55 protein-coding genes (2 of these 55 only partly in view) are annotated in these 56,962 nt (G+C 59.2%); 22 read left to right on the top strand and 33 right to left on the bottom strand.

Annotated features, from left to right (window positions below):
- The 6 genes from cobB to ACSBQV_RS01490 form a co-directional block, all read right to left on the bottom strand.
- A protein-coding gene (gene cobB / locus ACSBQV_RS01515; RefSeq protein WP_046899329.1) for a Sir2 family NAD+-dependent deacetylase crosses the window boundary here: on the bottom strand, nt 1-575 show its 5' portion. It extends 262 nt beyond the left edge of the window; only the first 575 of its 837 coding nucleotides appear in the window; it begins with the start codon at nt 573-575; the stop codon falls past the left edge of the window.
- Between the two features lie 91 nt (nt 576-666).
- Complete coding sequence (gene nagK / locus ACSBQV_RS01510; protein ID WP_099782330.1) at nt 667-1,584, bottom strand: N-acetylglucosamine kinase; 918 nt, start codon at nt 1,582-1,584, stop codon at nt 667-669.
- Between the two features lie 53 nt (nt 1,585-1,637).
- Nucleotides 1,638-2,885, bottom strand: coding sequence for a lipoprotein-releasing ABC transporter permease subunit LolE (gene lolE, locus ACSBQV_RS01505; RefSeq protein WP_033642765.1), 1,248 nt, complete (start codon nt 2,883-2,885; stop codon nt 1,638-1,640).
- On the bottom strand, nt 2,885-3,589 hold the full coding sequence (gene lolD / locus ACSBQV_RS01500) for a lipoprotein-releasing ABC transporter ATP-binding protein LolD (RefSeq protein ID WP_004941120.1): 705 nt from the start codon (nt 3,587-3,589) through the stop codon (nt 2,885-2,887). Before lolD ends, lolE begins: the two co-directional genes overlap by 1 nt.
- Entirely contained in the window at nt 3,582-4,784 is a 1,203-nt protein-coding gene (lolC, locus tag ACSBQV_RS01495) for a lipoprotein-releasing ABC transporter permease subunit LolC (protein WP_099782332.1), read from the bottom strand. Before lolC ends, lolD begins: the two co-directional genes overlap by 8 nt.
- 87 nt (nt 4,785-4,871) lie before the next feature.
- Entirely contained in the window at nt 4,872-5,069 is a 198-nt protein-coding gene (locus ACSBQV_RS01490; protein ID WP_143557035.1) for a hypothetical protein, read from the bottom strand.
- Between the two features lie 136 nt (nt 5,070-5,205).
- Here ACSBQV_RS01490 and ACSBQV_RS01485 point away from each other — a divergent pair, with 136 nt between their 5' ends.
- Together ACSBQV_RS01485 and mfd are read left to right on the top strand one after the other, a co-directional pair.
- On the top strand, nt 5,206-5,811 hold the full coding sequence (locus tag ACSBQV_RS01485) for a serine O-acetyltransferase (protein WP_025302502.1): 606 nt from the start codon (nt 5,206-5,208) through the stop codon (nt 5,809-5,811).
- Nucleotides 5,812-6,003: 192 nt separating this feature from the next.
- Nucleotides 6,004-9,477: a transcription-repair coupling factor gene (gene mfd, locus ACSBQV_RS01480; protein WP_094143686.1), complete on the top strand. Its 3,474-nt coding sequence runs from the start codon at nt 6,004-6,006 to the stop codon at nt 9,475-9,477.
- 32 nt (nt 9,478-9,509) lie between these two features.
- Here mfd and ACSBQV_RS01475 read toward each other — a convergent pair whose 3' ends face one another.
- Nucleotides 9,510-10,610, bottom strand: a complete 1,101-nt coding sequence (locus ACSBQV_RS01475) for a GGDEF domain-containing protein (RefSeq protein WP_099782335.1) — start codon at nt 10,608-10,610, stop codon at nt 9,510-9,512.
- A gap of 200 nt (nt 10,611-10,810) precedes the next feature.
- Between ACSBQV_RS01475 and ACSBQV_RS01470 the strand changes: the two genes are divergently transcribed.
- Both ACSBQV_RS01470 and dauA read left to right on the top strand, forming a co-directional pair.
- A complete protein-coding gene (locus ACSBQV_RS01470) occupies nt 10,811-11,296 on the top strand; it encodes a heme-degrading domain-containing protein (protein WP_099782336.1) in 486 nt (161 codons plus the stop codon).
- A 232-nt stretch (nt 11,297-11,528) separates the two neighbouring features.
- Nucleotides 11,529-13,217 (top strand): C4-dicarboxylic acid transporter DauA, encoded by a 1,689-nt coding sequence (gene dauA / locus ACSBQV_RS01465; protein WP_099782337.1) that lies wholly within the window; start codon nt 11,529-11,531, stop codon nt 13,215-13,217.
- Nucleotides 13,218-13,263: 46 nt separating this feature from the next.
- Here dauA and kdsA read toward each other — a convergent pair whose 3' ends face one another.
- Genes kdsA through hemA form a run of 6 tightly spaced genes read right to left on the bottom strand, consistent with a single transcriptional unit; the run spans nt 13,264 to nt 18,638 of the window.
- Entirely contained in the window at nt 13,264-14,118 is an 855-nt protein-coding gene (kdsA, locus tag ACSBQV_RS01460; protein WP_004941087.1) for a 3-deoxy-8-phosphooctulonate synthase, read from the bottom strand.
- Between the two features lie 58 nt (nt 14,119-14,176).
- Nucleotides 14,177-14,986, bottom strand: coding sequence for an invasion regulator SirB1 (gene sirB1 / locus ACSBQV_RS01455; protein WP_033642759.1), 810 nt, complete (start codon nt 14,984-14,986; stop codon nt 14,177-14,179).
- On the bottom strand, nt 14,983-15,381 hold the full coding sequence (locus ACSBQV_RS01450; protein WP_033642758.1) for a SirB2 family protein: 399 nt from the start codon (nt 15,379-15,381) through the stop codon (nt 14,983-14,985). The genes sirB1 and ACSBQV_RS01450 overlap by 4 nt, the downstream gene beginning before the upstream one ends.
- 44 nt (nt 15,382-15,425) lie before the next feature.
- A complete protein-coding gene (prmC, locus tag ACSBQV_RS01445; protein ID WP_099782338.1) occupies nt 15,426-16,259 on the bottom strand; it encodes a peptide chain release factor N(5)-glutamine methyltransferase in 834 nt (277 codons plus the stop codon).
- Entirely contained in the window at nt 16,259-17,344 is a 1,086-nt protein-coding gene (gene prfA, locus ACSBQV_RS01440; RefSeq protein ID WP_033652048.1) for a peptide chain release factor 1, read from the bottom strand. Before prfA ends, prmC begins: the two co-directional genes overlap by 1 nt.
- A gap of 31 nt (nt 17,345-17,375) precedes the next feature.
- Nucleotides 17,376-18,638: a glutamyl-tRNA reductase gene (hemA, locus tag ACSBQV_RS01435; protein WP_019454778.1), complete on the bottom strand. Its 1,263-nt coding sequence runs from the start codon at nt 18,636-18,638 to the stop codon at nt 17,376-17,378.
- Nucleotides 18,639-19,106: 468 nt separating this feature from the next.
- Between hemA and lolB the strand changes: the two genes are divergently transcribed.
- The 3 genes from lolB (at nt 19,107) to prs (ending at nt 21,715) form a co-directional block, all read left to right on the top strand.
- A complete protein-coding gene (gene lolB / locus ACSBQV_RS01430) occupies nt 19,107-19,730 on the top strand; it encodes a lipoprotein insertase outer membrane protein LolB (RefSeq protein WP_025302493.1) in 624 nt (207 codons plus the stop codon).
- Nucleotides 19,727-20,593 carry a 4-(cytidine 5'-diphospho)-2-C-methyl-D-erythritol kinase gene (gene ispE, locus ACSBQV_RS01425; RefSeq protein ID WP_099782339.1) on the top strand — a complete coding sequence of 289 codons (867 nt, stop codon included), beginning with the start codon at nt 19,727-19,729 and terminating at the stop codon, nt 20,591-20,593. Before lolB ends, ispE begins: the two co-directional genes overlap by 4 nt.
- 174 nt (nt 20,594-20,767) lie before the next feature.
- Complete coding sequence (gene prs / locus ACSBQV_RS01420; RefSeq protein WP_004941061.1) at nt 20,768-21,715, top strand: ribose-phosphate diphosphokinase; 948 nt, start codon at nt 20,768-20,770, stop codon at nt 21,713-21,715.
- Between the two features lie 185 nt (nt 21,716-21,900).
- On the opposite strand, the gene ychH is transcribed toward prs, so the two are convergent.
- Nucleotides 21,901-22,179: a stress-induced protein YchH gene (gene ychH, locus ACSBQV_RS01415; RefSeq protein WP_033642754.1), complete on the bottom strand. Its 279-nt coding sequence runs from the start codon at nt 22,177-22,179 to the stop codon at nt 21,901-21,903.
- A 301-nt stretch (nt 22,180-22,480) separates the two neighbouring features.
- Between ychH and pth the strand changes: the two genes are divergently transcribed.
- Nucleotides 22,481-23,071 carry an aminoacyl-tRNA hydrolase gene (gene pth, locus ACSBQV_RS01410; RefSeq protein WP_033652046.1) on the top strand — a complete coding sequence of 197 codons (591 nt, stop codon included), beginning with the start codon at nt 22,481-22,483 and terminating at the stop codon, nt 23,069-23,071.
- 37 nt (nt 23,072-23,108) lie between these two features.
- Here pth and ACSBQV_RS01405 read toward each other — a convergent pair whose 3' ends face one another.
- Nucleotides 23,109-24,638 carry a SulP family inorganic anion transporter gene (locus ACSBQV_RS01405; RefSeq protein ID WP_099782341.1) on the bottom strand — a complete coding sequence of 510 codons (1,530 nt, stop codon included), beginning with the start codon at nt 24,636-24,638 and terminating at the stop codon, nt 23,109-23,111.
- Between the two features lie 335 nt (nt 24,639-24,973).
- On the opposite strand from ACSBQV_RS01405, the gene ychF reads away from it, so the two are divergent.
- The 3 genes from ychF to ACSBQV_RS01390 all read left to right on the top strand — a co-directional run bounded on the left by ychF (nt 24,974) and on the right by ACSBQV_RS01390 (nt 27,068).
- Entirely contained in the window at nt 24,974-26,065 is a 1,092-nt protein-coding gene (gene ychF / locus ACSBQV_RS01400) for a redox-regulated ATPase YchF (RefSeq protein ID WP_033633304.1), read from the top strand.
- Nucleotides 26,066-26,342: 277 nt separating this feature from the next.
- Entirely contained in the window at nt 26,343-26,801 is a 459-nt protein-coding gene (locus ACSBQV_RS01395) for a hypothetical protein (RefSeq protein ID WP_143557034.1), read from the top strand.
- A gap of 90 nt (nt 26,802-26,891) precedes the next feature.
- The gene (locus tag ACSBQV_RS01390) at nt 26,892-27,068 is read left to right on the top strand and encodes a hypothetical protein (protein WP_226886060.1); all 177 of its coding nucleotides are present in this window, start codon (nt 26,892-26,894) and stop codon (nt 27,066-27,068) included.
- Between the two features lies 1 nt (nt 27,069).
- On the opposite strand, the gene ACSBQV_RS01385 is transcribed toward ACSBQV_RS01390, so the two are convergent.
- Nucleotides 27,070-27,753 (bottom strand): helix-turn-helix transcriptional regulator, encoded by a 684-nt coding sequence (locus tag ACSBQV_RS01385; protein WP_434991405.1) that lies wholly within the window; start codon nt 27,751-27,753, stop codon nt 27,070-27,072.
- 375 nt (nt 27,754-28,128) lie between these two features.
- Here ACSBQV_RS01385 and ACSBQV_RS01380 point away from each other — a divergent pair, with 375 nt between their 5' ends.
- From ACSBQV_RS01380 to ACSBQV_RS01355, 6 genes are all read left to right on the top strand, one after another.
- A complete protein-coding gene (locus tag ACSBQV_RS01380; protein WP_042784243.1) occupies nt 28,129-28,662 on the top strand; it encodes a fimbrial protein in 534 nt (177 codons plus the stop codon).
- Between the two features lie 89 nt (nt 28,663-28,751).
- Nucleotides 28,752-29,474 (top strand): fimbrial biogenesis chaperone, encoded by a 723-nt coding sequence (locus ACSBQV_RS01375; RefSeq protein ID WP_099782342.1) that lies wholly within the window; start codon nt 28,752-28,754, stop codon nt 29,472-29,474.
- 20 nt (nt 29,475-29,494) lie between these two features.
- A complete protein-coding gene (locus ACSBQV_RS01370; RefSeq protein WP_099818142.1) occupies nt 29,495-32,026 on the top strand; it encodes a fimbria/pilus outer membrane usher protein in 2,532 nt (843 codons plus the stop codon).
- Between the two features lie 27 nt (nt 32,027-32,053).
- Complete coding sequence (locus ACSBQV_RS01365; RefSeq protein WP_047026270.1) at nt 32,054-33,394, top strand: fimbrial protein; 1,341 nt, start codon at nt 32,054-32,056, stop codon at nt 33,392-33,394.
- Nucleotides 33,394-34,143, top strand: a complete 750-nt coding sequence (locus ACSBQV_RS01360) for a fimbrial biogenesis chaperone (protein WP_042784236.1) — start codon at nt 33,394-33,396, stop codon at nt 34,141-34,143. Before ACSBQV_RS01365 ends, ACSBQV_RS01360 begins: the two co-directional genes overlap by 1 nt.
- A gap of 44 nt (nt 34,144-34,187) precedes the next feature.
- Nucleotides 34,188-35,060 carry a hypothetical protein gene (locus ACSBQV_RS01355; protein WP_047026272.1) on the top strand — a complete coding sequence of 291 codons (873 nt, stop codon included), beginning with the start codon at nt 34,188-34,190 and terminating at the stop codon, nt 35,058-35,060.
- Nucleotides 35,061-35,200: 140 nt separating this feature from the next.
- On the opposite strand, the gene hutU is transcribed toward ACSBQV_RS01355, so the two are convergent.
- From hutU to ACSBQV_RS01320, 7 genes are all read right to left on the bottom strand, one after another.
- A complete protein-coding gene (gene hutU, locus ACSBQV_RS01350; RefSeq protein ID WP_099782344.1) occupies nt 35,201-36,895 on the bottom strand; it encodes a urocanate hydratase in 1,695 nt (564 codons plus the stop codon).
- A 79-nt stretch (nt 36,896-36,974) separates the two neighbouring features.
- Complete coding sequence (locus ACSBQV_RS01345; RefSeq protein WP_099782345.1) at nt 36,975-38,387, bottom strand: UbiD family decarboxylase; 1,413 nt, start codon at nt 38,385-38,387, stop codon at nt 36,975-36,977.
- A 12-nt stretch (nt 38,388-38,399) separates the two neighbouring features.
- Nucleotides 38,400-39,632 carry an MFS transporter gene (locus ACSBQV_RS01340; RefSeq protein ID WP_099782346.1) on the bottom strand — a complete coding sequence of 411 codons (1,233 nt, stop codon included), beginning with the start codon at nt 39,630-39,632 and terminating at the stop codon, nt 38,400-38,402.
- Nucleotides 39,633-39,649: 17 nt separating this feature from the next.
- Nucleotides 39,650-40,870 (bottom strand): hypothetical protein, encoded by a 1,221-nt coding sequence (locus tag ACSBQV_RS01335; protein WP_099782347.1) that lies wholly within the window; start codon nt 40,868-40,870, stop codon nt 39,650-39,652.
- A complete protein-coding gene (gene trpD, locus ACSBQV_RS01330; RefSeq protein WP_099782348.1) occupies nt 40,830-41,918 on the bottom strand; it encodes an anthranilate phosphoribosyltransferase in 1,089 nt (362 codons plus the stop codon). Before trpD ends, ACSBQV_RS01335 begins: the two co-directional genes overlap by 41 nt.
- A complete protein-coding gene (locus ACSBQV_RS01325) occupies nt 41,915-42,529 on the bottom strand; it encodes a cysteine hydrolase family protein (RefSeq protein ID WP_099782349.1) in 615 nt (204 codons plus the stop codon). Before ACSBQV_RS01325 ends, trpD begins: the two co-directional genes overlap by 4 nt.
- Before the next feature lie 45 nt (nt 42,530-42,574).
- The gene (locus tag ACSBQV_RS01320; protein WP_072271514.1) at nt 42,575-43,651 is read right to left on the bottom strand and encodes an LLM class flavin-dependent oxidoreductase; all 1,077 of its coding nucleotides are present in this window, start codon (nt 43,649-43,651) and stop codon (nt 42,575-42,577) included.
- A 607-nt stretch (nt 43,652-44,258) separates the two neighbouring features.
- Here ACSBQV_RS01320 and ACSBQV_RS01315 point away from each other — a divergent pair.
- A complete protein-coding gene (locus tag ACSBQV_RS01315; protein WP_099782350.1) occupies nt 44,259-44,675 on the top strand; it encodes a hypothetical protein in 417 nt (138 codons plus the stop codon).
- A 43-nt stretch (nt 44,676-44,718) separates the two neighbouring features.
- On the opposite strand, the gene ACSBQV_RS01310 is transcribed toward ACSBQV_RS01315, so the two are convergent.
- The 5 genes from ACSBQV_RS01310 to ACSBQV_RS01290 all read right to left on the bottom strand — a co-directional run bounded on the left by ACSBQV_RS01310 (nt 44,719) and on the right by ACSBQV_RS01290 (nt 47,200).
- Entirely contained in the window at nt 44,719-45,312 is a 594-nt protein-coding gene (locus ACSBQV_RS01310; protein ID WP_033642740.1) for an ATP-dependent Clp protease proteolytic subunit, read from the bottom strand.
- A 45-nt stretch (nt 45,313-45,357) separates the two neighbouring features.
- Nucleotides 45,358-45,687: an SRPBCC family protein gene (locus ACSBQV_RS01305; RefSeq protein WP_099782351.1), complete on the bottom strand. Its 330-nt coding sequence runs from the start codon at nt 45,685-45,687 to the stop codon at nt 45,358-45,360.
- A complete protein-coding gene (locus ACSBQV_RS01300) occupies nt 45,684-45,998 on the bottom strand; it encodes an ArsR/SmtB family transcription factor (RefSeq protein ID WP_099782352.1) in 315 nt (104 codons plus the stop codon). Before ACSBQV_RS01300 ends, ACSBQV_RS01305 begins: the two co-directional genes overlap by 4 nt.
- A 110-nt stretch (nt 45,999-46,108) precedes the next feature.
- Complete coding sequence (locus tag ACSBQV_RS01295) at nt 46,109-46,534, bottom strand: universal stress protein (protein ID WP_099782353.1); 426 nt, start codon at nt 46,532-46,534, stop codon at nt 46,109-46,111.
- Between the two features lie 147 nt (nt 46,535-46,681).
- Nucleotides 46,682-47,200 (bottom strand): hypothetical protein, encoded by a 519-nt coding sequence (locus ACSBQV_RS01290; protein ID WP_033642734.1) that lies wholly within the window; start codon nt 47,198-47,200, stop codon nt 46,682-46,684.
- Between the two features lie 236 nt (nt 47,201-47,436).
- On the opposite strand from ACSBQV_RS01290, the gene metQ reads away from it, so the two are divergent.
- Nucleotides 47,437-48,252: a methionine ABC transporter substrate-binding lipoprotein MetQ gene (gene metQ / locus ACSBQV_RS01285; protein WP_099782354.1), complete on the top strand. Its 816-nt coding sequence runs from the start codon at nt 47,437-47,439 to the stop codon at nt 48,250-48,252.
- Between the two features lie 46 nt (nt 48,253-48,298).
- Here metQ and ACSBQV_RS01280 read toward each other — a convergent pair whose 3' ends face one another.
- The 5 genes from ACSBQV_RS01280 to ACSBQV_RS01260 form a co-directional block, all read right to left on the bottom strand.
- The gene (locus ACSBQV_RS01280; protein WP_089196937.1) at nt 48,299-49,063 is read right to left on the bottom strand and encodes an SDR family oxidoreductase; all 765 of its coding nucleotides are present in this window, start codon (nt 49,061-49,063) and stop codon (nt 48,299-48,301) included.
- Nucleotides 49,064-49,200: 137 nt separating this feature from the next.
- Nucleotides 49,201-50,121 (bottom strand): sugar ABC transporter substrate-binding protein, encoded by a 921-nt coding sequence (locus ACSBQV_RS01275; RefSeq protein ID WP_099782355.1) that lies wholly within the window; start codon nt 50,119-50,121, stop codon nt 49,201-49,203.
- A gap of 64 nt (nt 50,122-50,185) precedes the next feature.
- Nucleotides 50,186-51,226: an ABC transporter permease gene (locus ACSBQV_RS01270; RefSeq protein ID WP_033652114.1), complete on the bottom strand. Its 1,041-nt coding sequence runs from the start codon at nt 51,224-51,226 to the stop codon at nt 50,186-50,188.
- Between the two features lie 15 nt (nt 51,227-51,241).
- A complete protein-coding gene (locus tag ACSBQV_RS01265) occupies nt 51,242-52,726 on the bottom strand; it encodes a sugar ABC transporter ATP-binding protein (RefSeq protein ID WP_033642731.1) in 1,485 nt (494 codons plus the stop codon).
- Between the two features lie 75 nt (nt 52,727-52,801).
- Complete coding sequence (locus ACSBQV_RS01260; RefSeq protein ID WP_033652022.1) at nt 52,802-53,731, bottom strand: sugar ABC transporter substrate-binding protein; 930 nt, start codon at nt 53,729-53,731, stop codon at nt 52,802-52,804.
- A gap of 496 nt (nt 53,732-54,227) precedes the next feature.
- Between ACSBQV_RS01260 and ACSBQV_RS01255 the strand changes: the two genes are divergently transcribed.
- The 3 genes from ACSBQV_RS01255 to dcuR form a co-directional block, all read left to right on the top strand.
- Entirely contained in the window at nt 54,228-55,070 is an 843-nt protein-coding gene (locus tag ACSBQV_RS01255) for a class I fructose-bisphosphate aldolase (RefSeq protein WP_033642729.1), read from the top strand.
- A gap of 125 nt (nt 55,071-55,195) precedes the next feature.
- Nucleotides 55,196-56,809 carry a sensor histidine kinase gene (locus ACSBQV_RS01250; RefSeq protein WP_099782356.1) on the top strand — a complete coding sequence of 538 codons (1,614 nt, stop codon included), beginning with the start codon at nt 55,196-55,198 and terminating at the stop codon, nt 56,807-56,809.
- On the top strand, nt 56,802-56,962 hold the start of the coding sequence (gene dcuR / locus ACSBQV_RS01245; RefSeq protein WP_033642727.1) for a two-component system response regulator DcuR. The gene runs 559 nt beyond the window's last position; the window shows 161 of its 720 coding nt (coding positions 1-161); the start codon lies at nt 56,802-56,804; its stop codon lies beyond the right edge, outside the window. Before ACSBQV_RS01250 ends, dcuR begins: the two co-directional genes overlap by 8 nt.

Here is a 56,962-nt window from a genome sequence, read left to right as displayed (position 1 = left end):
GGCATCTCGCCGAACCACACCACGTGCGGCCGCAGCGGCGCCGGGAACTGGCAGCAGTGGCAGCGCTCGTCGACGCTGAGATCGCCGGGCCACTCGAACACCTGCCCCGACTGGGTGCAGCGCACCTTCAGCAATTCGCCGTGCATGTGCAGTACCCGCTTGCTGCCGGCGCGCTCATGCAGGTTATCGATGTTTTGCGTGACCAGCAGGAAGTTGTCCCCCAGCCACTCTTCCAGATCCGCCAGCGCGCGGTGCGCGGCGTTCGGGGCAATGTCCTCGGTCTGCAGCTGGCGGCGGCGTTCGTTGTAAAACGCCTGCACCAGCGCCGGATCGCGCTGAAAACCTTCCGGCGTGGCGACGTCCTCCACCCGGTGCTCTTCCCACAGCCCATCCGCGGCGCGGAAGGTGCGAATGCCCGACTCGGCCGAAATGCCGGCCCCGGTCAACACCACCACAAACGGCTTTTTCAGCTCGGCCGCCGCCATGGTGTCACGGTGAAAAATGCGTGAACGAAAGCGCTGATGCAGCACATGCTTACTCTTGCGAAACTGACACAGCCGATGGCGAGTGTGCATTAACTCTCTCCTTACTTTTCCCTGTTTACCCTTCTTACTGAACGTTGCGGCGTTGTTGGCTGTATACATTCACGCCTGGCCGCAACGCCCATTACGTTGGGCGAGCCAAATTGAGGAACGCTGCGCCGCGCACGCCGCCGGCGTCGCCATAGCGCGCCTTCTCGATGCGCGGCAGCCGAGCCACCCGCAGCAGGTGCGCCGGCAGCCGCTGCGGCAACGCCTGGTAAATGGCGTCGAAGTTCGACAGCCCGCCGCCGATCACCACCAGGTGCGGATCCAGCACCGTCAGCAGGTTACCCAGGCAGATCGCCAGCACGTCCATAAAGCGATCGACATGCGCCACGGCCTGCGGCTCACCCGCCTGATAATGCGCAATGATCTCGGTGGCGGGCAAGCACCGGCCATAAAAATGGGCGTACATCCATTCGAAACCGCGGCCCGATATGTAATTTTCAATGCAACCCTGATGGCCGCACCCGCAGGCGACGCGAGGCACATCACGCCCCAGCACCTCGAGCGCGTCCACCGGCAGGCGCAAATGGCCGAACTCGCCGGCGATATAGTTGCGCCCGGGCACCGTCTTGCCCTCGACGATCAGGCCGCCGCCTACGCCGGTGCCGAGGATGATGCCCAGCACCGTCGGGTAGCGGCGGAACTCGTCGTCCCAGGCCTCCGACAGCGCAAAGCAGTTGGCGTCGTTATCTACCCGCACCTCGCGCCCGATCAGCGCCGCCAGATCGCGCGGCAGCGGCCGCCCCATCGCCGCCGGCACATTGGCGGTAAACAGCGTGCCGTCATCGTCGTTGGGCAGGCCCGGAATGCCGATGCCGACGCTGCCGCGCCGGCCGCAAAACGCATCCGCCTCAAGGGTCAGCTCGCACAGCGTAGCCAGCAGTTGCCGATAATCGTCGCGCGGCGTCGGCACCCGCTTTTGCCAAATGCGCTGCAGGCTGTCGTCGAACACCCCCAGCTCAATCTTGGTGCCGCCCATATCGAAACCGTAGTACATAACCCATCCCCAGGCTAAAAAAACGGGGCGGCATCGCTGCCTCCCCGTGGGTTTTATTGTCCGCTCAGCACCCGCGCCGGATCGATGCGGCTGGCGCGCCTCGCCGGATACCAACTGGCCAACAGGCTCAGCACGATGGCGGTCGCCAGCACGATCAGCACATCCAGCCAGTGCAGCTCGGAAGGCAGGAAGTCGATGAAGTAGATATCGCCCGACAGGAAGGAGTGGCCGACCAGTTTCTCGATGCCCCGGATGATGTTGGTCAGCTGCAGCGAGGCAATCACCCCGATCACCACGCCGCTCAGGCTGCCCAGCAACCCGGCCAGCAGCCCATACCAGATGAAAATGGCGCGGATAAAGCCGTCTTTGGCGCCCAGGGTGCGCAGCACCGCGATGTCGGCGCTTTTGTCTTTCACCGCCATCACCAGCGTGGAGACGATGTTGAAGCAGGCCACGCCGATCACCAGCACCATCGCCAGGTACATGATGGCGCGGATCATCTGGATGTCGCGGTACATGTAGCCGTACTTGCCGATCCAGCTCTTGATGTAGATGTAAGCGTTGGTCACTTCGCCGGCGTCGCGCACCAGCTTGTTGGCGGCGAACACGTCGTTCATCTTGAGAGCGATGCCCGTGACGCTGTCACCCATGTCGAGATACTGCTGCGCATCGGCCAGCGGCACCAGCGCCAGGCTGTGATCGAGCTGGCCGCTGAGCTGCAAAATGCCGGTCACGTGCAGGCGAATACGCTTCGGCTGCAGCAGCTTCATCTCAGGGTCGCTGTTGGGGATCATCACCGTGACATAGGCGCCCTGCTTGACGCCCAGCGCGTCGGCCACGCCCTTGCCGAGGATCACCTGCTGCTCGCCGGGCTTGAAGTTGGCCCAGGCGTCGCCCTGCACATACTGCGGCAACGCGCTCAGTCGGCTCTCCTGCTGCGGATCCACACCTTTGACTTCCACCGCGCGCAGCTGAGCACCGTTTTCCATCAGGCCGGTAAAGTTGATGTACGGCGCGGCGGCCACAATGCCCGGCACCTTTTCCACCCGCTGCAGAATCGACGGCCAGCCGCTGAACGGCTGATTGACCGGCTCGAGCTCGCCGTGCGGCACCACCGCCAGAATGCGGTTCTTCAGCTCGCGCTCAAAGCCGTTCATCGCGCTCAGACCGACGATCAGCACCGCCACCCCCAGCGCGATGCCAATGGTGGAGATGACCGAGATCAGCGACACCATGCCGCCGCGTTTACGGCCGCGGCTGAAACGCAGGGCCGTCAGGAAGGACAGTGAGGCTCCCGCCATTACTCGGCCCCCATCAGGGTCAGCTGCGCCTGCAGGTGGCCATCGGCCATTTCCAACTGGCGGCTCAGGCGCTTGGCCAGCTGCAGATCGTGTGTTACCACCAGGAAAGCGGTGCCCTGACGCACGTTCAGCTCGCCGAGCAGATCGAAGATGCTGTCCGCGGTGCGCTTGTCGAGGTTGCCGGTCGGTTCGTCCGCCAGCACCAGCGCCGGGTTATTGACCAGCGCGCGCGCGATCGCCACGCGCTGACGCTCGCCGCCGGAAAGCTCGGACGGGCGGTGTTTGCTGCGCTTTTCCAGCCCGACCGCCGCCAGCATTTCCCGCGCTTTCTCCTGCGCCTGCGCCGGTTTGGCGCCGCCGATCAAGAGCGGCATGGCGGCGTTTTCCAGCGCGGTGAAGTCCGGCAACAGATGGTGGAACTGATAGATGAAGCCCAGCTGGCGGTTGCGCAGCTCGGCCTTGGCCGCCGAAGACATGGCGTTCAGCGATTCGCCCTTGAAGATCACTTCGCCGGAAGTCGGCGAGTCCAGCCCGCCCAGCAGGTGCAACAGGGTGCTCTTGCCGGAACCCGAGCTGCCGACGATCGCCATCATCTCGCCCTGCTGCATGGCAAAGCTGACGTTGCGCAGCACGTCGGTGTGCAGGTTGCCTTCCTGATAGGTCTTGCACAGGTTGTCACACTGCAGCAAAAGATGGTTACTCATAACGTAAAGCCTCAGCGGGTTGTACGGCGGCAGCGCGCCATGAAGGATAGAGCGTGGACAACAGGGAAACCGTCATCGCCACCACGGCGATGATCGCCACCTGCAGCGGATCGACCGCCACCGGCAGCGAAGCGCCGTCGATCAATGCGCCGAGGATCGGCATCAGGTTGTTCAGGTTAGTGGCCAGCAGCACGCCGAGCAGCGTGCCGAGCAGCGAACCGATGATGCCGGCGCTGGCGCCCTGCACCATAAATACCGACATGATCTGGCGGCGGGTCAGCCCTTGAGTCTGCAGAATGGCGACCTCGCCCTGCTTCTCCATCACCAGCAGGCCGAGCGAGGTAATGATGTTAAACGCCGCCACCGCCACGATCAGGCTGAGCAGCAGCCCCATCATGTTCTTCTCCATGCGCACCGCCTGGAACAGCTCGCCCTTGCGATCGCGCCAGTCTTTCCAGACGGTGCCCGCCGGCAGCGCCTGCTGGCTGAGGGTATCGACCGTCAGCGGCTGTTGCAGGAACAGACGCCAGCCGGTGATGTTGCCGGCCGGGTAGCGCATCAGGCGCGAAGCATCCTGTTGGTTGACCAACAGCTGATAGCCGTCCACCTCGCTGTTGGCGTGGAAGGTGCCGATGAGGGTGAACAAACGCTGGCTGGGAATGCGGCCCATCGGCGTGAACTGGCTGGCGCTCGGCACCATCACGCGCAGCGAATCGCCGCGCTTGACACCGAGTTGCCCCGCCAGCTGTTCGCCGATGATGATGTTGTATTGGCCCGGCTGCAGCTGTTGCTGCTTGACGTTGACCAGATACGGGGTCAGCGGATCGGCCTCGTCGGGATTCACGCCGAGCATCACCCCGACCGCCACGCTGCGAGCGCTTTGCAGCACCACGTCACCGGTGGTCAGCGGCGCAACGCGCGTGACGCCCTGCAGCTTCTGCACCTCGGAGGCCGGCAGCTGCTGCGGGTTGACCGATCCTTGCGGACTGGTGACCAACGCCTGCGGCATCAGGCCGAGAATGTTGTTCTCCAGATCCTTTTCGAAACCGTTCATCACCGACAGCACGGTGACCAACGCCATCACCCCCAGCGTAATGCCGATGGTGGAAAGCCAGGAAACAAACCGCCCGAAGCGGTCTGAGGCTCGCCCGCGCATGTAGCGCAGGCCAATGAATAACGCGACAGGTTGATACATGAAATCCGTTTGATAGCCGTGGCTTAAGCAAAGTGATCACGGATTATATCGTCGCCGTGAAAACAATTAAATGAAAAATAAAGATTTTTACGATTCTTGTATCGATGTGCATGCGGCATTTCCATCGCGGATAACCCCTTGTTTACCCTTGACTGTTTTGGTGAGTCGCCGAAAATGTTTTTGCCGGTCCGCCTCAGTTTCTTCTGAAAATGACAGTGTCGCCTGCGAAATCGTATTTGCCCCTGTCGCTCGCAGGGCACCCGCCGCGCCCTCGTTTTCCATCATTATTGGCACATGCCGTTATCCGACGGGTTTCAGTCTGGGGCTCCCGCACAGGATCGCCAGCGATTTCGGCCTATGTTACTATCTGCCAACATTGACGAAGTTGATGATAGTTATCGGTTAAACCCAAGGGCAATCAATGAGAACGGAAACAAAATATAAAATTTATGCCGACTTCTTTCGCGCCAGCAGAAAGTCCGGCGTCGCAAGACTAATCAAGTCCCTTTTCCAACAGAACTACATCGGCTTTAACTATATTTTCACGCTGAGGCTGCACAGTGATTTTCATTCCAGGAAACGCAATATCGTTGAGAGAATTTGCTTCCGCCTGCTGGTAAAGAATCTGAAGCGCCTGCAAATAAAATATGGCATCGAAATTCCCCATCAGGCCAGCATCGGTGAAGGTCTGGTTATCCCGCATTTCGGTGGCATCGTCATCCATCCCAACGTCAAAATTGGTAAAAATTGTACCATCCTGCAAGGGGTGACCATCGGCAACAACCTCTTCAAAAGCCGGGACGACGTTGCCACTATCGGCGATAACGTCACCATTGCCGCCGGAGCAAAAATCGTTGGCCCGGTCACCATCGGTGACAATGTGACGATTGGCGCCAACTCCGTAGTCACCAGCGATATCGAGCCCAACTGCATCGTGGCAGGCATACCGGCTAAAATCATTTCGCGCAAAGCGTCGATTGTCCTGAATACGGATTACCTGTCGTTTGACGAATATCAGAAGCGCTAATCTTGCGCTGTTTCCGCCCCTCGCGACGCCTGTTTGACGTCGCGCTTGCATGCAATGCCAACCCAATAACTTGCGAGACAGGGCACTTTTATCGGTGTCAGTTTGCCGGCCGCTGGGCTACTATAAACAGCATAAAGGCGCTGGGTTATCCGTGCCGGGACGCCATCCAACACATTGATTAAAGATACCTGAATGAGCACTTCCGATAGCCGTAACCGTTCCTCATCCCCCCGTTATTCTCTGCCCGATCGCGCGGGCGATCTGCGCCAGCTGGGGCAACTGACCGGCGCGGCCTGCGCCGTGGAGTGCGCCGAGATCGTCGAGCGTCACCCTGGCCCGGTAATGCTGATCGCGCCGGACATGCAAAACGCCCTGCGGCTGCGCGACGAGATCCAACAGTTCACCGATCAGATGGTGACCACCCTGTCCGACTGGGAAACCCTGCCGTACGACAGCTTCTCGCCGCACCAGGAAATCATCTCCGACCGTTTGTCGAGCCTGTATCACCTGCCGACCATGGCCCGCGGCGTGATCATTCTGCCGGTCAATACCCTGATGCAACGCGTCTGCCCGCACGAATTCCTGCACGGCCATGCGCTGGTGATGAAAAAAGGCCAGCGCCTGTCGCGCGACAAACTGCGCGCGCAGCTGGAACAAGCCGGCTACCGCAGCGTCGATCAGGTAATGGAGCACGGCGAATTCGCCACCCGCGGCGCGCTGCTCGACCTGTATCCAATGGGCAGCGATGAGCCTTACCGCATCGACTTCTTCGATGACGAGATAGACAGCCTGCGCATCTTCGACGTCGACACCCAGCGCACGCTGAGCGAAGTCGAGGCCATCAATCTGTTGCCGGCCCACGAGTTCCCTACCGACAAAAACGCCATCGAGCTGTTCCGCAGCCAGTGGCGCGAGCAGTTTGAGGTGCGTCGTGACGCCGAGCACATCTATCAGCAGGTCAGCAAAAGCGCCTGGCCCGCCGGCATCGAATACTGGCAGCCGCTGTTCTTCAGCCAGCCGCTGCCGTCGCTGTTCAGCTACCTGCCGGCCAATACGCTGATCGTCAACACCGGCGATCTGGAGGGCGCCGCCGAGCGCTTCTGGCAGGACGTCAACCAGCGTTTCGAAAGCCGCCGCGTCGATCCGATGCGCCCGCTGCTGGCGCCGGATACGCTGTGGCTGCGCGTTGACGCACTGTTCGGCGAGCTGAAAGCCTGGCCGCGCATCGCGCTGAAAACCGATGAGCTGCCGGCCAAAGCGGGCAATACCAATCTGGATTACCATGCCCTGCCCGATCTGGCGGTGCAGGCGCAGCATAAATCCCCGCTGGATAATCTGCGCCGCTTTATTGAAAGTTTTGACGGCAGCGTGATCTTCTCCGTCGAGAGCGAGGGGCGGCGTGAAACGCTGCAGGATCTGCTCGGCCGCATCAAGCTGGCGCCTGCCTTGATCCAACGACTCGATCAGGCGGAAACCGCGGGCCGTTACATGATGGTCGGCGCCGCCGAACACGGCTTCCTCGACGGCCTGCGCCGGCGGGCGCTGATCTGCGAAAGCGATCTGCTCGGCGAGCGTGTCAGCCGTCGCCGGCAGGACAACCGGCGCACCATCAACACCGATACCCTGATCCGCAACCTGGCGGAGCTGCATCCCGGCCAGCCGGTGGTGCACCTGGAGCACGGCGTTGGCCGCTATGTCGGCCTGACCACGCTGGAGGCCGGCGGCATCAAGGCCGAATACCTGATCCTCTCCTACGCCGGTGAGGACAAGCTGTACGTGCCGGTTTCTTCGCTGCATCTGATCAGCCGTTATGCCGGCGGCGCGGACGAAAACGCACCGCTGCACAAACTGGGCGGCGACGCCTGGACCCGCGCGCGGCAGAAAGCGGCCGAACGGGTGCGCGACGTGGCGGCCGAGCTGCTGGATATTTACGCCCAGCGCGCCGCCAAGGCCGGTTTCGCCTTCAAACACAACCGCGAGCAGTACCAGCTGTTCTGCCAGAGCTTCCCGTTCGAAACCACGCCGGATCAGGAACAGGCGATCAACGCGGTGCTGAGCGACATGTGCCAGCCGCTGGCGATGGACCGCCTGGTGTGCGGCGACGTTGGCTTCGGCAAAACCGAAGTGGCGATGCGCGCCGCCTTCCTGGCGGTGGAAAACGGCAAGCAGGTGGCAGTATTGGTGCCGACGACGCTGCTGGCGCAGCAGCACTTCGACAACTTCCGCGATCGCTTCGCCACCTGGCCGATCCGCATCGAGATGATGTCGCGCTTCCGCAGCGCCAAAGAGCAGCAACAGGTACTGGACGACGCGGCCGAAGGCAAAGTGGACATCATCATCGGCACCCACAAACTGCTACAGAGCGATCTGCGCTGGAAGGATTTGGGGCTGCTGATCGTCGATGAAGAGCACCGCTTTGGCGTGCGCCACAAGGAGCGCATCAAGGCGATGCGCGCCGACGTCGATATCCTGACGCTGACCGCCACGCCGATCCCGCGGACGCTGAACATGGCGATGAGCGGCATGCGCGATCTGTCGATCATCGCCACCCCACCAGCGCGCCGCCTGGCGGTGAAGACCTTCGTGCGCGAATACGACAGCCTGGTGGTGCGCGAGGCGATCCTGCGCGAAGTGCTGCGTGGCGGCCAGGTTTACTACCTCTACAACGACGTGGAAAACATCGAAAAAGCGGCGCAGCGTCTGGCTGAACTGGTGCCGGAAGCGCGCATCGCCATCGGCCACGGCCAGATGCGCGAACGCGATCTGGAACGGGTGATGAACGATTTCCACCACCAGCGCTTCAACGTACTGGTGTGCACCACCATCATTGAAACCGGCATCGATATTCCCAGCGCCAACACCATCATCATCGAGCGGGCCGATCGCTTCGGCCTGGCGCAGCTGCATCAATTGCGCGGCCGCGTCGGACGTTCGCACCACCAGGCTTACGCCTATCTGCTGACGCCAAACCCGAAAGCCATGGGCACCGACGCCCATAAACGGCTCGAGGCCATCGCCTCGCTGGAAGACCTCGGCGCCGGTTTTGCGCTGGCGACCCACGATCTGGAGATCCGCGGCGCCGGTGAGCTGCTGGGCGAAGACCAGAGCGGCCAGATGACCACCGTCGGCTTCTCGCTCTACATGGAGCTGCTGGAAAGCGCCGTCGACGCGTTGAAAAACGGCCGCGAACCGTCGCTGGAAGATCTTACCAACAGCCAGACCGAGGTGGAGCTGCGCATGCCGGCGCTGCTGCCGGAAGATTTCATTCCCGACGTCAATACCCGCCTGTCGCTGTATAAGCGCATCGCCAGCGCGAAGAACGACGGTGAGTTGGATGAGCTGAAGGTCGAGCTGATCGACCGCTTCGGTCAACTGCCGGACGCGGCGCGTAACCTGTTGCAGTGCGCAGCGCTGCGGCTGCATGCGCAGAAGCTGGGGATCAAACGCATCGAGAGCAACGAGCGCGGCGGCTTTATCGAGTTCGGCGACAATAACCGCGTCGACCCGGGTTATCTGATCGGCCTGTTGCAGGGCAATCCGCAGGTTTACCGCCTGGATGGCCCGAGCAAGCTGAAGTTCACGCTCGATCTGGCCGATCGCCAGAAACGCCTGACGTTCACCGAAGAGCTGCTGAACGCGTTCCGCGAACACACGCTGGCGGCCTGAGCCAACGCCCCCGCCGTGGCGGCGGGGGCGGCTTACTCGCGCGGGAATCCGGCGCCCAACGGCGCCAGCTGCATCACGCGGCTGGTCACCACCCGGTTTTTGCCGCTGCGCTTCGCCTCATACAAGGCCTCGTCGGTCATGGCGATCGCCTTGTCCAGCATCATGCCAGGCAGATACAGCGACACGCCGATGGACATTGTGATGTGCGCTTCGTCGTGCGCATTCAGCAAGAACGTCGAGCTTTCCACCGCGCTGCGAATGCGCTCAGCCACCCCGCCGATCACCTGCGGATCGTAGCTGGCGGTGATCACCATAAACTCCTCGCCGCCGTAGCGCCCGACGAAGTCCTCATTGCGCACGCTGTTTTGCAACAGCCGCCCCACGCTCGCCAGCAGCACGTCGCCGGCCGGGTGACCGTAAGTGTCGTTGATGTTTTTGAAGTTATCCAAATCGAGGATCATCAGCCCGCACGGGCGACGTTCGGCGCGCTGCAGCATCAGGTGATAATCGACGCTGGCGCGGTTGTTGATGTGGGTCACGCTGTCGGTCGTGGCGCGCGCGCGCATCGCGAAATAGGCGTAGATGTGACGCTCTTTGAAATTCAGCGCATGATAGCAAATCGCCAGACAGAGCGCCGAAGCCGCCTGGTACAGCAATACATCCGGCCACAGCCCCCTTAGGTCCACCAACAGCCACACCACAACGATGCGATACAGCGCGATGACGCCGATCGTCAGGTAAAACACCCGATGGGATTTCTTCAGCCACACCCGCGACAGCAGCAGCGGCGCGACGATCGAGGCGATGAACAGGTTATCGACGGTGAAGCCGCCGGTCAGCGCCATGGCGAACAGAAAGCTCACCAGCCCGCTGACGCCGCCGCCGAAGAACGTCACCAAAATCATCGGGATCATCGCAAAGCTGTAGTGAACCTTATCGGTCAGCTCCAGGCGGTCCTGGCTTAAGTACAGCACCGCCACGCCGGCCAGCAGGCCGAAAACGATGCGCTTCCACCGTGCGGATTGATAAGAAAAAGGGGCATTCTTGCTGAGCAGGAAATAGCTTATCGACAGCGTGGCGTAGGTGATGCAGGCGTCGCTGTAAAGGGTAGAAATAGACGCAATGTAAGTCATAAATAGTCAGCGCGCTCCTCGGTGTCGCCAGGGGGTAATATGCAGACGTTGAATAACGCATCCCTGTCGTCTCCGCTTCGGCGGCGGCCATTTTACACGGTCTATTAATAGAGTAGCAGTTCTATCTTATCGCTAAGCCGTCTATCTCATGGCGAACGCTTCAGGCTACTCTGTGCTTTGGGTTATCTGGGGAGAACCGCATGAATATCGACGATGAACTGCACGCACTCAGCGAACAGGAAGCGACGCTGGCGTTTGCGCATTTTGACGCCGCGACCGCCTGGGAACTGGGTGCGGCGCTGAAAACCGCCGCCGAGCGGCGCGGCCTGAGCATCGCCATCGAGATCCAGCTGGCCGGGCAAACGCTGTTTTATTACGCCATGCCGGGCGCCACGCCGGATATCGCCGACTGGGTGCGGCGCAAGCGCAATCTGGTGAACCATTTTCACAAAAGCTCTTACGCTATCGGCCTGCGCCTGCAGCAGCGGCAAACGTCGCTGGAGGAGCGTTACGGGCTGAGCGTGCGCGACTATTCGGTGCACGGCGGCGCCTTCCCGCTCACCCTGACCGGCCTCGGCTGCGTCGGCAGCATCAGCATTTCCGGCGCGCCGCAGAAAGAAGATCATCAGCTGCTGGTGAACACTTTAGCCCATTTTCTCGGCTTATCCTTGCCCGAACTCCACTAGCTATTAAAACTTTGATTATTCCTTTCCTTTTCAGCCGCAGAATCTGCGGCTGACTTATCTGTTATCGGCATTTAGCGCCAAACAAAAGGGCGGCTCTCTGATTTCCAGAGCCAAATTGATACAGGTCTGGTAATCCGCTGAACAAAAGGCGTATGGTATCTGTCACGTGACAAGACGGACCTCATCGGGCCCGCCATTCCTTTTACTTTTGAAGATTTGGTACGCACCGTAGATGAAAACCCATGAAATAAACAAAATTCGCCCCTTCAGCGCGCTGATAGACGCCTGCTGGCGGGAACCTTATAGCCTGGCGCGGTTGCTGAAAGACGCCATCGCCGGGGTGACGGTCGGCATTATCGCCATTCCGCTGGCGATGGCGCTGGCGATCGCCAGCGGCGTGCCGCCGCAGTATGGCCTGTATACCGCCGCCATCGCCGGCATCGTCATCGCCGTCAGCGGCGGTTCGCGCTACAGCGTCTCCGGCCCCACCGCCGCCTTCGTGGTGATCCTCTATCCGGTCTCGCAGCAGTTCGGCTTGGCCGGCCTGCTGGTCGCCACGTTGATCTCCGGGGTATTTCTGCTGCTGATGGGGCTGGCGCGCTTTGGCCGGCTGATCGAGTACATTCCGCTGCCGGTGACGCTCGGTTTTACCTCCGGTATCGCCATCACCATCGCCACCATGCAGATTAAGGACTTTTTCGGTCTGCAGCTGACGCACACGCCGGAAAACTACGTCGGCAAGCTGTACGCCCTGCTGCAGGCGCTGCCGACGTTGGATCTCGGCGATACCCTGATCGGCGCGGTGACGCTCTTGATCCTGATCTTCTGGCCCAAACTCGGCCTGCGCGTGCCCGGCCACCTGCCGGCGCTGCTGGCGGGCACTGCGCTGATGGGGCTGCTGACGCTGTTTGACCACCCGGTGGCGACCATCGGCTCCCGTTTCAGCTACCTGCTGGCCGACGGCAGCAGCGGCCAGGGCATCCCGCCTATCTTGCCGCAGCTGCTGCTGCCCTGGGATCTGCCGGGCGGCGGCGGGCAACCGTTCAGCCTCAGTTGGCAAACCGTCTCCGCCCTGCTGCCGGCGGCGTTTTCGATGGCGATGCTCGGGGCGATTGAATCGCTGCTGTGCGCGGTGGTGCTCGACGGCATGACCGGCAAGAAGCATAACTCGAACAGCGAACTGATCGGCCAGGGCGCGGGCAACATCATCGCGCCGTTCTTCGGCGGCATCACCGCGACCGCCGCGATTGCCCGTTCGGCCGCCAACGTGCGCGCCGGCGCCACCTCGCCGGTATCCGCCATCATCCACGCGCTGCTGGTGCTGCTGGCGCTGCTGGTCCTGGCGCCGTGGCTCTCTTATCTGCCGCTGGCGGCGATGGCGGCGCTGCTGTTGATGGTCGCCTGGAACATGAGTGAGGCCCACAAGGTGGTTTACCTGCTGCGCCGGGCGCCGAAGGACGATATTTTGGTGCTGCTGCTGTGCATGTCGCTGACGGTGCTGTTCGACATGGTGATCGCCATTACCGTGGGCATCGTGCTGGCGTCGCTGCTGTTTATGCGCCGTATCGCCCGCATGACGCGGCTGAGCGAACTGAGCGCCGACGATGGCCGCCTGGTGCTGCGAGTGAACGGCCCGCTGTTCTTCGCCGCCGCCGAGCGCATCTTTACCGAACTGCTGGCGCGCAGCGAGGGCTATCGGACGATCGTGCTGCAATGGGATGCGGTGCCGGTGCTCGACGCCGGCGGCCTGAGCGCCCTGCGTCGCTTTATCGACGTGCTGCCGGCGGATAAAAAGCTGGTGATCACCGACGTGCCGTTCCAGCCGCTGAAAACCCTGGCGCGCGCGCGGGTGCAGCCGATCGAGGGCCGGCTGCAGTTCTACCCGACGCTGCCGGAAGCGCTGGCGAACACCGGCGCCTAAACGTAAAAAAGCCCGACGAGTCGGGCTTTTTTTTGGCGATGAGCGCTTAGTTGCTGGTATCCAGCTCCGGGAAGCTCTTCACCAGGTCGTCGATGGCTTTCATCTGCGCCAGGAACGGTTCCAGCTTGTCCAGCGGCAGCGCGGACGGGCCGTCGCACTTGGCGTTGTTCGGATCCGGGTGCGCTTCGAGGAACAGCCCTGCCAGGCCAACCGCCATGCCGGCGCGCGCCAGCTCGGCCACCTGAGCGCGACGGCCGCCGGACGCGGCGCCGAACGGATCGCGGGTCTGCAGCGCGTGGGTCACGTCGAAGATTACCGGATGGCCGCCGGTCACGTTCTTCATCACGTTGATGCCCAGCATGTCGACCACCAGGTTGTCATAACCAAAGTTGCTGCCGCGATCGCACAGGATCACCTGGTCGTTGCCGCCTTCTTTGAATTTGTCGACGATGTTGCCCATCTGCCCCGGGCTGACGAACTGCGGCTTCTTGACGTTGATTACCGCGCCGGTTTTCGCCATCGCTTCCACCAGATCGGTCTGACGCGCCAGGAAGGCCGGCAGTTGGATCACGTCAACCACTTCGGAAACCGGCTGCGCCTGCGCCGCTTCGTGAACGTCGGTGATGATTTTCACGCCGAAGGTTTTCTTCAGCTCTTCGAAGATCTTCATCCCTTCTTCCAGGCCCGGACCGCGGTACGAGTGGATGGAAGAACGGTTGGCTTTGTCGAAAGAGGCTTTGAAAACGTAAGGAATGCCCAGTTTTTGCGTCACGGTGACGTAGTGCTCGCAGATGCTCATCGCCAGATCGCGCGATTCCAGCACGTTCATACCGCCAAACAGCACAAACGGCAGGTCGTTTGCTACGTCGATGTCGCCAATGCTAACCACTTTCTGTTTCATGCTTTCGCCTTTGTTAAGGTTGTAACCGTCGCCTTGCAAACTGCACGGAGTCATTGAATTAATGCAGCGTCACCTGTTTCGGCTCAATCGAATGGATCTGCACTTTGATCACTTCGCTGACCGGGTCTTCAGGACACTGCTCGACAAAATAGTTGAGATCGGAAATCGCGATATGGTTGCACTCCAGCTGGGCGTAAATCAGCCCGCGATCGCGGATCTCGTACGGATCTTCCGGATCGAAGCACAGCACCGTTTCGCTGGTGCGCAGCGCCATTTCCAGCTGCTTTTCTTCCATCAGGGCGGCCTTCAGCGTATCCAGCATCTTGCGCACCACCATGATGTTCTCGGATTCGTCGAGATCGTCGTCTTCCAGCTCGGCGCCCAGCCCCAGGTTGCCCTTGATCCACACTTCCAGCTGGTGTTCGCTCAGGGTTTCGCCGTTCAGCGGGTTGATCAGCCACAGCTCTTCATCCAGCCAATCGGCGCGCAGGATCAGCTGAGTGGGGAAAATCACCGGCAGCAGCGGCAAATCCAGCGCGTTGGCGATATGCAGGAAGATGGTGCCAAGCGAAACCGGCGTGCCCTGCCGCCCCTCCAGCACCTTATCCAGCCAGATGGCGTCCGACAGGCGATAGACGCCGCTGGCGCCGCCGAATCCCCAGGTTTTGTAGAACAGTTCGATGAGCGCATCCAGTTGCTGCTCCTGTGTGATGTCGGCCGGCACCGCCGCGCGCGCTTCGTCCACCAGCTGTTGCAGCTTGCGCTCCACGTCGGCGGCGGGGAAATCACGCCTTACCGACTGCGACACCAGGATCACCCCTTCGCTCAGCGGCGAGGTGTTAAATTCAAAATCAGCAATGCTACTCATAGGTATCCCATCAGAAACGGTATTTTCGTCGTGGCAAGTTTAATTATCAGATACAGACAGCCCAACGCCAGCACGAACGCCACGGTTCGCAGCCGCTGACTTTTGGTCTTCTTGCCCAATGCGACGTAGCCAAGCAGGATATAGATAATAACGCCAAACAGCTTCTCGGTCAGCCATGAGTCCATACCCAGCAGCGGATAAAACCCGAACGTCACCACCAGCGCGATGCCGCTGACAAACAGCAGCGTGTCGTTCAGGTGCGGCGCTATCTTGACCCAGCGGCGCCCCACGATCGGCGAGCGGCGCCACTGCCAGTAAAAACGCAGCACAAACAAGGTAATACTGATGGCGACCGTCAGCAAATGGAAATGTTTCAACGCGGTGTATGCAGTCATGATGCTCCCTTAGATGGCCCGGACGTCGTTATTATGAGGGGCGCTTATCCCGGCCATTGGCCGAGCGTCACACGATCGTTGTCGCCGTAATCACGGTGGGTGGCGACAGCGGAAAATCCGGCGGCCTGCAGCAGCGCGCGCACGCTCTCACCCTGCTGCCAGCCATGTTCCAACAGCAGCCAGCCCTGTGGCTGCAGATAGTGCGGCGCCTGGCGCACGATGGCGGCCAGATCGGCCAGCCCGTGCTCGGCGGCCACCAGCGCGCTGCCCGGCTCGAAGCGCACGTCGCCCTGCGACAAATGCGGATCGGCGGCGTCGATATAGGGCGGATTGCTGGCGATCAGCGCAAAGCGTTGCCCGGCCACGGGCGCAAACCAGCTGCCCTGTAAAAATCGAACGTTGTCGATCTTCAGCTTGTGCGCGTTGTGCTGCGCCAGCGCGACCGCGTCCGGCTGCACATCGACGCCGATTGCCGAACAATCCGGGCGCTCGCTGGCCAGCGCCAGCGCGATGGCGCCGGTGCCGGTGCCGAGATCGAGGAAGTGGCAGGGTTGCGGCGGCAGGCGCGCCAGCGCCAGTTCCACCAGGCATTCGGTATCCGGGCGCGGGATCAGCGTCGCGGACGAGACCGACAGCGGCAGCGACCAAAACTCGCGCTCACCCACCAGATAGGCCACCGGCTCACCGCGTTCGCGGCGCGCCAGCAGCGTCTCCAGCTGCTGTTGCTGCGGCGGCGTCAGCAGGGTTTCCCCGAACGCCATCAGGAAGGTTCTGGCCTTGCCGGTCACGAAACCCAACAGGATTTCCGCGTCGCGCCGGGCGCTGTCGCTGTGGGTCAAACGCGCGGCGGCGGCTTTCAGCCAGTGTTGATAATCCATCACTCTTGCTCGGCGGACAGCGCAGCCAGCTGATCGGCCTGATACTCCTGCACGATCGGCTGGATCAGCATGTCCAGTTTGCCCTCCATCACTTCGTCCAGGCGGTAAAGCGTCAGGTTGATGCGGTGGTCGGTCACCCGCCCCTGCGGGAAGTTGTAGGTGCGGTTACGATCGGAACGATCGCCGCTGCCCAGCAGGTTGCGGCGAGTGGACGCCTCGGCTTGCTGGCGCTTGGCCATCTCGGCGGCGCGAATGCGCGCGCCCAGCACCGACATCGCCTTGGCTTTGTTTTTGTGTTGAGAACGTTCGTCCTGGCACTCCACCACGATGCCGGTCGGCAGGTGGGTAATGCGGATCGCCGAGTCGGTGGTGTTAACGTGCTGGCCGCCGGCGCCGGAGGAGCGGAAGGTGTCGATTTTCAGATCGCCCGGGTTGATGTCCGGCAGCTCGGCTTCCGGCACTTCCGGCATCACCGCCACGGTGCAGGCGGAGGTGTGGATGCGCCCCTGGGATTCGGTTTCCGGCACGCGCTGCACGCGGTGGCCGCCGGATTCAAACTTCAGCTGGCCGTACACGCCGTCGCCGGAAACTTTGGCGATCACTTCTTTGAAGCCGCCGTGCTCGCCTTCGTTGGCGCTCATCACCTCGACGCGCCAGCGGCGGCCTTCGGCGTAACGGCTGTACATGCGGAACAGATCGCCGGCGAAGATCGCCGCCTCATCGCCGCCGGTGCCGGCGCGCACTTCGAGGAAGCAGCTGCGCTCATCATCCGGATCTTTCGGCAGCAGCAACACCTGCAGCTGCTGTTCCAGCTCTTCGCTGCTCGCCCGCGCCTGTTTCAGCTCTTCCTGCGCCATCTCGCGCATCTCCGGATCGTCCAGCATCATTTCCGCCGTCTCCAGATCCTCCTGCACCTGACGCCATTCCAGGAAGCAGCGGCTGACGTCGGTCAGCTGCGCGTATTCTCGCGACAGCGCGCGGAACCGGTCTTGGTCGGCTATGACGCCGGCATCGCCGAGCAGCGCCTGCACTTCTTCATGGCGCTCTTGTAACGCTTCCAGTTTGGCAACAATAGAAGGCTTCATGCGTGGTAATAAACCCTGTTAATAGAGAAAACTAATGCTGATCCAGCCCGAGGCTGTCGCGTAATAACTGCAACCGCTCCACGTCGCCGTCGCCGGCGGCCTGCTGGAGGGATTTGGTGGGGGCATGAATAAGACGGTTGGTCAGTTTATGGGCCAGCTCGTGAATAACCTGCTCCACGTTGGCGCCCTGCGCGATGGCGGCCAGCGCTTTGGCCTCCATTTCTGCGCGGATTTGGTCGGCCTGCGAACGGTAGTCGCGGATGGTTTCCACCGCGCCCTGCGAACGCAGCCAGGCCATGAAGTTGGTGCTTTCCTGCTGCACGATCGACTCCGCCTGCACCGCCGCCGCTTTGCGCTGCGCCAGGTTGCTTTGAATGATGGCGTGCAGATCGTCCACGCTGTACAGATAGGCGTTGGCCAGTTTGCCGACCTCCGGCTCGATATCGCGCGGTACGGCGATATCCACCAGCAGCATCGGCTGGTTGCGGCGCGCCTTCAGCGCGCGCTCCACCATCCCCTTGCCGATGATCGGCAGCGGGCTGGCGGTGGAACTGATGATGATGTCGGCGTCCGCCAGGCGTTCGTCGATCTCCGGCAGGGTGATCACCTCAGCGCCGACCTCGTCCGCCAGCAGCTGCGCGCGCTCGCGGGTGCGGTTGGCGATGATCATGTGCCGCACTTTGTGTTCGCGCAGGTGGCGCGCCACCAGCTCGATGGTTTCACCGGCGCCCACCAGCAAGACGTTGAGATCGGCCAGCGATTCGAAGATCTGCCGCGCCAGCGTACAGGCGGCGAAAGCCACGGAGACCGCGCTGGCGCCGATTTCGGTTTCGGTGCGCACGCGCTTGGCGACGGAGAAGGATTTCTGGAACAGCCGCTCCAGCTCGCCGGACAGCGACTGGCCGCGTTGCGACTCGGCGAAGGCCTTTTTCACCTGGCCGAGGATCTGCGGTTCGCCCAGCACCAGTGAGTCCAACCCGCTGGCCACCCGCATCAGATGGCTGACCGCGTCGTTACCCTGATGCCAGTACAGGCTTTTCTTCACCTCTTCCGGGCGCAGGTTGTGGTACGCGCACAGCCAGGCGACCAGCTGCTCGTGCATGTGTTCCTGCTGCTCTACGCTGAGGTACAGCTCGGTGCGGTTGCAGGTGGACAACACGACGCCGCCCTGCACCAACGGTTGTTGGAGCAAGCTGGTTAGCGCCTCATCGATGGACTCTGGCGAGAAGGTCACCCTTTCACGCAGAGAAACCGGAGCGGTTTTGTGATTTATACCTAACGCCAGCAGGGTCATTGCTTCGAGTAATACTTATCTTGGTACGGGTTCTCGTTGAACGGCATTCTACTTGATGCGCGGGATCAATAAAAGTAACAACCGCATCTTCCGTTCAATCGCTGTCATAGATGACATCAATTAATGAATAAGCAATAAATACAGCAGGATAAATAGTCATAGGGTAGGTTGATTGCTTAAATTTTAGCGCAGTTTGCGATAACGCGCACGCTATTCGGCGTACGCAGCGGCGGCGTTTGCGCAACTCCGGCACCGCTTATCGGGCGCGCCTCCCCCGCCTTCAGCCGATTGTGTTAATCTTAATGGCGACCCCGACGCGCGCGCCGGGTTGGCATTGCGCCGGCAAAAGCGGCAAGATTCAACGCGATGCAGCAAAAAATTGACGCGGCGCCGCCGCCCCGTTAGCGTGAGCGCTGAATCCGGGTTTCGTCGCGCATGCCCGCAAGGACAAAAGGACAAGAGAAAGTTATGCCAATACGCAAAGTTAGTTTGCTCCGTCTGATCCCGCTGGCCAGCTTGGTGCTGGCCGCCTGTACCACCACCAAGCCGACCGGCCCGGCCACCAGTCCAACCTCACCGCAGTGGCGCGCCCATGAGCAGGCGGTGCAACAGCTCAGCACCTATCAGACCCGCGGCTCCTTCGCCTACTTGTCTGATCAGAAAAAAGTCTACGCCCGCTTCTTCTGGCAGCAGTTCTCGCCGGAACGCTACCGCCTGCTGCTGACCAACCCGCTGGGCAGTACGGAAATGGATCTCAACGTGCAGAAAAACGTGGTGCAGCTGACCGACAACCAGGGCAAACGCTACGTCAGTGACAACCCGGAAGAGATGATCCGCAAGCTGACCGGCATGGCGATCCCGCTGAACAACCTGCGCCAGTGGATGCTCGGCCTGCCGGGCGAAGCCAGCGATTTTGCGCTGGATGACCAATATCGTCTGAGCAAACTGACCTACCAGCAAGGCGGCCAGACCTGGAAAGTGGATTACCAGGGCTACAGCAACGAGGTGCAGCCGACGCTGCCGAACCGCCTGGAGCTGCAGCAGGGCGACCAGCGCATCAAGCTGAAGATGGATAACTGGACGCTCAAATGATCCGCCAGTGGCCCTCCCCCGCGAAACTCAACCTGTTTCTGTACATCACCGGCCGTCGTGAAGACGGCTATCACCTGCTGCAGACGCTGTTCCAGTTTTTGGACTACGGCGACACCCTGACCATCGACCCACGCCAGGACGACCGCATTCACCTGCTGACGCCGGTTGAGGGCGTGCCGGACGAGCAGAACCTGATCGTGCGCGCCGCCCGCCTGCTGCAGCGCTATTGCGATGAACGCAGCCTGCAAACCGCGCCGCGCGGCGCCGATATCAGCATCGACAAACGCCTGCCGATGGGCGGCGGTTTGGGCGGCGGTTCCTCCAACGCCGCCACCGTGCTGGTGGCGCTGAACGAATTGTGGCGCTGCGGTCTTGGCGACGACCAACTGGCAGAGCTGGGGCTCAGCCTCGGCGCCGACGTGCCGGTGTTCGTGCGCGGCCACGCCGCCTTCGCCGAAGGCATCGGCGAGCGCCTGCAGCCGGCCGAGCCGCAGGAAAAATGGTATCTGGTGGCGCATCCCGGCGTCGGCATCCCGACGCCGGTTATCTTCGGCGACGCCGAATTGAAAAGGGACACCCCGGTTCGCTCCTTAAGTGAGCTGTTGCAGGCGCCGTACGCAAATGATTGCGAACCGATCGCAAGAAAACGTTTTCGCGAGGTTGAACAGCTTCTTTCATGGCTGTTAGAATACGCCCCGTCACGCCTGACTGGCACAGGTGCTTGTGTGTTTGCTGAATTCGACACAGAAATCGCCGCCCGTCAGGTGTTAAATCAAGCCCCGGAGTGGTTGTGTGGTTTTGTAGCGCGCGGCGTTAACGTCTCCCCACTACATCGCATCCGTTCCGGGCGGTTTGAGTCGTAGCTCAACGTTTCGCTGCGCAGGGTCATGCACACCTGGCCCTGTTATCCCTGCGCTGCCTGCGGTCTCAATTTTAGTTTTACATACCCGTATGTATATTGCGCCGGCGTCGCCGACTGCCCCTTGGCGATGTCGCATGACAATATCTTCTCTGGACGCAAGCCTGAGGTTCTTCTCGTGCCTGATATGAAGCTTTTTGCTGGTAACGCCACCCCGGAACTAGCACAACGTATTGCCAACCGTTTGTACACCAGCCTTGGTGACGCCGCTGTAGGTCGTTTTAGCGACGGCGAAGTAAGCGTGCAAATCAACGAAAATGTACGCGGCGGTGATATTTTCATCATCCAGTCCACCTGTGCCCCGACCAACGACAACCTGATGGAACTGGTTGTGATGGTCGACGCCCTGCGTCGCGCCTCCGCAGGTCGTATTACCGCCGTTATCCCTTACTTCGGCTATGCCCGCCAGGATCGCCGCGTGCGTTCCGCGCGTGTGCCAATCACCGCCAAGGTTGTCGCCGATTTCCTCTCCAGCGTAGGGGTTGACCGCGTTCTGACGGTGGATCTGCATGCTGAGCAGATTCAAGGCTTCTTCGACGTACCGGTAGACAACGTGTTCGGCAGCCCGATCCTGCTGGAAGACATGCTGCAGCAAAATCTGGAAAACCCGATCGTGGTTTCTCCGGATATCGGCGGCGTGGTGCGTGCCCGCGCTATCGCCAAACTGCTGAACGACACCGATATGGCCATCATCGACAAACGTCGCCCGCGCGCGAACGTTTCTCAGGTGATGCACATCATCGGTGACGTGGCAGGCCGCGACTGCGTGCTGGTCGACGACATGATCGACACCGGCGGCACCTTGTGTAAAGCGGCTGAAGCGTTGAAAGAACGCGGTGCCAAGCGCGTATTCGCCTACGCGACGCACCCGATCTTCTCCGGCAACGCCGTGGACAACATCAAGAACTCGGTGATTGATGAAGTGATCGTCTGCGACACCATTCCGCTGTCGCCGGAAATCAAGGCACTGAAAAACGTTCGCACTCTGACCCTGTCCGGCATGCTGGCTGAAGCCATCCGCCGCATCAGCAACGAAGAGTCGATCTCTGCGATGTTCGAGCATTGATTCGTCGTCTTTCCGGTGCGGCGCCCACTGCGCCGGAAAGATAACGAGCCCGACAGCAGAAAAAGAAAAACCCGTTGGTGCGCGAGCAACAACGGGTTTTCTACTTGTAGTCCGACATGACCTCAAACCTTAATGCACGGCAGATGTTCCCTTGCCCTGCTCTTGCTTCCCTTCTGCTTTTTTAATCAATGCGACGAACGATGTTGATCGTTGCGGCACCGTTTATCAAAGTGTTTTACCCACCAGTAGCGATCCGCTACCTGCTCGCGGCCGCCGATACGCGCGCCCACCAGCCACAACAGCGCGCCGACGAAGATGCTCATGATGGCGCCGTGGGCGAAAAATTGCGGTAAATTGAACTGCGATACTTCAGCAAGAATGGAGTATCCGACGCCGCCGATCATCACGACCAGGCCCAGCCCCATAAAAAAGTTGCCCATTCTGTCCGCGTTTCTACGTTTCATATGCCACCTCCATGATTGCCATGTGCCAACCGGGATAACGCTGCAACTTGTTAACCCACTTTGATAAGTTAAGTATAGCCCTTGCTGCGGCAAGGGGATTGCGGAGGCGATCACAAATGGTAAAGAATTATTGACACTTCTTAACACACGGCTGAAAATTAGCGGACAAATTGAATTATTCAGCTAATGAATCATTCGTCTTTGTTACCTGCGACGACGGCGGAGATCGGATTTTGTCATTCGCCGCCCCGACAGGTAGACTAACTCCCTTTCCATTACCCTGATCATAGCGAATCACTCAGTGAGCAGTATTAAATTGATAGTCGGCCTGGCTAACCCGGGCGCGGAATACGCCCAGACGCGCCACAACGCCGGTGCCTGGTACGTCGATCTGCTGGCCCAGCGCCACAATCAGCAGCTGAAAGAAGAGAGCAAGTTCTTCGGTTATACCGCCCGTTTGAACCTGGCGGGCAACGACGTGCGCCTGCTGGTGCCGACCACCTTCATGAACCTGAGCGGCAAAGCGGTGCTGGCGATGGCCAACTTCTACCGCATCGAACCAAGCGAGATCCTGGTGGCGCACGACGAGCTGGATCTGCCGCCCGGCGTAGCCAAAATCAAGCTCGGCGGCGGCAACGGCGGCCACAACGGCCTGAAAGACATCCAAAACAAGTTCGGCAACAACCCGAACTTCTATCGCCTGCGCATCGGCATCGGCCATCCGGGCGACAAGAACAAGGTGGTGGGCTTCGTGCTCGGCAAGCCGCCGGCCGGCGAGCAGAAGATGATCGACGAAGCGATCGACGAATCGCTGCGCTGCACCGAGATGCTGATGAAGGACGGGCTGGAAAAAACCGTTCAGCGCCTGCACAGCTTCAAGGCGCAAGCCTGAACCTTGCCGCAGCGGGCGCCCTGCCCGCTGCCGGCTTTTAGCCACGCGGGTGGAAGGTCTCCTCGCCCACGCGGCGGTCATCGGCGGCGAATCCCTCTTCCGCCACGTAATACTGCGGATCGTCCAGCTCATGGCTGCAAAACGGCCCGGCGCGCTTGAGCAGGCGCACGCAGTCACCGCTCAGGTGGCGCAGCCGAATGCTTTTTCCCGCCGCCAGGTAACGCGCCGTCAGCTTATCGATAGCCTCTACGCCGCTGGAATCCATCACCCGCGTGCCGGCAAAATCCAGCACCACGTTCTGCGGATCGCTTTGCGGCTCGAACAGCTCGGCGAAAGCCGCGGCAGAGCCGAAGAACAGCGGGCCATCGAGCCGATACACCGCCACGTCGCCCGTCACCTGCCGCTGGCGCACGCGGATGCGCGCCTGCTGCCAGGCGAACACCAGCGCCGAGATAATCACCCCGCTGATTACCGCCACCGCCAGATCGGTAAAGATGGTGATCAACGTGACGGCGACCATCACCAGCGCGTCTGCCTTCGGCATACGGCGCAAACGGCGCAGCGAGCTCCATTCGAAGGTGTTGTAACACACCACCAGCATCACCCCGGCCAACGCCGCCACTGGTAGCAGGCCGATATAGCGCGACAGGCTGACCACGAACAAAATCAGCAGGATGGCACCCACTGTGCCGGAGAGGCGCCCGCGCCCGCCCGAGGTGAAGTTGATGATCGACTGGCCGATCATCGCGCAGCCGGCGAAGCAGCCGAACAGGCCGCATACCGCGTTACCGGCGCCCTGCGCGATGCTTTCACGGTTACCGTTCCCCTTCTTGCCGCCCATTTCATCCAGCACCGTCATGGTCAGCAGCGATTCGATCAAACCGACCAAGGCAATCACCACCGCATAGGGCAGCACCACCCGCACCATCTCCAGGGTAAACGGCACCGTCGGCAGGCTGAAGTGCGGCAGCGCGCCGGAAATGTCCGCCAGATCGCCCACCCGCAGCGTATGCAGATTGAGGCCGATCGCCAACGCCGAAACCACCAGCAGCGCCGCCAGCGAAGACGGTATGGCTTTGGTCAGGCGCGGGAACAGCACCACCACCGCAATCGCCAGCGCCACCAGGCCGTACATCAGCGGGCCCTGCCCGGCGATCATCTTCAACTGCGCCAGCATGATGACGATCGCCAGGCCGTTGACGAAGCCGTGGATCGCCGGCAGCGGCACCAGACGAATGAACTTGCCCAGCCGGAAGGCGCCGATCAGGATTTGGATCCCCCCGGCAAACAGCGTGGCCCACAGCACGTAACCCATACCGTACTGCGCCGCCAGGCTCATCAGCACCACCACAATGGAGCCGGCGGCGCCGGAAACCATGCCCGGCTTGCCGCCGAACAGCGCCGTGACCAGGCCGATAATAAACGCGGTATGCAAACCGACGATCGGCGAAAGACCGGCGACCAGCGAAAAGCCGACCGCCTCGGGGATCATCGAAACCGCCACCACAAAGCCCGCCAGGACTTCATTTTTAACGTCCGCGATCCTGACGTTACTCAGGTTAAACATGCATTATTCACTTATGACAGATGACATCATCTTCCCCGCGTAGCGGGTATGGGGTACCGCAAGGCGCGGCAGACTGCAGGCGGGCACAGCTCAGGGTGGCGTAGGCAAGAAATACATCCGGCGCGTTTCCTGTCGGTTAATCGGAATGGCCAGTATGGGTAAATGTGATCCAAATCTCAATCAAAAACCGGCCGCGGGCGCTGGGATCGCCCCGGCCAATCAAGTCTGATCGAGATAAACGCCCATTACGTGTATAATGGCGGCATTATTTTGCCCTTTATGCAGTCGATTAAATCTAACCGGCTGATAGTTAAGATATTTAAGGTGATTACAACATGGGATTCAAATGCGGTATCGTCGGCCTGCCTAACGTAGGCAAATCCACCCTGTTCAACGCGTTGACCAAAGCGGGCATTGAAGCAGCCAACTTCCCGTTCTGCACCATTGAACCGAACACCGGTGTGGTGCCGATGCCCGATCCGCGTCTGGATAAGCTGGCCGAGATCGTCAAGCCGCAGCGCATTCTGCCGACCACCATGGAATTCGTCGACATCGCCGGCCTGGTGAAAGGTGCGTCCAAGGGTGAAGGCCTGGGCAACCAGTTCCTGACCAACATTCGCGAAACCGAAGCCATCGGCCACGTGGTGCGCTGCTTCGAAAACGACAACATCATCCACGTCAACAACAAGGTCGATCCGGCCGAAGACATCGACGTGATCAACACCGAGCTGGCGCTGTCCGACCTGGACACCTGCGAGCGCGCTATCCACCGCGTGCAGAAGAAAGCCAAAGGCGGCGACAAAGACGCCAAAGCCGAGCTGGCGGCGCTGGAGAAATGCCTGCCGCACCTGGAAAACGCCGGCATGCTGCGCGCGCTGGATCTGACCGCGGAAGACAAGGCGGCGATCAAATACCTGAGCTTCCTGACGCTGAAGCCGACCATGTACATCGCCAACGTCAACGAAGACGGCTTCGAGAACAACCCGTACCTGGACACCGTGCGTAAAATCGCCGACGCCGAAGGCTCCGTGGTGGTCGCCGTGTGCGCCGCCGTGGAATCCGACATCGCCGAGCTGGAAGACGAAGAGCGTGACGAGTTCATGGCCGAACTGGGCCTGGAAGAGCCGGGCCTGAACCGCGTGATCCGCGCCGGTTATGAACTGCTGAACCTGCAAACCTACTTCACCGCCGGCGTGAAAGAAGTGCGCGCCTGGACCATCCCGGTGGGCGCCACCGCCCCGCAGGCGGCCGGCAAGATCCACACCGACTTCGAGAAAGGCTTTATCCGCGCCCAAACCATCTCCTATGACGACTTCATCACCTACAAGGGTGAGCAAGGCGCCAAAGAAGCCGGCAAAATGCGCTCCGAAGGTAAAGACTACATCGTCAAAGACGGCGACGTGATGAACTTCTTGTTTAACGTCTAAACCCTACCCCGCAGCGTTTCTCTATCCGCTGCCGGAAACGGAGAAATCCACGCTTCGGCGTGGATTTTTTTGGTTAGTCGAAAACGAGAATTATGCGTTCAATCGAATACCTTCGTTCTCTTTCTCTCCCGCTGAAGTCCTATAAGAACTCTTGCCACTCTCAAGCATCACCACTTTCTGATTGACGAGAAAATCATAGATGCATGGGCATTCTTACTCTTGGTTTTTTAAAGAAATCCCATGGACTGCCGTTATCTCCTTTTTCTAAGGAGATTATATGAACGATAAATTTGATTTACCCATTGTTGTGTTAACTACCGCTCTGGTGATAACAGCAACTTACCTCATTTGGATGAGATTACACACAAAGCACTATGGTTATTTTGTTGTAAAGAAGCAAAAATCCAATAGATGTACTATTCACATGAGAGCAACGAAATGTCCGACAGGTGATATAGCTGCCGCGAGCATCTTCTTAGGATTTCGTTCGCTGTTGAGGCAACTCAAGAGTGAAGGCTATCAATATGTTAGTTTTGAAACTCATATGGTGAGAAAGAGCAATGTAGAAAAATTACAGGCATTCTTACAATCAGAACAATTTGCATGTGAGCAAGTGAGTTACAGGCCAACTTTGTTCATTCATTCTTTTAGCCTTAAAGTAGCTCTTCGTCTTTTCCATCATAGAAGGGTGAATGTGCATCATGAATCGGCAAAAATGCTCATACGATTACAGTGAGTCCCTCCATAAGGATTCATAAATCCGAACCTTTGACGCAATCCCTGCGCAGAAAACGCCCACAAAAATACACGCTTTGCGTGGATTTCTATGACTCTTCTAAACTTCCCCGACTACACCGAAGATCGATTTTCGCTGCACCACGTCTCCCCCGCAAGCGTGACCGGCGAATCGCTGCCGGCGCAAAACCTGGCGCTGGCGGCCGGGCCGGGCGCCGACGAAATGACGCAATGGCGGCTGGCCGTCGGCCAAGCCCGTTCGTTGTGATCTACAGCAGCGCAATCATCTTCAGCAATTCCACCCGATTGCGGATGCCGAACTTCTTGCCGGCATTGTTGAGGTGCGAATAAACGGTTTTCGGGTGCAAATTCAGCCGCCGCGCGGTCAGGCGGATATCTTCCGTACGGGCCGTTTCACACAGCACCGCCGCCTCGCCGGGCGTGATCGCCGCCGCCCGATGCCTGTTCAGCGCGCGCCGTTCGCCCGCCTTTTCCCGGCGGCTCAGCGCCGCGCAGGTCTCCTGCACCACCTGCAACGCTTCCCGTTTGTGCAAAATCGCATCCGGCTGCGCCGCCGCGATAAACGCCAGGATCAGCGGCGAAGTCTTATCGACGAAGAACAGTATCCGGACGCCTTCATATTCAGCACGTGAGGCGTGAATAAATCGCAAATACGCTTCGAACCGATAAATTTCATGGGGGAAATCCATAATAATTAAATCAGGCGCGGGGCTTATATTTTTAATAATATTAATATTGGGCGAGGATAAGGTTATCACTCCTTCTCCCAATAATTTTTTCATCCCCAAACGGCACAGCGGTGAACCGTCGATATAAATCACTCTCACTTTAATTCTCCTTATCAGCGTAAAAGTATGCTTCCACACCTCAGGCGGCTTGTCGCTGCTCTTTTTTGGGGTAATTCGCCTGCAAAGCACACCGATATAAAACATCTTGATAACATGTTTTTCAAATAATCACGCAACAGCCAGCGCTTTGATTAATACGCAAAAAAGGCATGAATGTTTCAAATTATTTCATTCGCAAAAACTGACAATTCAATAAAAATGCAACGCAATGATATAGATCTATTTTCTATTTTGTATGATATAAGCAAAAATGAAAGCAAATGTAACAACAGGAGCCACCACCTTATTGCCTTATTCAAAATATCTATAGGGAAAATTCTTAGTTTGTTAGGATGAAAATCCATGTTTGCCGACGCGTTTAAAAAACAATTGCGCAACATGATTAATCAACAACCGCACGTCAGTAAATTATTACTGTCAGGAAAGCTTTTCTCTAAAGTAAATTAAAGGGCATTTCACATGAATGTTAAATTAGTCGCATTATCCATGCTGGCTCTCTCCGGCGCCTGTGCGGCCGCCTCGTCCAATACGGTGCAATTTAAAGGCGAAGTCAGCACGCAAACCTGTTCGGTGAATATTAACGGCAACCAATCCAACCCGGTTGTTCTGCTGCCGACCGTCGCCGCCAGCCAGCTCGCCACCAAAGGCGCCACCGCCGGCGACACCACCTTTACCGTTAACGTCACGGGCTGTGCGGCGGCAACCAGCGATACGGCGATCAAAACCGTGCTGGCGGGCAACAACCCGACAGTTAACGGCAACCTGGGCAACGCGGGCGATGCGGCCAAGGTTTCCATTCAACTGCTGGACAGCGACGCCACTACGCCGTTGTCATTCGCCAGCGGCTCTACCGTCACCACGTCGGCGATGACGCTGGCGAAAGACGCCACGTCCACCTCGCAGAACCTGGTGGCTCGCTACTACGCGGAAGATACCGGCGTAGCGGCAGGTTCGGTGATCGCCACCGCACAGTTCGCCATTACCTACAGATAAGCCGGCGTCAGGCGCCATACCTGTTGATGACAGCGCCGTTCCTTCGCGGACGGCGCTGAATGACTCGCTCCCTTTATCGGTTCACGTTTATGCAGCAGATAACCCGTTACGCCCGCCGTTGGGCCGCCCTATCGTTTTGCCTGATGAGTTTTGCCGCCAGCTACGCGTCGGCCAGCGTCACGCTGCTCGGCAATCGCGTGATCTACCCCGCCGAGGCGCGGGAAAAAACGCTGCAATTCACCAATGACGACGGCGCCCCGGCGCTGATGCAGATCTGGCTCGATATCAATAACCCCAAGTCCACGCCGGAAAACGCCGACGCGCCTTTTGTCGCCTCGCCGCAAATCTTCCGCATGAATCCGCACAGCGGGCAGATGGTGCGGCTGTCGTTCGTCGGCCAGCCGCTGCCGCGCGATCGCGAATCGCTGTTCTACCTCAACTTCCTGCAGGTGCCCGCCGTGCGTCAGACGGACAGCGACAAGAACAAACTGCTGCTGGTGGTCACCAATCGCCTGAAAGTGTTCTATCGCCCGGCCGGGCTGGCCGGCGACGCCAACCACGTCATCGATAAGCTCAGCCTGCGCCAGGTCGGCAACGCGCTGCGCGTCGATAACCCGACCGGCTACTACGCCAACGTCAGCCAGGCCACGATACTCAGCGGCGCAAAACGCACCGCGATCCCGCAGGCGGACCTGATCCCGCCGTTTTCGCAGGCCAGCTGGCCGGTGAACGGTGAGGTGCGGCAGATCGCGCTGCGCGTCATCAATGACTATGGGGTGGAAATCACACGCACCCTGAACGTCGCGCGCTGAAACCAGACAGGGAGGTTTTCATGTTCGATGCTCGCAAGGCGACGCCGCTTCCCGCACGCTGGTGTTGCGCGCTGCTGGCGCTGCCGCTGGGCTGCGCCGCCGCCGATGGCTACACCTTCGATCCCGCGCTGCTGCGCGGCAGCGTGCTGAGCAACAGCGCCCTGAGTCAATTCAACCAACAGGACGCCGTCGCCCCCGGCAGCTATCAGATCGATCTGTACCTCAACGGCCAGTTTCTCGAGCGCGATCAAATTCGTTTCGTGCGCGATGGCAAGCAGGTGCTGCCCTGTTTCGATCGCGCGCAGCTGACGCGCTTCGGGCTGAAAAATCCGCCGTCGGCCGAAACGGCATGCCTGCTGCCCGGCCGGGATCTGAAGGACATCACGGTGAACGCCGATATCTCGCGGCTGCGCCTGGATCTGAGCATTCCGCAGGCGCTGTTGAACGGCCAGCCGCGCGGCAGCGTCAATCCCGCCAGCCTGGACGGCGGCGAATCGATGGTCTTCGTCAATTACAACCTCAACCAGTACCACGTCAGCTACCGACAGGGGCAAACCCGCGACCTCGACTCGACCTACGCCAACCTGAACGGCGGGTTCAACCTCGGGCTCTGGCGCTACCGCCAGCAATCCAGCTACCGCTACGATCGGGAGTTCGGCGGCCACCTGGACACCAGCCGCCGCTACGTGCAGCGCGCGATCTTGCCCTGGCGCAGCGAAATGCTGCTGGGCGAAGGCTTTACCGACGGTCACTTCTTTTCCGGCCTGGGCTTTCGCGGCATTCAGCTCAGCTCGGACGATCGCATGCTGCCGGATTCACAGCGCGGCTATGCGCCGGTGGTGCGCGGCGTGGCGAAAAGCAACGCGCGCGTGACGGTGCTGCAGGGTAAAAGCACGCTGTACGAAACCACCGTGGCACCGGGGCCGTTCGCCATCAACGATCTGTACGCCACCAACTACGCCGGCGATCTGACCGTGGTGGTGACCGAGGCCGACGGCAGCGTCAGCACCTTCACCGTGCCGTTCGCCGCGGTGCCGGAATCCATCCGCCCCGGCCAGTCGCGCTACTCCGCCATCGTCGGCCGTTCCCGCTACGTCGGCGATAACGATCTGTTCAGCGAACTGACCTGGCAACACGGCCTGACCAACGCCCTGACCTTCAACGTCGGCAACCAGCTGGCGGACGGCTATCAGGCGATGATGCTGGGCGGCGTGTACAGCAGCGAACTGGGCGCCTTCGGCATGGACACCACCTATTCCCACGCCAGCCTGCCGGACGGCGGCGCCTCAGGCTGGATGCTGCATCTCTCTTACAGCCGAACCTTCAGCCCGACGGACACCACCTTATCCATCGCCGGCTACCGCTACTCCACCGAAGGCTTCCGCGATCTCAGCGACGTGCTCGGCGTGCGGCGCGCCGCCGTCACCGGCCAACGCTGGCAATCCGACTCCTACCGCCAGCGTTCGCGTTTCGAGGTGGCCGTCAATCAGGGCATGGGCGCGTTCGGCAGCCTGACGATGTCCGGCTCGACCCAGGACTACCGCGATCAGCGCGGCCGCGACAATCAGCTCCAGCTGGGCTGGGGGAAAACCTTCGGCAACGGCGTGGCACTTAACCTCTCCGTCACCCGCACCCGCAGCCTGGGCTACAGCAACGGCGACTATCGCGGCTACGGGCCGTTGGATAACGTCTACAGCGCGCCGCTGGCGCAGAACACGCAAACCGTCACCGCCCTGTCGCTCAGCTTCCCGCTCGGGCGTTCGTCATCCGCCCCCAGCGTCTCGCTGCTGGCCAACCACAGCCAGGGTCAGGGCGGCAACTATCAGGCTGCGCTGTCGGGCAGCGTCGGCGACGAACAGCCGGTCAGCTACGGCCTGAACTTCACCACCGACGACGATCGCCAACAAAGCATCTGGGGCGGCAACCTGCAAACCCGCCTGCCTTACGCCAACGTCACCGGCTCGTTCTCCACCGCGCGCCAGTATCGACAAGGCTCACTGTCGCTGCAGGGCGCGGTGGTGGCGCACCGCGGCGGCGTGACATTAGGGCCGTATGTCGGTGACACCTTCGCCCTGATAGAGGCGCCCGGCGCCAACGGCGCGCAGGTGATGGGCGGCCAAGGCGCGCGCGTCGATCGCTTCGGCTATGCGCTGGCGCCGGCGCTGGTGCCCTATCACTACAACACCGTCGCGCTGAACCCCGAGGGCATGAATGATAAAGCGGAACTGGAGGACGGCCAGCAACGCATCGCCCCGTACGCCGGCGCCACGGTGCGCCTGCGCTTCAACACCGTGCGCGGCCAGGCGCTGCTGATTACCGCACAGCGTCCCGACAACGCGCCGATCCCGATGGGCGCCAACGTGTTGGACAACGCGGGCAACAGCGTAGGCATGGTTGGCCAGGCCAATCAGGTGTATCTGCGCAGCGACCGGAATGCCGGCACGCTGATGCTGAACTGGGGCGACGCGCCCGGCCAGCAGTGCACGCTGCACTATCGCCTGCCCGCCGCGGAAGACAGCCCGATTCAGCGGCTCAGCGCTCCGTGCCGCTAACCCGTTTAACTTATCTCAGGAGAGACGATGAAACGCATTTCTTATCTGGTCGCCGCCCCGGCGCTGTTCGCCCTGTCGCTGTTCGGCGCGCCCGCGGCGCTGGCGCAATGCACGCGCGTCGCCCCCTGGATCGACTCTGGCTGCGATCCTTGCGGGGTGGGCACGGCGCTGGGTCGGGTCAACCTGACCAGCACCTATCTGCAGCCCGTCGGCACGCCGCTGGGCACCAGCGTGTTCGATCTGACCTCTGGCACCCGCTATCCCGACCCAAACAAGGTGCTGTATGAATGCGATGCCGGCGATGTTGGGCAAATTTATGAAGTCTTCGCCACCAACGGCGACGATCGCGTCGGCGGCTATTACGATCTGGGCGCCAGGGACGGCAACCCCAACTATTACGCCACCTACTTCCCTTACGTCGGCATTCGTTTGACCCATCTGGATTCCGGCAAGGTTTTTACCCGTTACTGGCAGTCGGCGCCGATTACCCGCTACGCCACCGTCGGCAACAAAATCCAGATCCGGGTGAAAGACTTCAGCGCCATCCGCGCCGATCTGATCCGCATCAGCTCGCTGCCGGGCGCGGGCGCCAGCAACTACTGCGGCTACAGCGCCGGCAACCCGCTGGTGGGCATGGCGTCGACCACCGGCAATTCGAACTATACCTGCACGCAGCCGAACGGCTATGTCACCTTTCAGGGGCCCGGCATCGCCTCGGATCCTATCGGCAGCGACTCCGCCACCAACTACGCCACCTGGGGCACCGGGCGCTGGAACGCGATGGGCATGGGCACTGCACCGATCTCTTCGCTGACCTATACCGCCACCTGCGTGGCGCGCAACGTCACGCCGCTGGTGATCCTGCCGACCCTCTCCGTCAGCCAACTGACCGCCGGGCAAACCTCGCAGGCGCAGTTCACCCTCAATATCGAATGCGACAACGCCGCCGTGTCCGGCGTCAGCAGCAACAATACCGCCCTCGGCCTGCAGGTGCCGTATGAAAGCTATGTCGCGGCGCAGCGGCTCGGGTTGGTCAGCGCCAACGGCGGCGTGAGCTACCTGCTCTCCAGCGGCTACGGCACCGACAGCAGCGTCGCCACCGGCGTGGGCATCGCGCTCGCCAACGCCGGCAACGGCGCGCCGATGAACTTTGTCGGCTGGGCACGCTGCAGCGCCGGGCAATGCCCGCAGGGCAGCGACGCAGGCTGGTATCCGGTGCTCAACGGCGCCAGCGGCGGCGGCAGCACCGCAGCGGGGTTTACCCACTACACCACCCAGCTCACCGCCACGCTCGCCCGGCTGCCTGGCCAAACCGTCACCGCCGGCAAGGTGGACGCCAGGGCCTACGTCTGGGTTAAGGTGCAATGATGAGAAAGAAATACCTGATTATGGGATGCGCCCTGCTGCTGGCGCTGGCCTCCATCGGCGCGCAGGCGGGCATCATCGCCTCCGCCACGCGGGTGATCTTTCACGAGGGCGAGACGGAAAAAACCCTGATGCTGCTCAACACCAACGGCTACCCGATCGTGGCGCAAACCTGGGTCGATAACGGTGACGTCAACGCCGCCCCCGAACTGTCTCGCGCGCCGTTTGTCGCCCTGCCCAGCGTATTCGCGCTGCAGCCTTCGGCGCTGAAAGGGCTGCGGATCCTGTTTGCCGGCGCGAACCTGCCCGCCGACAGAGAGTCGGTGTTCTGGCTTAACCTGTATGAGATCCCGCCCACCCGGCCGGCCACGCCGCCGCTGGCGTCGCGCGTGACGCTGGCGATGAACACCCAGATGAAAATCTTCTACCGGCCCAGGGCGCTGAAGGGAAAAGCCGAAAACGCGGCCGAGGCCGTCTCATTCACGCTGCAAAAATCGCCGGACGGTTATCTGCTGCGCTGTCAAAACCGATCGGCGTTTTATCTCTCGTTCGCGCGCATCGCCGTGCACGCCGACAGGCGCGATTACCCGGTGCGGCAAGAAAGCGACATGATGACCGCGCCATTCAGCTCGCGGGATTATCACCTCGACGGCGTTTCGGCATCCGCGCTCCCCTCTCGGGCCACCGTTCAGGCCACCCTCATCAACGACCAGGGCCAGCAGATCGTCAAGCCATACACAGCAAACCCATAACGATAAAAAGCAGCGCATTTTTTTAAGTACAGGAAATAGGGAAAATGAGTCTAAGCAGATTCCAGCTACAGTTTCATCTGGAGAAACAGGCCAACAACATCAGGCAGTCAGCGGCGTTTCACACCGCTATCGTCAAACACGGGGAATTATTGAGGGAGACCTACAAGAAGCATCCGCTGTTTTACAAAATCATTTTCAGGAACAGCCGGTTCATCATCTGCTCCACCATCCTGTCCATTTATTACCACCAGCCCGCCGCCGCGCTGAAAGACATCAAAGCCTTTTTCAAAGGGAAGAATATGATCAGCGAGAACTCCCTGGATTCCTTTCTGTTCTTTTTACGGGTCGGGCGCCGGCTGGAGGTCAAACCCTGCGAGCATGACAAACGCCAGTTGCGCTATAAGCCTACGCCGCACGCGCTGGCGGAAACCCAGGCGCTGATCGCCTCAATGGCACGGCCTTATCAGGCGCTGGCACCACAGATGCCCATCGCGGCGCTGCTGGCGGCGCCCGACTTTCTGCCCACCTTTTTCGCCGCCTACGGGCAACTGATGCTCAAGGAGATCTACCTGATCGATCTGGTGCAACAGTCCGGGCTGTTTATCAGCAAAGACGCAGGTCACATGGTGTTGTTGATGCTGTTTATCGAAAGTATCCGACAGGACTCCCCCTTTCTGCTGCTCTCCTCGGCGAAAATCGCCAAGTCGTGTTCCGTCTCTCGCGCTCACGTGAACCGCATTCTGCAGGCGGCGGAAAAATCCGGCCTGCTGACCACCACCAATAATGTGGTGATCGAACTCAACAGTTCTTTTTTCATCATGGCGGAGCGTTATTTCAGTCTCTATTTCGCGATGGTCGAATTCGGGCTTGAACACGTTTGGCAAAACTGGCAAGAAGGCCAGACAGCAAAACCGTAAGTTGACGCCAAGACTAAATCGTCACATGCCCAGAGGTGAAATACTCACAAGACAGGCAATACGGTGTAAAAATCATCCTATAGAGAAATAGCGGTTCTACCCGATAAGAACCGCTATAAAGCCTCAATATGCTCTTATTCTCAAAGCATCGGCAGTTTCAATCCAAACCTTTTCGCGGCAGCAACGGCTTGCTCATAGCCAGCATCGGCATGGCGCATCACGCCGGAACCGCAGTCGTTGACCAACACCCGAGCAAGCCGCCGGTCAGCCTCATCACTGCCATCGCACACGATCACCATTCCCGAATGCTGCGAATATCCCATCCCCACACCGCCACCATGATGCAAACTCACCCAGGTAGCGCCGCCCGCAGTATTGAGCAATGCATTCAGCAACGGCCAATCGGAAACGGCATCGGTTCCATCCTTCATGCTTTCGGTTTCACGATTGGGGCTGGCGACAGAGCCAGTATCCAGATGATCTCGGCCGATAACAACCGGTGCGCTAAGCTCCCCTCTACGCACCATCTCGTTGAAAGCCAGGCCTGCCAGATGACGCTCGCCCAACCCCAACCAACAGATACGCGCCGGCAATCCCTGGAAAGCAATGCGCTCACGCGCCATATCCAGCCAACGATGGATATGCTGGTTTTCAGGAAACAGCGCTTTAACCTTGGCGTCCGTTTTGTAGATATCTTCCGGATCGCCAGATAACGCCACCCAGCGAAACGGCCCTTTGCCCTCGCAAAACAGGGGGCGAATATAAGCCGGTACGAAGCCAGGAAAATCGAAAGCATTTTCCACGCCCATATCGCGTGCGACCTGGCGAATATTGTTACCGTAATCAACAGCCGGCACACCCATGTCAACGAAATCAAGCATTGCCTGCACATGAATGGCGCAGCTAGCAGCTGCGGCGTCAGCCAACCTGGCATGCTGCCCCGGATCGCGTTGCGCTGCTTTCCACTGCGCCACGCTCCATCCCACCGGCAAATAACCGTGGATCAGGTCGTGCGCAGACGTCTGATCGGTAACCAGATCGGGTCGGATACCGCCTGCATGCGCGCGTTTAACCAGTTCAGGCAACACCTCTGCGGCATTGCCCAGCAGGCCTATAGAAACCGCCTGTCCGGCCGCCGTGTGCGCCTTGATCAAGGCGATAGCTTCATCCAGATCTTTTGCCTGTTTATCGAGATAGCGCGTACGCAAACGAAAATCCAGGCTACTCTGCTGACACTCTATATTCAACGAAACCGCGCCGGCCAATGTCGCCGCTAACGGCTGCGCCCCGCCCATCCCCCCCAGCCCGGCGGTGAGGATCCAGCGTCCGGTCAGATCCCCGCCATAGTGCTGGCGGCCTGCTTCGGCAAAAGTTTCAAACGTACCCTGCACAATGCCCTGACTGCCGATGTAGATCCAACTACCGGCAGTCATCTGCCCGTACATGAACAATCCCTTGCGATCAAGCTCGCTGAAGTGTTCCCAATTGGCCCACTGTGGAACCAAATTAGAATTGGCGATTAACACTCGGGGAGCATCGGTATGGGTGCGGAATACACCAACCGGTTTTCCGGATTGAACCAACAGAGTTTCGTCTTCATTGAGCGCTTTAAGTGAGGCCAAAATCTGATCGTAACATTGCCAATTGCGAGCAGCACGACCGATACCGCCATACACAACCAACCCTTGCGGGTTTTCGGCGACGTCGGGATCCAAATTATTTTGAATCATGCGATAGGCCGCCTCGGTCAGCCAATTTTTGCAGGTCAATTGATTGCCCCTGGGAGCACAAATAGTCCGGGTGGAATCGAAACGAGGATCGAGAGTATTCGTCATGGCTTGTCTCCTTCAACATGACAGACATCATGGTTCGCCAGCCTGGTCAGGCAGGCTGCAGAAAGGCGTACCGCTCACATTAAAACGCCCGTTGAAAACGCCGCCGAGAGCTAAAAGGAACCGTACAATCAACGACGCATTTATTGACGAGCCCATTCGCATCACTCCCGCCATAGAGCGGCAATTGCGAGGGATCAAGGGAAGTGCCGGGCAGCAAAGCGCTGACATGAATATCGCGTTCAAGTCGGGCGCGCGTACTCATAGCCCAGAGGACATCACGCTCCGAATAAGGGTCAACATCCTCATCCACCAGTAACACATTTTTGAGTGACGGCACCTCACCGAGCAATCTCTTGGCTGCGTCGATAACGCGCAGGTCATCACTGCAAGCGCGTTTAACGACTTGCAATACGGTAAGCAAGTGACCGCCGCCGGAAGGCAGAGCCGCGACTCGACAAAACAGCCTCTCAAGCCCCTCTGTTTTTAGTCGGGCGAGCAGCGAACACTCTTGGCCTAAACCAAGCAGAATGGATTGCTCCACACCAGGACCCGACAGCGTCTGATATATCGCCCCGGCGCGGTGGCTTACCGCCTGAACCTGCAGTGTTGTGGCCATACCACATGGCGAGCGATAACCGAGATACTCAGGTAAGGAAAAACCGGCCACCTCAGCTGTCTCCGGTTCTTTTTCCGCCCCCAACATCCCTTCTATAACGATCTCGGCATGGGCGATATATCGCCCCGTATTGGCGTGACATGGCGCAATCTCCACCGCATTGCCGCGCAGGGCCCCCGCAACGCCTAACTCGTCGCTACCGTAAGAAAGACAAGGCCGAGTCAATGTCGAAGCCAGATAAATGGCCGGATCAAGCCCGATATTGACGGAAATCGGCAGTAGCTCTCCGCGCGCCAGATGTGTCGAAAGCATGTGTTGTAAGTGACCACGAGAGTCAATCGCCACCACCGCCGAATCCTCTTTGAAGGTAATTCGGTGGTAAGAACAATTCGCGGCTCCGGTTCGATTATCGTGCGCATAGATCAACCCCAAGGTCACCGTCGGCCCAGGATCATCTTGCAGATAACGTAGAATCGGCAACAAAGCCAGGATTTCAGCAGGCTTACGCACGTTGTGAAAGTTGCGTTCCTCCCCGCCCAGTAATCTGGGCGCTATCGGCCTACTCGCCGCCTGCAACAACAACTGAGCATTTGATATGTCTGCGGAGTAACGTCCGAAGGGATCCAAAAACAACCTACAACGGCGACGATTGCCAAACATCCCCACCAAAACGGGAAACTCGCCCCGTGGTGGTCGTCGATAAAGCCGTAACGGTTGCTCATCGGCAAACCAGGAACCGCCAGGCTGGCGATAGGCATCGAGAAAATCTTCAATCATCTCCACCTCGGGAGAAATCGATCTCTCCACCGGGGTAATCTCATCCCCTGCTTGCCGCAACAACGCCAAGGCAGAGCGCAAGTCATTAGGCAATAGCATTTGACTCCTCCCTCATCCCATCCGGGAAGTACAGCGAGAAGCCAAGACGATCCCCAAAGCAGACAGCAGCGCCGCCATGCCGGCCAACGCAATAGACAACGTGTAACTCTGATACAAATCATACAGCCAACCGGCGGCGCTGCCCCCGCCAACGGCGGCGATCCCCACGGCGATATACAATGCCCCCAGAATGGCGCCCAGATTGGCGGTGCCGAACCATGTACTGGCCACTGCCGGGTACAGCGCAATACAGCCGCCGTTGGCCGCGCCGAACAGCAGCGCGAAAATCGCCAGCGCGGTAAAGCTGTGCGCCACACTCCAAAAACCGCATAACAGGGCCAAAATCAACGTGACGATAACCAAAAAACGCCGCGCGCCCATACGGTCGCCTATCCGCCCCAAAACCAGACGGCCGCCGATATTGCCCACGCCGATCAAACCGATGAGCAGATTGGCCTGCGTTGCATTTAGCCCCTGTTGCTGTGCATAAGGATTAATATGAACCAACGCCAGGAATAGTCCGATAGAGCCGAAAAATATCGCGATAAAAAACCACCAAAACTGAGCCTGTCTCGCCGCTTCTCGCAACGTAACGCTACCGTTAAACGCGGAACCCGGTATTGATGTCCCCTCTACGGGACGAAGCCCATCGGGATATTCTCCCACGTCCTCTGGCCTGCCTCGCAAGACGAAGGCGGCAGATAACCCCAGCGCAGCGATAGCGATGGCGTAAACTTGTAGGGTGCTTTGCCAGGACAAATGCTGCATCAACCCACCAGCCACCATCGGCCCCACCAGCGTTCCCAAACCGGTGCCAGCCAGCGCTAAGCCGGAAGCCGAACTTCGATGAACGACGAACCAGCGTTGAATGGTTGAAACAGCCGGCACGTAAACCAACCCGACCCCCACCCCAACCAACAGGCAAAACGTGAACAAAAACGCCGTCAGTGTCGACGCCAGCAGGCTACTGCCCAAAAAGCCCAGAGAAAGCAGTAAAATACCGATGCCGGTTACCGTCCTTACTGAAGTACGATCGCTCCAGGTACCGGAAAATACGCCGACGACGTAGTAAATTAACGCCGTCAACGAGAAGATTGAGGCGGTAGAAAAACGCCCTGCGTCAAAGTTCGCCTGTAATGCAGTAAAAAATGCCCCGAATGAGTAAGCAGCGCCAAAAATAACCGCCAGCAAAAGATGAACGGCACCGACCATGTACCAACCGCGGAATTTTCTTTCCTTGACCATCACAGCCTCCTTTTTATTTAATAATTAACGCCGACAACGACCGAATGCTCGCCGCTCACATCCACTTCAATAAGCGATTGCACCGAGATCCCCGTCGCCTCGAACACGCGCCTGGCTCCACCATAATTGCGTTTTTCCACCACACATAAGATGCCTGATACATCAGCCCCTGCTTTCCGCACTGCACAAACCAACCCCACCAATGTTCCACCGGTGCTGATGAGATCGTCCACGATGTAAACGTTGTCGCCTGGCTCCACACCGTTCAAAAAGAGACTGCCGCCGGTATATTCGCAATCGAACTCAACCTGTACCTGCCCTTCAAGACCGGATGGGTACCAGCGGGCAATGCCGTATGACAGGCCTGAAAGCAGCGAAACGGCAGCCAATAAACCGCCTCCTTTGTCTTCCTCCCCCACCAGCTTGGTTCCCGGCGGAAATTGCGCCGCATCGCAGACTCGCCTGGCTGCTTCACGCAATAGCTCAGCCGGGGTTGCCGGGATCTGTTCCGTCAGAGCATTCAACAAAAACCGCCGCCCCTGAATCTCCACCAAAGGCTGCCGATCAAAAGACGCCTTGAGGATGTCCTCTTGCCCACTCTCAGCCGGCGCCTGCACGCGAAGGCGATCGGCATAGGCGACAGCGTCAAAAAAGGTTTGGAGTCGCACAGGGTCCTTACGGCGCGCGGACCGAGAGACGCCAGAACAGACATCAATGGCCGTGGGGAAACAATGCTGAATCAGATGGCTGACATTGCCGGCATGCAGTCCACCCGCAACAATTACCGGCCGCGCAAATGTTTTGTTTTTCAACAAACTCCAATCGAATGGCTTTCCAGAACCGCCGCTCAGCCCCTCAACCTGTGTGTCCAATAGGTATGCACTAACCTGATAGTCGTTTATCCTGTCCAGAGCCAAAGTGCTTTCGAGATGGAAACTTTTAATGACCGGGACATCAAATGCCTGGCAATACTCATTCGTTTCGTCACCCTGAAGCTGAATCGCTGCCAGGCCGCAATAACATATAATGTTTTGCACCCATTCCCTGGGTTCATTGACAAACACGCCGACCACCTGAGTAAAAGGCGGCAATCGTTCAATGATCGAACGGGCTTCGTCGGGCGAAACCTGACGTGGACTTTGTGAAAAAATGAACCCCAATGCATTGGCCCCCGCGTTTAATGCCGCCAGAGCATCCTCAAGGTGCGTGATGCCGCAGACTTTCACTCTCGTTCTCATTCATCGTCTCCTTGAATCGTTTAAGAACCTGATACGCCCGCCCGTTATCCAATACTTGCCGCACGAGTTTCGCCGCCTCGCCAAAGGAGTGCGTCTTGCCGGCCAACACCAGCGCCGTCGCGGCGCTCACTATAGTCGCGTTGCGATAGGCCCCCCGCTCGCCGTTAAGCACTGCCAGGCAGATTTTCGCGTTACGCTCCGCAGAACCCCCTCGCAGCGCCCGTAATTCACAGGCAGGGACCTCAAAATCATCCGGCTGCACGGAAAACCGACCTATACAGCCATCACTTACACACAGGACCTGGGTTTCTCCCAGGCAACTGACTTCATCCAAATCTCCGGCACCATGTACGATAAAAGCCGTCACCTTGCCCAACCTCACCAGCGCCTCAGCCATGGGATACAAAAGCGAAGCATGCGCAACGCCTATCAGTTGGTGCGTCACGTTAGCAGGATGAACCAACGACCCACTCAGATTAAACAGGCTACGAACCCCCAAAGCGCGCCGTACAGCAGTCAGCCGTTCAGGAAACGCATACCAAGACGAAGTAGAGAGAAACGCGAAGTTGCTCGTTGCCAACGATCGCCGCAGCCACGCTTCATCACCCTTGCGCGAAACATCAATGCCCAACGCCGACATCATGTCGCTGCTGCCGCTGACGCTGGTCACGCGACTATTGCCATGCTTGATCACTGGCACGCCAGCTGCGGCCACAACCAAGGCTGCCGTGGTGGAAATATTGAAGGTCCCGCTCCGGTCTCCTCCAGTACCACCAATATTCAACGTAAGCGGCAAACCGCTTACCAATGGCCGGCAACGTGCCGCTATTGCGTCAACCGCACCGGCGATCTCATCAGCGGACTCGCCCTTTTGTGCCATAGCGACGAGCAACGCGCCGATCTGCATATCATCCAATTGCTGTCCCAGCATGGCCTGGACCAGATCTCGGGTCTGTTCCCGGCTCAAGCTAAGCCGTTTTTCAACCAAGATTTGCAAGACGTTTCTGAATCGCTCTTCCAGCGGTTTTATCGACAGCGTTGCGTTCATGTCTCCTCCAATCCCACCCGCAAGAGATTCATAACCTCAGTCAAACTCTGAATACTGCCAAATACATAACCGATGTTCTCAAGCGCCGCCTCATGTCGCACTTGACGCGTCCCCGCGACGCACTCGCGCGGTACTATGACGCGATAATCTAATTGCATGGCGTCCTGAGCAGTCGCACGAACACAAACATCCGTGGCAACACCGGTCAGAACGACGGTATCTACTCCCATCCCACGCAGCAGAAGATCCAGGTCGGTGGCGAAGAACGCACTGTAACGGCGTTTGATTAATACCTGATCGCCAACCTGTGGAGATAAGTCTGCGATGATCTCAACGCCACGACTCCCTTCGAGGCAATGTAGTGTCTCGCCGTAGTCAAGCTCCCGGCCGAAGTCCACACGGTTGACGCGGTGACTTTCCTGGGTATAGATCACCGGGATGCCCGCACCGCGCGCAAAGCTCAACAAAACTTGAAGCGACGCGATAATCTCCCGCCCTCCTTCGCAAGGAACAGGACCATCTTCATCCAGAAAGTCGTATTGCATATCGATCACCAAAACGGCGAATCGACGTGTCCGATTGGGGGGCGGAGTTGCTTTTTGACGTTGCATCTTTCTCTCCATGAATGACCGCACGGTGCCGATATTCGGTCTGGGTCAGGCGAAATACGTCGTGACGATCTCTTGCAATGCGCGATGGCTTTCACGTACGGGTTTCAATTCATCCAAATGATCGAACCCCATGACATGCAACACACCGAATCCGCCAGACAGCGATTGCATTTCTTCTATGCGTTCACGTACCGTCTCCGGCGATCCAAGGAGCCAGCAATGCTTGGCGCAATACTCGACGGTGACTTCACTGTCGGGTACATCCGGGTGATGTTTGAACAAACCAAGCGCCTTGTTGCCGGCGATCATCGGCAAGTAATCCTCACGAAAGTAGCGTCCCATTTCGCCTTCGACAGCAAGCCGCCATGCTTGCGCATCTGTGTCGGCGATCAGAATAGGACGACTGACACGCCATGTATCCCTGGCCGGCGGAACCCTTCCATTCAATGCGGCGCCCTCTTCAACAACTTGCCAATGGGTATGGAGATACTGCGGCGTAAAACAAAAGCTGATAGGGATCCAGCCATTGCGACCGGCAATCTTCAACGTCGAGGATGAAGGTGAAAGGCCGGTCACGCCTACTGGCGGATGGGGTGATTGATAGGGCTTGAGGTGATAACCGGAGGTTTTATCCCACTGATCCGCCGGCCGACGCGCTGTCCAATACTTACCTTTAAATTCGAATGGCCCATCGCTATTCCAAAATCGCATCATGATCGCTATCGATTCTGCCGTCATCTCCCGATGCACACCCGACTTATGATCTATGTCGAACATGTCGAGATCCAACGTGGTACCACTGGCGCCAATTCCCACCATTAATCGCCCCTTCGATATATGATCCAGCCAACAAATGCGATGAGCCAACTCGGCTGGATGATGAAACGGCAGCATAAAGGCGCCCGGCGCCAATTTTATGCGCTCAGTCTGCAAAATGGCTTGAGCGATGAGCAAATCTGGAGAAGGGCACGGTTCAGCCGGCATCGTATAATGCTCGCCAATCCAGGCCTCATCAAAACCGATTTTGTCCAAAAACCTCAAGGTATCAAGATCGTGGTAATGCCCATCGTGCAACGAGCGATAACGCGGATGTGCCGGCATTAAAAATGCGCCAAGTTTCATGTTCGATTATCTCCTTGAGGCGTAAAATCCCGATTAGTACGTGATATACGGTAAATTGATATTCAACCCATCAATTTCATTCAAATTAAAAATGAATTAATGCTTAGACATTATTAAGTCGTAAAATTAAACACCTGAAAAAGTTAAGATGATTATTGAACATTACTTTCCCTTTAAGTATATAGTTGTATAGACAAGTCAATGGCAACACGGAATTGCTTAATTTGTGATCAATAACAAATTCATAACAATTACCCATGAAGAAAAAAAGACATTACTGGTTCAAAAAAAGAGGCAACGTGAAGTGTGCAAAAGTGAGACAAAAAATGGCCAATCTTACTGTTAAATAAAGAAAAAACAAACATCCCCGCGTGAATGATTGTGAGAAAGATGAAACATTTCCCCCAACTTGGTTTAGTAACATAAGGAAACAACCAAATACAATAATTAGGATGGCACGCATTTGTAGTTATATTCCAAGTGAATAATTAAACATAAATGCATTTTTAAATATGATGGATTATATTTTCATTTGCGCTTTATCCATTTTATTGGGAAAGGTATATTTACCAAACATCAATATAATAAATATCTCTGGAGAAATATCTTGCAAAATAAACCCCCCATCCTCGCGGGCATAGCCACAATTATCGGCACCTTCTTCGCTGGTTATTCTGCCTTTTCATCTTCAACGGAAACACGCAGTCAGTTCGTTAATGGCAGCGCGAATACGACGATTGGTAGTAATAGCGGAAATATCACCATCACCAACACACCGGGTGAAAAGGCGCCTCAGCTAGTGCTGAAGCGGCCGATGCCTTTAATTGCTCAACCCAATATGGGTAACTTGTTGGAGCCCACCAAACATATTTGCCAGCTCATCGCCGGCACACAGGTCGCATTGACAGGTAAAAGCGCTGCAATGGACATCGGCAATGCGGAATGGAAAGAAATCTCCATCATTACCGGCGAATGTGCCGGTCAGCGTGGCTGGATCACCTCAACGGCGCTCACCTACCAATAATCGAGTGATATTGCCCCCTTCATTCCACTATCGGGGCCGACACTCACCGCGCCCGCAATACCCGATCGATCAATCCCCAGGCCGCCGCTTCGTCGGCGGTCATAAAGCGATCGCGATCCAACACCCGCTCCACTTCCTCTTCGTTCAGGCCGCAATGTTGGGCATACAGCCGGATCACCCGGTCTTTGGTGCGTTTCATTTCCTCTGCCTGGATCAGAATGTCAGACGCCTGCCCCTGAAAGCCGCCCAGCGGTTGGTGCACATGCAGGCTGGCGTTGGGCAGCGCCATGCGGTGCCCCGGCTCACCGGCCATCAGCAGGAACGACCCCATCGAGCGCGCGGTGCCCATGCACAGCGTATGCACCGGGGCACGGATATACTGCATGGTGTCGTAAATCGCCAGCCCGCTGGTGATCGCCCCGCCCGGCGAGTTGATGTACAGGTGGACCGGTTTTTCCGGGTTTTCCGCTTCCAGAAACAGCAGCTGGGCGCACAGCATTTCGGCCACGTCGTCGTTGACTTCGCCGTTGAGGAACACGATCCGATCGCGAAGCAGGCGCGAGTAAATGTCAAAGGAACGTTCTCCCCGGCTGGTCTGCTCCACCACCATCGGGACGAGCATCATCTTCTCACGCATCGGTGAACTCCTAGGTTGGCAACAAAGAGAAAGGTGTTTAACGCGTCAGGCGGCGCGCATCACCGTCGTCGGGCCATCGTTGGCGGCGTCGAGCTGGTGGATAATCCGCAGCAGGCTGCCGCCGCCGGCGTCCGGCACTATCTGCAGGGTGACGATGCTTTCGAGAAACGGCGGTTGGCCGTCGCGCAGGCGATAGCTCACCGCCTCGCCCGGCGTGGCGGCCAACGGTTCTGCCTGCGCCAGATCTCCCGTCGGCAGCCACTGCTCGCGCAATTCGGGCACGCTGAGCGCTCGCCACACTTTTTCCGGCGGCGCATCAAGCGAATATTCCAACACCAGCCGTTCCTGCGGCGGCGGCTCGGCCTGTTTGTTCATTGATCCATGTCCTTCAGCAAGGTTTGCAGCGCGTCGATGCGCGCCGGCCAGTAAGCGCGGTACTTCGCCAGCCACTGCGCGATCTGCGCCAACCCGTCCGGGTCGACCTGATAATTAACGCAGCGCCCCCGCTTCGCCTCGCGCACCAGTCCGGCATTGCGCAGCACCGCCAGGTGTTGCGACATCGCCGACTGGCTGATGGGCAGCCCTTCGCGCAGCGCGCTGGCGTTCATGCTGCCGGCGGCGAGTTTGTCGAAGATGGTGCGACGGGTCGGATCGGCCAACGCTTTGAAGATGTCATTTTCGTTCATATAAATACATTAGTATTTACTTATGTATTATGCAACCGAGCAAGGCATTTTTTGCTGCAAAAGAAACTCCGCGCCGCAGCGCGGAGTGAATGGACGAGGCATGATCGCGCTTATGAACGGATCGGGATCACCAGCACGTCGATATTCAACTGGTTGATGGCGTTGCGGGTGGAAGAAAACAGATTGCTCCACAGATCGTGGTGATGGCCGAACACCAGCAGATCGATGTCTTTATCCACGATCGCCGTGCGCAGTTCGTCAACGAAGCCGCCGCGCCCGATAATCACTTCCGCGATCGGGTAATTGACGTTTTGCGTGGTGGGTTCCAGCTCTTTGCGGATCTTCTCTTCGAACGGCACGCCGTCGTCGCTGCGCTCAGAAAAGCCGATCGCCGCGTGGTAGGTGTCGTAGTGAACGTCCACATAGATCAGCGAGAGTTTGGCCTTCAACGCTTCCGCCAGCCGCGCCCCCTTTTCGACCAGCCGTTTGCCGTCATCGCTCAGATCGGTGGCGATGACAATATGGTGGTAACACATAGCGCCTCCTGTCATGGACTCGGTAGAGCCGAGGCTCCGATATCACGCCGGGGTCATATCGTTATGGTTAATTTTAGTTCAGAAATGGCGCTCGTGGCGGGAGGTGATGCGGTGGGAAAGCCCCGTTGCCGGGGCTGAAAGCAGAAATTACTTCTCGCGCTGCGCCTCAAACCAGACGTTGCACAGCGACAGGATCAGCGTGTTGGCGTCTTTCACCAGCACGTTGTCGCCGGGCACCCCTTCGGTGCCTTGATCGGTGATGCCTTTGATGGCGATATCGGCGTGCTGAATAGCCACGCGCTCGACCGACGGCGTGCTGATGCCCAGCATCGGGAAATCGATGTAGGAACTGCTGCCGGCGTTGTCCTCGACAAACTCCTGCGCCTCTACGGTGCTGACGGTAGCCCCTTCGCTTTTCAGCGCCGTGCCGTTCCAGCTGAACGCATCCGCTTTATAGCTGATCTTGCCGCCGATCAGGCTCTGCGCCTGCTGCTGATCCCAGCAGCCGGTGGTTTGGGTCGGCACGATTTTGCTGACGCGCCAGTTGCCCAGCAGCTGTTTCGGGATCGGCCCGGTATCGCTCTCCGCCGCCCGAACCTGAGTCGCCGAGACGCAGGCCAACACCACCAGCGGCAGCAGCGCCTTGCTCCAAGTGTTCAATCGCATTGTCTTTTCCTTCGTTTCAGTACCCAGTCTGCCCTCGCGGGCCAGCGGCTATCATAATAAGCCCGCCGATTCGCCGTCAAAGCAATCCGCATCGCGCCGGGCAGCGGCCGCTCATAGCTAATCGCTATGAGTCATAGTGAATCAGTATTTTGTTTTAGCTCAGCGATTACCTACAGTCACAGCCACTATTCTGCCCGCCAAAATTAGCAGGCAATGTTGACAAGGACCCTGGGAAAATGACATTTACGCTGAAAAACCTCACGCTGGCGCTGGCTACCGCCGGCACGCTGTTGCTGACCGCCTGCGGCCCGACCGCACAGGACGATCACCACATCAAGGTCGGCATCAGCGCCGGCATCGATCAATCGCTGTGGGCGGTGGTGCAGAAAGTGGCCAAGCAGAAATACGATCTGGACGTCGAGGTGGTGACCTTCAACGATTACGTATTGCCGAACGAAGCGCTGAACAACGGCGATCTGGACGTCAACGCCTTCCAACACAAGCCGTATCTGGACAAACAGATGCAGGAGCGCGGCTACAAACTGGCGGCAGTAGGCAACACCTTCGTCTACCCGATCGCCGGCTATTCGAAGAAAATCACCGCGCTCAGCCAACTGCCGGACGGCGCGCAGGTGGCGGTGCCGAACGATCCGACCAACCTGGGCCGCTCGCTGCTGCTGTTGCAAAAACAGGGGCTGATTACGCTGAAAGACGGCGTCGGCCTGCTGCCGACCGCGCTGGACATCGTCAGCAACCCGAAAAAGCTGAAAATCGTCGAGATTGAAGCGCCGCAGCTGCCGCGCGCGCTGGACGACCAGCAGGTGACGCTGGCGATCATCAACACCAACTATTCCAGCCAGATCGGTCTGTCGCCGGCGAAGGACGGGCTGTTTGTCGAGGACAAAAACTCGCCTTACGTCAACATCTTCGCCAGCCGCATCGACAACAAAGACAGCGAGAAAGTGAAGGATCTGGTCAAGGCCTATCAGACCGATGAAGTGGCGGCCAGCGCCGCCGAAATCTACAAGGGCGACGCCGTCAAAGGCTGGTAACGCCGCGCGTAGGGCCCGTGGCGCCTGGCCACGGGCGATGACAGCCTCAGCCGCGCTGGATGGAAACGCCGCCGTCCACCAGCATTGCGGTGCCGGTGACGAACGAGGAAGCGTCAGACGCCAAATACAGCGCCGCCTGCGCGATCTCCTCCGGCATCGCCAACCGCTTCAGCGCGTGCAGCTGGGCCACCTGCGCCAATGCTTCCGGGGTATTGCTCATCTGCCGCCCCATCGCCGTGTCGGTGCCCCCCGGCAGCAGCGCGTTCACCCGAATGCCGTGTCCGCCAAATTCCACCGCCAGCGCCTGCGTCAGGCCGATCAGCCCCGATTTGCTGGCCGCATAGGCCGCCGTACCGGGAAACGCCGCGGTGTGGCCGACGAACGTAGAGGTGAAGATCACCGAGCCCGCGCCGCGCGCCTGCATGGCGGGGATTTGATATTTGGCGCTGTAGTAAGCGCTGGACAGGTTGGTTTCCAGCACGTCGCGCCATTCTGACGCGCTGAGCGCCAGCGACGGCCCCAGCGGCCCCAACGTGCCGGCGTTGTTGAAGGCGATATCCAGCCCGCCGAATTCATCGACGGCCGTCGCCGTCAACCGTTCGGCGAAGGCTTCGTCGCGCACGTCACCGGCTACCGCCAACGCCCGGCCGCCCTCGCGCCGAATGTCCTCCACCAGTTCAGCCAGCAGCCGTTCGCGCCGGGCGCCCAACACCAGCGTCGCCCCCTGCCGGGCGAACAACAGCGCCGCCGCCCGCCCGATCCCCGAACTGGCGCCGCCAATCACCGCCACCTTACCGTTCAATGCGTTCATCTCTTATCCTCACACCGTAAAAGAGCCTCAGTGTGACGCAACATCCGGCGCAGCGCTGGCCGCAAGCGGACATGCAATTGGCGCAATGAAAAAGGCGCTGCAAGCAGCGCCCCGGCAACGCGGATCCGACGGCGAACTCACGGTTTGGCCGCGTATTTCTCCTGATTGGCCGGCGTCACCAACTCGAACGGGATCCAGTAATACGGCTCAAGCTTTTCGCCGTTGATCATGCGCTGCGCCACATCGACCGACGCCTTGCCCTGGCCGACCGCATCCTGGAACACCGTGACCTGCATCTTGCCGGAGGCCAGCGCCTTGAGGCCGTCGGGCGTGGCGTCGATGCCGCCGATCAGCACGTTCTTGTCCGCTTTGCCGGACTGCTGCAGCGCCATGATCGCGCCGATCGCCATCTCGTCATTGTTGGCGGCGACGATGTCGATCGTTTCGCCGTTGGTCAGCCAGTTCATCATCAGGTCCATACCTTCACTGCGTGAATAGTTGGCGCTCTGTTTCTGCACCACCTTCATCTTCGGGTATTTGGCCACCACCTGCTCCACGTCTTTGGTGCGCTGCAGCGCGCCGGCGTCGGTCAGGTTGCCGATCATCACCGCCACGTTGCCCTGATAGTTGGCCAGCCGCGCCAGTTCTTCCATCTGCAGCGTGCCGGACTCCCGCTCGTCGGAGCCGACGAACACCACCCCCTGCGGCAGCCTGGCATCGCCCGGCGTGCGGTTCACGTACACCAGCGGCACGCCGGCGGCCTGCACCATTTTGGTCATCACCGGCGTGCTGGCCGAGTTGACCGGATCGACGATAATCGCGTCCACCCCGGCGCTGATAAAGCTCTGTACCTGATCGGTCTGGCGGCCGACGTCGCCGCGCGCGTCCTCAAACTGCACGGTAATGCCGCGCGCTTTGGCCTCCTTGTCGATCGCCTGGCGGATTATGGTGAGGAAGTTCTGGTCGAAATAGGCCATTGATACGCCGATGGTCTGCGCCCATGCCGGCGCGGAAGCGCACAGCGCCGCCGCCAGCCACAGCCCTTTCAGAAAGTTCATGATGTGTCCCCCGGGTAAAAAAACGCCGCCGGCCAACCTTGGCGCCGGCGGCAATTCACGGCAATCAGTGTTTTTTGCGGTTGCGACGCATGTCGATCGACACGGCGGCGACGATAATCACGCCTTTGATGATGTCCTGAATATAAGAATCGACACCGATAAAGGTGAAGCCGCTTTTGATAAGGCCGAGGATCACTGCGCCGATCAGCGTGCCGGTAATGCGCCCGACGCCGCCCATCAGGCTGCTGCCGCCGATCACCGCCGCGGCGATGGCGTCCAGCTCATAGGACATGCCCATGCTCGACTGGCCGCTGCTGACGCGCGCCGCCAGCACCACGCCCGCCAGCCCCGCCAACCCGCCGGCGATGGTGTAAACCGTCACCAGGTACTTATTGACGTTGATGCCGGAAACCCGCGCCGAGGTCATGTTGCCGCCGATGGCGTAGATGTATTTGCCATAACGGGTGTGCTTCAGCGCGATGTGGAAGATCACCGCGATCACCAGGAAGATGATCACCGGCATCGCGCCCTGGCCGATCGCCGTGAAGCCATCCGACAGGAAGCTGACCGGGTTGCCCTTGGTGTAGTACTGCGCCAGACCGCGCGCCGATACCATCATCCCCAGCGTGGCGATGAACGGCGGAATGCCGGTGCGGGTGATCAGAAAGCCGTTGATAAAGCCGCAGACAATGCCCACCCCGATCCCCGCGCCGATCGGGATCGCCGCCGGCAGATCGAGCAGCCCCGGATACATCGGCGAAATGCTGTCCGAGGTCTGCGCCAGGCTGGCCGCCACCACCGCGGTCAACGCAATCAGCGAACCGGATGAGAGATCGATGCCGGTGGTGATGATGACCTGGGTGACGCCCACCGCGATGATGCCGATGATCGCCACCTGCAGCACGATCAGCAGCAGGCGGTTCGGGTTAAGCAGGAACGACTGATCGCGCATGTACCAGCCGAGGATTTCGAAGATCAGCGCAATGCCGAGCATCACGATGAAAATACCGGTGTCTTTCGGCATTTTGCCGCTCAGCCCGGAAAACAGCGATCCCTTGCCCGTTGAATCGGCGGAGAGCGGCTTCTCAATCTTTACGTTACTCATGATGTTCACCCTTCGTTATTCTGAGGCCAGCGCCAGGATCTTTTCCTGGTCCGCGTCGTCTTTGTCCAAAATGCCGGTGATGCGGCCGCCGTGCATCACCATCACCCGATCGCTCATGCCGAGGATCTCCGGCAGCTCGGAAGACACCAGAATGATGGCGACGCCGCGGTTGGCCAGCTCGCTGATCAGGCGGTAGATTTCCGCTTTCGCCCCCACGTCGATGCCGCGCGTCGGTTCGTCGAGTATCAGGATTTTCGGCTGCGCCAGCAGCCAGCGCGCGATCAGCACCTTCTGCTGGTTGCCGCCGCTGAGGTTATTGATGATCTGATCCATGGTCGGCGTTTTAATGTTGAGCTTCTTGATCTGCGCCATGCAGTCTTTGGCCATCTGCACATGGCTGACGAAGCCGTTCTTGCCGATGTATTCCGACAGGTTGACGATGCTCATGTTTTCGACCACCGACAGCACCAGAAACAGGCCGGACTTCTTGCGATCTTCGGTGAGAAACGCCAGCCCGCTCTCGATCGCCTTCGCCGGGGAATCCACCTTCACCGCCTGGCCTTCGATAAAGATCTCGCCGCCGTCCGCCGGGTGCATGCCGAACAGGCTTTCCATCACTTCGCTGCGTCCGGCGCCCACCAGCCCGGCGACGCCGAGGATCTCGCCGCGTTTGACGCTGAACGAGACGTCGTGGAACCAGCCGCTGCGGCGCAACCCGGCCACCCGCAGCACTTCCTCGCCGATGTTGTTGTTGAATTTGGGGAACATCTGCGTCAGCTCGCGCCCCACCATCATGGTGATCAGCGACTGTTTGGTCAGATTTTCGGTTTTGTCGCAGGCGATGAAGGTGCCGTCGCGGAAAATGCTCACTTCGTCGGTGATGGCGAAGATTTCGTCCATCTTGTGGCTGATGTAAATGATGCCCTTGCCCTGCTCGCGCAGCTCGCGAATGATGGCGAACAGGTGCACCACTTCACCTTCGGTCAGCGCCGAGGTCGGCTCATCCATGATCAGCACGTCGGCGTTGTAGGATACGGCCTTGGCGATCTCCACCATCTGCTGGCTGGCGATGCTCAGTTCGCCCACCAGCGTTTCCGGCCGCAGTTTGATGTTCAGCCGCGCCAGCAGCTCGCGGGTTTGTTCATTCAGCTGTTCGTGGTTGACGAACCCCAGCCGCGCCGGCTCACGCCCCAGCCAGATGTTTTCCGCCACCGTCATGTAGGGCACCAGGTTCAGCTCCTGGTGAATCATGGAAATGCCCGAATGCAGCGCCTGCAGCGTGTCGCTGAAGGTCACCGGCCGGCCTTTGATTTTGATCGAGCCCTCATCCGGGTGATAGATGCCGATCAGGCATTTCATCAGCGTCGACTTGCCCGCGCCGTTTTCGCCCATCAGCGCATGCACGCTGCCGGGTTTGATTTTAATCGAGACCTTATCCAGCGCTTTGACGCCGGGGAACTGCTTGCTGATGCCTTCGGCCTCAAGAACATAAGGGTACATACCGCTTACCTCCGCACTGACCCACGTTTTCTGCCGCAGGCGCTACACCTGAGCGCCCGCGGCAGGCTTCAAGGCTTATTTTTTGTTTTTATCGGCGAATTGCTGGTAATTGGCCTGGGTGATCAACTGATAAGGGATCAGCACGTTGCTCTCCACCTTCTCGCCTTTCACCAACTGAACGGCGGTTTGCACCGCGCCTTCGCCCTGGCCTTTGGCGTCCTGGAACACGCTCAGCGCCAGATCGCCTTTTCTGATGAATTCCAGCGCATCGGGCGTGCCATCCACGCCGGCCACCCGCACGCCGGACTTTTTAGCCTGCTTGAGCGCCAGGATGGCGCCGATGGCCATTTCATCGTTGTTGGAGGCGATGGCGTCGATCTGCTGGCCGGTCAGCACCCAGTCAGTGGTGATATCCACCGCATCTTTACGCGTCCACTTGGCGGTTTGCTTATCGACAATCTTGATGCCGGGATAGTTGGCCGCCACCTCTTCCACGCCGCGGGTGCGGTCGCGGGTCGATTCATTCGACAGTTCCCCCATCAGGATCATCACGTTGCCCTTGCCGTTCATCAGCTTGGCTAACGCTTCCATCTGCAGTTTGCCGGCCAGCTTGGAATCGGAGCCGACGTAGGCCATGCCGGCCGGGAGCGTCACTTCCGGCTTGCGGTTGACGAACACCAGCGGGATCTTGGCGTTCTCGGCCAATTTGATCATCGGCTTGACGCCTTGGGTATCCACCGGGTTGAGGATGATGGCGTCGACGCCCTGGCTGACGAAGTTTTCGATTTGTTGAATTTGCTGCGCGATGTCGCCCTTGGCGTCTTCGAACTGGCCGCTGACGTTGCCGTCGGCTTTCATTTTGTTTTGCATCGACTGGCGCAGAATGGTGAGGAAGTTGTCATCGAAGTAAGCCATGGAAACGCCGATCTTGATGTCTTTCGCCAACACGCTGGCCGGCAGCATGCACATCAGTACGGAGGCGGCGATCAGTTTCTTCAGCTTCATGTTCGTTACCCTTTAATCGTTAGAATGAAGTGGTCTGTTGATTGACAGCTAATGAAAGATATTTTTTACATTCAAACAACATTACGGTCGGTATTATCCCTTTGATACGGCGAAATTACCGCGTTATCCCCGTATTAAGGCCGTGAACAAAATGGTGATCGATATCTCAAAACAGATTAAAAACAATCAATTGAAATAAACCCCTGGCAGAGCAAGCCGCGTCTTCGCTGCTTTTTTAAATGTTTATTTCATAATTGAGATTATTGAAACTTTTTAACCCAAACAAGCGAAACATGCGTTTTGGAATGGCTTATTAACAAAAACATGACACGGATCTAACAAATGCAGTGAAAGCCGTCGGGTAACGCGCCCCGCGCGTGCGCCACGCCGGGCGTCGGCAAAAACTGCGAGCGGGCGCGCAGTTTGCGGTTTCCGCGTTTCCCGACCATCCTTACTCGGCAATAATGGACATATCCCTATCTCAGGAGGACCTGACATGCAGCTCAGCAGTAAGGTGCGGATGAACCGCCTGTTCAATAACGGCAAGTGCCTGGATGTGGCGATCGATCACGGCATCGCCAACGAACCGGATTTCTTAATCGGTCTGGAAGATATCGAACGGGTGATGGGCAACCTGATCGCCGCGCGCCCCGACGCCATTCAGGTCAACTACGGCCAGGCGGAGCTGCTGCAGCGCGCGCCGCAGCGCGAAAAGCCGGCGCTGGTGATGCGCACCGACGTCGGCAACGCCTATAACGCCGCACGCCACCGTGAGATGTGGGCGGTGTTGCACAACCCGGAAGCGCCGATCCTCGCCGCGCTGCAAATGGACGCCGCCGCGGTGGTGGTCAATCTGTATATGATCCCGGATGAACCCGGCATTTTCCGCCAGTGCGTAGAGAACATCGGCCGCCTGCGCCACGCCTGCGATCGCTACGCCATGCCGCTGATGATCGAACCGCTGGTGATGGCCCCGGCCGGCCAGGGCGCCGCCTACGGGTCGCTCGGCGACGTGGAAAAGATCGTGCCGCTGGTGCGGCTGGCGCGCGAACTGGGCGCCGACATCATCAAGGCCGACCCGACCGAACGGGTGGAAGATTTCCACCGCGTGGTGGAAGCGGCGCGCTGCCCGACGCTGGTGCGCGGCGGCGGCAAGGGGGAGCTGGGCCCGGTGCTGGAGAAATCCGCGGCGCTGATGGCCCAGGGCGCGTCCGGCATGGTCTATGGCCGCAACGTGTATCAACACAGCAATCCGTCGCAGGTGGTGCGCGCCCTGATGGCGATCATCCATCAAGGCGCCAGCGGCCAACAGGCGCTGGAGATCTACCACCAGCAGTGACCCGCTTTTGTAACTAAAATAACCCCTTCGCGACCCGGCAGCATGCTATAACCTGCTGCCGGTAACTGCAGCTTGCCTCATTCCTCGCTAGAATACGCCGTGATATCGCCATTCGGAGAACCGCCATGCCAAAACAACGGGTGCCGCTCAAGCTGAGCACCTCCATCACGCTGATGGTGTCCGCCATCATCGCTTCGGTGCTACTGGTGGTGTTCGCGCTGTTTTTCGTGCAAATGAGCCGCGAAGGGCAAGATCAGCTGCAGCAAAAAGCCATCGCTATCGCCAACACGCTGGCGCTCTCGAGCACCGTGATAGACGGCCTGCAGCGACGCGATCAAAGCGGCGCCGTGCAGCGCTTCGCCGAGCAGGTGCGCCATCAAAACGAGCTGCTGTTCGTGGTGGTGGTGGATATGCAGGGCATCCGCTATTCGCATCCCAAACCCTGGCTGATCGGCAAACATTTCATCGGCGAAGATCTGGCGCCGGCGCTGCAGGGCAACGTCAACAGCGCCATCAACCGCGGCACGCTGGCCCCGGCGCTGCGGGTGTTCGTGCCGGTGTATGACGAGCAGCGGCGGCAAATCGGCGTGGTGGCGCTCGGCATCGCGCTGGACACCGTGCAGCGGGTGGTGGCGGAAAGCCGCTGGATCATCTATTGGACCATCGCCTTCGCCGCGCTGGTCGGCAGCCTGGGCACTTTTTTCCTGGTCTCCGCGCTCAAACGCATCATGCTGGGTTTCGAGCCTTACGAAATCTCCAACCTGTTCGAGCAGCGCAACGCCATGCTGCAGTCGATTAAAGAAGGCGTGATCGCGGTCGATAATGATTCCCGCATCACCATCGTCAACGACGAGGCCAAGCGCCTGCTGCGCCAGAGCGGCCCGGTGGAAAACCTGCTGCTGGACGCCGCCAGCAAGCATTGGCCGGCGCAGCTGCATCTGGCGGAAGTGCTGGCCAGCGGCAAACCGCTGCGCGATCGACAGATCAGCTTCAACGGCAGCGAACTGCTGACCAATACCGTGCCGGTGATCGTCAACGGCCAGGTGACCGGCGCCATCGCCACCTTCCGCGACAAGACCGAGGTCAGCCGCCTGCTGCAGCGCCTGAGCGGCATGGCGCACTACGCCGATGCCCTACGGGTGCAGTCGCACGAATTTATGAACAAGCTGCACGTGATACTCGGCATGCTGCACATGAAGGCTTATCAGCAGTTGGAAAACTACATCATCAATACCGCCAGCAACTACCAGGAAGAGATCGGCGCGCTGCTGCGCAAGATCCACTCGCCGGAAGTGGCGGGCTTCTTCATTGGCAAGATCAGCCGCGCCCACGAAGCCGGCATCGAACTGACCATCGAGGAAACCAGCCTGCTGCCGGAAACCGACGACGCGGAAACCACGCACGTGCTGATCAGCGTGCTCGGCAACCTGATCGAAAACGCCATCGACGCCATCGACGGCGTTGAAGGCCACGAGATCGGCCTGAGCTTCCATCACCACGACGATCAATTACACTGTATCGTCAGCGACGACGGCCCCGGCATCGATCCGGCGATCGCCGCGCACATCTTTGAACACGGATTTTCCACCAAGGGAACGGGACGCGGCATCGGCCTGGCGCTGATCCGCAGCCATCTGGAGAAACTGGGCGGCGGCATCGATTTCGAGTCCGAACCGGGCGAGCTGACCCAATTTTTCGTGCACCTTCCCTATCAGGCCAAGAGCGAAACCCATGATTAACGTACTGATTGTCGACGACGACCCGATGGTGGCGGAGCTGAACAAATACTACCTGAGCCAGATCGGCGGTTTTCACTGCCAGGCGACGGTCGCCACCCTGGGCCAGGCGCGCGCCCTGCTGGCCGACGCCAGCGTCAGCATCGATCTGGTGCT

It is taken from the genome of Serratia sp. B501, from assembly GCF_051172315.1.
In the GTDB taxonomy this organism is placed as follows: Bacteria; Pseudomonadota; Gammaproteobacteria; order Enterobacterales; family Enterobacteriaceae; genus Serratia; species Serratia ureilytica.
The sequence above is the reverse complement of the archived record's forward strand: the minus strand, read 5'-3'. Positions and strand labels throughout refer to the sequence as shown.

Coding starts and splice junctions, on each gene's coding strand:
- dauA (WP_099782337.1), top strand. CDS start 11,529: ATGAAAACCCATGAAATAAACAAAATTCGCCCCTTCAGCGCGCTGATA.
- trpD (WP_099782348.1), bottom strand. CDS start 41,918: ATGAACGCAACGCTGTCGATAAAACCGCTGGAAGAGCGATTCAGAAAC.
- ACSBQV_RS01390 (WP_226886060.1), top strand. CDS start 26,892: ATGACTCTTCTAAACTTCCCCGACTACACCGAAGATCGATTTTCGCTG.
- lolE (WP_033642765.1), bottom strand. CDS start 2,885: ATGGCGGGAGCCTCACTGTCCTTCCTGACGGCCCTGCGTTTCAGCCGC.
- sirB1 (WP_033642759.1), bottom strand. CDS start 14,986: ATGAGTAGCATTGCTGATTTTGAATTTAACACCTCGCCGCTGAGCGAA.
- prmC (WP_099782338.1), bottom strand. CDS start 16,259: ATGGATTATCAACACTGGCTGAAAGCCGCCGCCGCGCGTTTGACCCAC.
- ACSBQV_RS01380 (WP_042784243.1), top strand. CDS start 28,129: ATGAATGTTAAATTAGTCGCATTATCCATGCTGGCTCTCTCCGGCGCC.
- ACSBQV_RS01345 (WP_099782345.1), bottom strand. CDS start 38,387: ATGCTATTGCCTAATGACTTGCGCTCTGCCTTGGCGTTGTTGCGGCAA.
- ACSBQV_RS01305 (WP_099782351.1), bottom strand. CDS start 45,687: ATGAACAAACAGGCCGAGCCGCCGCCGCAGGAACGGCTGGTGTTGGAA.
- ACSBQV_RS01395 (WP_143557034.1), top strand. CDS start 26,343: ATGAACGATAAATTTGATTTACCCATTGTTGTGTTAACTACCGCTCTG.
- hutU (WP_099782344.1), bottom strand. CDS start 36,895: ATGACGAATACTCTCGATCCTCGTTTCGATTCCACCCGGACTATTTGT.
- ACSBQV_RS01325 (WP_099782349.1), bottom strand. CDS start 42,529: ATGCAACGTCAAAAAGCAACTCCGCCCCCCAATCGGACACGTCGATTC.
- ychH (WP_033642754.1), bottom strand. CDS start 22,179: ATGAAACGTAGAAACGCGGACAGAATGGGCAACTTTTTTATGGGGCTG.
- nagK (WP_099782330.1), bottom strand. CDS start 1,584: ATGTACTACGGTTTCGATATGGGCGGCACCAAGATTGAGCTGGGGGTG.
- ACSBQV_RS01250 (WP_099782356.1), top strand. CDS start 55,196: ATGCCAAAACAACGGGTGCCGCTCAAGCTGAGCACCTCCATCACGCTG.
- ACSBQV_RS01485 (WP_025302502.1), top strand. CDS start 5,206: ATGAGAACGGAAACAAAATATAAAATTTATGCCGACTTCTTTCGCGCC.
- lolC (WP_099782332.1), bottom strand. CDS start 4,784: ATGTATCAACCTGTCGCGTTATTCATTGGCCTGCGCTACATGCGCGGG.
- ACSBQV_RS01335 (WP_099782347.1), bottom strand. CDS start 40,870: ATGAGAACGAGAGTGAAAGTCTGCGGCATCACGCACCTTGAGGATGCT.
- ACSBQV_RS01275 (WP_099782355.1), bottom strand. CDS start 50,121: ATGAACTTTCTGAAAGGGCTGTGGCTGGCGGCGGCGCTGTGCGCTTCC.
- ACSBQV_RS01260 (WP_033652022.1), bottom strand. CDS start 53,731: ATGAAGCTGAAGAAACTGATCGCCGCCTCCGTACTGATGTGCATGCTG.
- ACSBQV_RS01370 (WP_099818142.1), top strand. CDS start 29,495: ATGTTCGATGCTCGCAAGGCGACGCCGCTTCCCGCACGCTGGTGTTGC.
- lolD (WP_004941120.1), bottom strand. CDS start 3,589: ATGAGTAACCATCTTTTGCTGCAGTGTGACAACCTGTGCAAGACCTAT.
- ACSBQV_RS01405 (WP_099782341.1), bottom strand. CDS start 24,638: ATGTTTAACCTGAGTAACGTCAGGATCGCGGACGTTAAAAATGAAGTC.
- ACSBQV_RS01300 (WP_099782352.1), bottom strand. CDS start 45,998: ATGAACGAAAATGACATCTTCAAAGCGTTGGCCGATCCGACCCGTCGC.
- ACSBQV_RS01360 (WP_042784236.1), top strand. CDS start 33,394: ATGAGAAAGAAATACCTGATTATGGGATGCGCCCTGCTGCTGGCGCTG.
- ACSBQV_RS01385 (WP_434991405.1), bottom strand. CDS start 27,753: ATGTTTTATATCGGTGTGCTTTGCAGGCGAATTACCCCAAAAAAGAGC.
- ychF (WP_033633304.1), top strand. CDS start 24,974: ATGGGATTCAAATGCGGTATCGTCGGCCTGCCTAACGTAGGCAAATCC.
- ACSBQV_RS01265 (WP_033642731.1), bottom strand. CDS start 52,726: ATGTACCCTTATGTTCTTGAGGCCGAAGGCATCAGCAAGCAGTTCCCC.
- prfA (WP_033652048.1), bottom strand. CDS start 17,344: ATGAAGCCTTCTATTGTTGCCAAACTGGAAGCGTTACAAGAGCGCCAT.
- ACSBQV_RS01320 (WP_072271514.1), bottom strand. CDS start 43,651: ATGAAACTTGGCGCATTTTTAATGCCGGCACATCCGCGTTATCGCTCG.
- metQ (WP_099782354.1), top strand. CDS start 47,437: ATGACATTTACGCTGAAAAACCTCACGCTGGCGCTGGCTACCGCCGGC.
- ACSBQV_RS01280 (WP_089196937.1), bottom strand. CDS start 49,063: ATGAACGCATTGAACGGTAAGGTGGCGGTGATTGGCGGCGCCAGTTCG.
- ACSBQV_RS01340 (WP_099782346.1), bottom strand. CDS start 39,632: ATGGTCAAGGAAAGAAAATTCCGCGGTTGGTACATGGTCGGTGCCGTT.
- ACSBQV_RS01490 (WP_143557035.1), bottom strand. CDS start 5,069: ATGATGGAAAACGAGGGCGCGGCGGGTGCCCTGCGAGCGACAGGGGCA.
- ACSBQV_RS01470 (WP_099782336.1), top strand. CDS start 10,811: ATGAATATCGACGATGAACTGCACGCACTCAGCGAACAGGAAGCGACG.
- lolB (WP_025302493.1), top strand. CDS start 19,107: ATGCCAATACGCAAAGTTAGTTTGCTCCGTCTGATCCCGCTGGCCAGC.
- ACSBQV_RS01375 (WP_099782342.1), top strand. CDS start 28,752: ATGCAGCAGATAACCCGTTACGCCCGCCGTTGGGCCGCCCTATCGTTT.
- ACSBQV_RS01365 (WP_047026270.1), top strand. CDS start 32,054: ATGAAACGCATTTCTTATCTGGTCGCCGCCCCGGCGCTGTTCGCCCTG.
- mfd (WP_094143686.1), top strand. CDS start 6,004: ATGAGCACTTCCGATAGCCGTAACCGTTCCTCATCCCCCCGTTATTCT.
- ACSBQV_RS01295 (WP_099782353.1), bottom strand. CDS start 46,534: ATGTGTTACCACCATATTGTCATCGCCACCGATCTGAGCGATGACGGC.
- ispE (WP_099782339.1), top strand. CDS start 19,727: ATGATCCGCCAGTGGCCCTCCCCCGCGAAACTCAACCTGTTTCTGTAC.
- ACSBQV_RS01475 (WP_099782335.1), bottom strand. CDS start 10,610: ATGACTTACATTGCGTCTATTTCTACCCTTTACAGCGACGCCTGCATC.
- ACSBQV_RS01290 (WP_033642734.1), bottom strand. CDS start 47,200: ATGCGATTGAACACTTGGAGCAAGGCGCTGCTGCCGCTGGTGGTGTTG.
- ACSBQV_RS01270 (WP_033652114.1), bottom strand. CDS start 51,226: ATGAGTAACGTAAAGATTGAGAAGCCGCTCTCCGCCGATTCAACGGGC.
- kdsA (WP_004941087.1), bottom strand. CDS start 14,118: ATGAAACAGAAAGTGGTTAGCATTGGCGACATCGACGTAGCAAACGAC.
- ACSBQV_RS01310 (WP_033642740.1), bottom strand. CDS start 45,312: ATGCGTGAGAAGATGATGCTCGTCCCGATGGTGGTGGAGCAGACCAGC.
- ACSBQV_RS01255 (WP_033642729.1), top strand. CDS start 54,228: ATGCAGCTCAGCAGTAAGGTGCGGATGAACCGCCTGTTCAATAACGGC.
- ACSBQV_RS01355 (WP_047026272.1), top strand. CDS start 34,188: ATGAGTCTAAGCAGATTCCAGCTACAGTTTCATCTGGAGAAACAGGCC.
- ACSBQV_RS01450 (WP_033642758.1), bottom strand. CDS start 15,381: ATGACTGCATACACCGCGTTGAAACATTTCCATTTGCTGACGGTCGCC.
- hemA (WP_019454778.1), bottom strand. CDS start 18,638: ATGACCCTGCTGGCGTTAGGTATAAATCACAAAACCGCTCCGGTTTCT.